Annotated in this window: 58 protein-coding genes, 1 tRNA gene and 2 pseudogenes (1 of these 61 cut by a window edge); 38 read left to right on the plus strand and 23 right to left on the minus strand. The window is 46.3% G+C overall.

What is annotated here, in order from left to right; translation table 11 throughout:
- Positions 1-22: 22 nt before the first annotated feature.
- Positions 23-2,014: a transketolase gene (gene tkt, locus OGX91_RS17235; protein WP_286626968.1), complete on the minus strand. Its 1,992-nt coding sequence runs from the start codon at positions 2,012-2,014 to the stop codon at positions 23-25.
- A gap of 279 nt (positions 2,015-2,293) precedes the next feature.
- Between tkt and loiP the strand changes: the two genes are divergently transcribed.
- On the plus strand, positions 2,294-3,052 hold the full coding sequence (gene loiP, locus OGX91_RS17240; protein WP_005123315.1) for a metalloprotease LoiP: 759 nt from the start codon (positions 2,294-2,296) through the stop codon (positions 3,050-3,052).
- 196 nt (positions 3,053-3,248) lie between these two features.
- On the opposite strand, the gene speB is transcribed toward loiP, so the two are convergent.
- The 4 genes from speB to yqgG all read right to left on the minus strand — a co-directional run bounded on the left by speB (position 3,249) and on the right by yqgG (position 6,656).
- Positions 3,249-4,169 carry an agmatinase gene (speB, locus tag OGX91_RS17245; protein WP_005123314.1) on the minus strand — a complete coding sequence of 307 codons (921 nt, stop codon included), beginning with the start codon at positions 4,167-4,169 and terminating at the stop codon, positions 3,249-3,251.
- Between the two features lie 142 nt (positions 4,170-4,311).
- Complete coding sequence (gene speA, locus OGX91_RS17250) at positions 4,312-6,288, minus strand: biosynthetic arginine decarboxylase (RefSeq protein ID WP_072041463.1); 1,977 nt, start codon at positions 6,286-6,288, stop codon at positions 4,312-4,314.
- Positions 6,281-6,427, minus strand: a complete 147-nt coding sequence (gene yqgB / locus OGX91_RS17255) for an acid stress response protein YqgB (protein ID WP_005123310.1) — start codon at positions 6,425-6,427, stop codon at positions 6,281-6,283. Before yqgB ends, speA begins: the two co-directional genes overlap by 8 nt.
- Before the next feature lie 91 nt (positions 6,428-6,518).
- On the minus strand, positions 6,519-6,656 hold the full coding sequence (gene yqgG / locus OGX91_RS17260) for a small protein YqgG (RefSeq protein WP_269149342.1): 138 nt from the start codon (positions 6,654-6,656) through the stop codon (positions 6,519-6,521).
- Positions 6,657-7,074: 418 nt separating this feature from the next.
- On the opposite strand from yqgG, the gene metK reads away from it, so the two are divergent.
- The 8 genes from metK to ruvX all read left to right on the plus strand — a co-directional run bounded on the left by metK (position 7,075) and on the right by ruvX (position 14,330).
- Entirely contained in the window at positions 7,075-8,229 is a 1,155-nt protein-coding gene (metK, locus tag OGX91_RS17265; RefSeq protein WP_005123306.1) for a methionine adenosyltransferase, read from the plus strand.
- 401 nt (positions 8,230-8,630) lie between these two features.
- Complete coding sequence (gene galP, locus OGX91_RS17270) at positions 8,631-10,025, plus strand: galactose/proton symporter (RefSeq protein ID WP_286626970.1); 1,395 nt, start codon at positions 8,631-8,633, stop codon at positions 10,023-10,025.
- Positions 10,026-10,102: 77 nt separating this feature from the next.
- Positions 10,103-10,600 (plus strand): SprT family zinc-dependent metalloprotease, encoded by a 498-nt coding sequence (locus tag OGX91_RS17275; protein WP_286626971.1) that lies wholly within the window; start codon positions 10,103-10,105, stop codon positions 10,598-10,600.
- 94 nt (positions 10,601-10,694) lie between these two features.
- A complete protein-coding gene (gene endA / locus OGX91_RS17280; RefSeq protein WP_005123302.1) occupies positions 10,695-11,402 on the plus strand; it encodes a deoxyribonuclease I in 708 nt (235 codons plus the stop codon).
- Positions 11,403-11,476: 74 nt separating this feature from the next.
- Positions 11,477-12,208 carry a 16S rRNA (uracil(1498)-N(3))-methyltransferase gene (gene rsmE / locus OGX91_RS17285; RefSeq protein WP_040232093.1) on the plus strand — a complete coding sequence of 244 codons (732 nt, stop codon included), beginning with the start codon at positions 11,477-11,479 and terminating at the stop codon, positions 12,206-12,208.
- Between the two features lie 19 nt (positions 12,209-12,227).
- Positions 12,228-13,175 carry a glutathione synthase gene (gene gshB, locus OGX91_RS17290; protein WP_005123297.1) on the plus strand — a complete coding sequence of 316 codons (948 nt, stop codon included), beginning with the start codon at positions 12,228-12,230 and terminating at the stop codon, positions 13,173-13,175.
- A 175-nt stretch (positions 13,176-13,350) separates the two neighbouring features.
- Positions 13,351-13,914, plus strand: a complete 564-nt coding sequence (locus OGX91_RS17295) for a YqgE/AlgH family protein (RefSeq protein ID WP_286626974.1) — start codon at positions 13,351-13,353, stop codon at positions 13,912-13,914.
- A complete protein-coding gene (gene ruvX, locus OGX91_RS17300) occupies positions 13,914-14,330 on the plus strand; it encodes a Holliday junction resolvase RuvX (RefSeq protein ID WP_006686843.1) in 417 nt (138 codons plus the stop codon). Before OGX91_RS17295 ends, ruvX begins: the two co-directional genes overlap by 1 nt.
- Here ruvX and OGX91_RS17305 read toward each other — a convergent pair.
- Positions 14,327-15,268, minus strand: a pseudogene (locus tag OGX91_RS17305) (type IV pilus twitching motility protein PilT); the annotation flags it as partial. The gene ruvX and the pseudogene OGX91_RS17305 overlap by 4 nt on opposite strands.
- Before the next feature lie 118 nt (positions 15,269-15,386).
- A complete protein-coding gene (locus tag OGX91_RS17310) occupies positions 15,387-15,962 on the minus strand; it encodes a recombinase family protein (protein ID WP_286627038.1) in 576 nt (191 codons plus the stop codon).
- A gap of 220 nt (positions 15,963-16,182) precedes the next feature.
- Here OGX91_RS17310 and OGX91_RS17315 point away from each other — a divergent pair, with 220 nt between their 5' ends.
- Positions 16,183-17,289 (plus strand): hypothetical protein, encoded by a 1,107-nt coding sequence (locus OGX91_RS17315; protein WP_286626976.1) that lies wholly within the window; start codon positions 16,183-16,185, stop codon positions 17,287-17,289.
- A gap of 1 nt (position 17,290) precedes the next feature.
- On the opposite strand, the gene OGX91_RS17320 is transcribed toward OGX91_RS17315, so the two are convergent.
- Positions 17,291-17,764: a hypothetical protein gene (locus OGX91_RS17320; RefSeq protein ID WP_286626978.1), complete on the minus strand. Its 474-nt coding sequence runs from the start codon at positions 17,762-17,764 to the stop codon at positions 17,291-17,293.
- 432 nt (positions 17,765-18,196) lie between these two features.
- On the opposite strand from OGX91_RS17320, the gene OGX91_RS17325 reads away from it, so the two are divergent.
- The gene (locus OGX91_RS17325; RefSeq protein WP_217479990.1) at positions 18,197-19,003 is read left to right on the plus strand and encodes a chaperonin; all 807 of its coding nucleotides are present in this window, start codon (positions 18,197-18,199) and stop codon (positions 19,001-19,003) included.
- A 95-nt stretch (positions 19,004-19,098) separates the two neighbouring features.
- On the opposite strand, the gene OGX91_RS17330 is transcribed toward OGX91_RS17325, so the two are convergent.
- The 6 genes from OGX91_RS17330 to OGX91_RS17355 form a co-directional block, all read right to left on the minus strand.
- Positions 19,099-19,878: an SMODS domain-containing nucleotidyltransferase gene (locus OGX91_RS17330; RefSeq protein ID WP_217479991.1), complete on the minus strand. Its 780-nt coding sequence runs from the start codon at positions 19,876-19,878 to the stop codon at positions 19,099-19,101.
- The gene (locus OGX91_RS17335) at positions 19,875-20,384 is read right to left on the minus strand and encodes an SLATT domain-containing protein (RefSeq protein WP_050914981.1); all 510 of its coding nucleotides are present in this window, start codon (positions 20,382-20,384) and stop codon (positions 19,875-19,877) included. Before OGX91_RS17335 ends, OGX91_RS17330 begins: the two co-directional genes overlap by 4 nt.
- Positions 20,385-20,904: 520 nt before the next feature.
- On the minus strand, positions 20,905-21,261 hold the full coding sequence (locus OGX91_RS17340) for a hypothetical protein (protein ID WP_286626983.1): 357 nt from the start codon (positions 21,259-21,261) through the stop codon (positions 20,905-20,907).
- 43 nt (positions 21,262-21,304) lie between these two features.
- A complete protein-coding gene (locus tag OGX91_RS17345; protein WP_286626985.1) occupies positions 21,305-22,345 on the minus strand; it encodes a hypothetical protein in 1,041 nt (346 codons plus the stop codon).
- 931 nt (positions 22,346-23,276) lie between these two features.
- Entirely contained in the window at positions 23,277-24,833 is a 1,557-nt protein-coding gene (locus OGX91_RS17350; RefSeq protein WP_286626987.1) for a type III restriction endonuclease subunit R, read from the minus strand.
- A 56-nt stretch (positions 24,834-24,889) separates the two neighbouring features.
- Positions 24,890-26,689, minus strand: a complete 1,800-nt coding sequence (locus tag OGX91_RS17355; RefSeq protein ID WP_286626989.1) for a recombinase family protein — start codon at positions 26,687-26,689, stop codon at positions 24,890-24,892.
- Positions 26,690-26,795: 106 nt separating this feature from the next.
- Here OGX91_RS17355 and OGX91_RS17360 point away from each other — a divergent pair, with 106 nt between their 5' ends.
- The 5 genes from OGX91_RS17360 to hemW are packed head-to-tail and all read left to right on the plus strand — an operon-like array spanning position 26,796 to position 30,102.
- Positions 26,796-27,500, plus strand: coding sequence for a YggS family pyridoxal phosphate-dependent enzyme (locus OGX91_RS17360; RefSeq protein WP_005123290.1), 705 nt, complete (start codon positions 26,796-26,798; stop codon positions 27,498-27,500).
- Positions 27,501-27,518: 18 nt separating this feature from the next.
- The gene (locus tag OGX91_RS17365; protein WP_003825417.1) at positions 27,519-28,085 is read left to right on the plus strand and encodes a YggT family protein; all 567 of its coding nucleotides are present in this window, start codon (positions 27,519-27,521) and stop codon (positions 28,083-28,085) included.
- On the plus strand, positions 28,082-28,372 hold the full coding sequence (gene yggU, locus OGX91_RS17370; RefSeq protein WP_005123286.1) for a DUF167 family protein YggU: 291 nt from the start codon (positions 28,082-28,084) through the stop codon (positions 28,370-28,372). The genes OGX91_RS17365 and yggU overlap by 4 nt, the downstream gene beginning before the upstream one ends.
- Positions 28,373-28,379: 7 nt before the next feature.
- Positions 28,380-28,973 (plus strand): XTP/dITP diphosphatase, encoded by a 594-nt coding sequence (locus tag OGX91_RS17375; protein WP_286626991.1) that lies wholly within the window; start codon positions 28,380-28,382, stop codon positions 28,971-28,973.
- Positions 28,966-30,102 (plus strand): radical SAM family heme chaperone HemW, encoded by a 1,137-nt coding sequence (hemW, locus tag OGX91_RS17380; protein ID WP_286626993.1) that lies wholly within the window; start codon positions 28,966-28,968, stop codon positions 30,100-30,102. Before OGX91_RS17375 ends, hemW begins: the two co-directional genes overlap by 8 nt.
- A 97-nt stretch (positions 30,103-30,199) precedes the next feature.
- Here hemW and ansB read toward each other — a convergent pair whose 3' ends face one another.
- From ansB to trmB, 4 genes are all read right to left on the minus strand, one after another.
- Positions 30,200-31,246, minus strand: coding sequence for an L-asparaginase 2 (gene ansB, locus OGX91_RS17385; protein WP_286626995.1), 1,047 nt, complete (start codon positions 31,244-31,246; stop codon positions 30,200-30,202).
- Between the two features lie 189 nt (positions 31,247-31,435).
- Complete coding sequence (locus OGX91_RS17390) at positions 31,436-32,155, minus strand: YggN family protein (RefSeq protein WP_286626996.1); 720 nt, start codon at positions 32,153-32,155, stop codon at positions 31,436-31,438.
- Positions 32,156-32,204: 49 nt separating this feature from the next.
- Positions 32,205-32,531, minus strand: coding sequence for a YggL family protein (locus OGX91_RS17395; RefSeq protein ID WP_040232081.1), 327 nt, complete (start codon positions 32,529-32,531; stop codon positions 32,205-32,207).
- Complete coding sequence (gene trmB / locus OGX91_RS17400; protein WP_003027117.1) at positions 32,531-33,250, minus strand: tRNA (guanosine(46)-N7)-methyltransferase TrmB; 720 nt, start codon at positions 33,248-33,250, stop codon at positions 32,531-32,533. The genes OGX91_RS17395 and trmB overlap by 1 nt, the downstream gene beginning before the upstream one ends.
- Positions 33,251-33,410: 160 nt before the next feature.
- Between trmB and mutY the strand changes: the two genes are divergently transcribed.
- The 4 genes from mutY to OGX91_RS17420 all read left to right on the plus strand — a co-directional run bounded on the left by mutY (position 33,411) and on the right by OGX91_RS17420 (position 37,399).
- Positions 33,411-34,463: an A/G-specific adenine glycosylase gene (gene mutY, locus OGX91_RS17405; protein ID WP_149692400.1), complete on the plus strand. Its 1,053-nt coding sequence runs from the start codon at positions 33,411-33,413 to the stop codon at positions 34,461-34,463.
- A 27-nt stretch (positions 34,464-34,490) separates the two neighbouring features.
- Positions 34,491-34,760: an oxidative damage protection protein gene (locus OGX91_RS17410; RefSeq protein ID WP_040232080.1), complete on the plus strand. Its 270-nt coding sequence runs from the start codon at positions 34,491-34,493 to the stop codon at positions 34,758-34,760.
- Between the two features lie 86 nt (positions 34,761-34,846).
- A complete protein-coding gene (gene mltC, locus OGX91_RS17415; RefSeq protein WP_049001609.1) occupies positions 34,847-35,932 on the plus strand; it encodes a membrane-bound lytic murein transglycosylase MltC in 1,086 nt (361 codons plus the stop codon).
- A 210-nt stretch (positions 35,933-36,142) separates the two neighbouring features.
- A complete protein-coding gene (locus tag OGX91_RS17420) occupies positions 36,143-37,399 on the plus strand; it encodes a nucleoside permease (protein ID WP_005123262.1) in 1,257 nt (418 codons plus the stop codon).
- A gap of 52 nt (positions 37,400-37,451) precedes the next feature.
- On the opposite strand, the gene OGX91_RS17425 is transcribed toward OGX91_RS17420, so the two are convergent.
- Positions 37,452-39,587 carry an ornithine decarboxylase gene (locus tag OGX91_RS17425; RefSeq protein WP_155021753.1) on the minus strand — a complete coding sequence of 712 codons (2,136 nt, stop codon included), beginning with the start codon at positions 39,585-39,587 and terminating at the stop codon, positions 37,452-37,454.
- A gap of 468 nt (positions 39,588-40,055) precedes the next feature.
- On the opposite strand from OGX91_RS17425, the gene OGX91_RS17430 reads away from it, so the two are divergent.
- Entirely contained in the window at positions 40,056-40,763 is a 708-nt protein-coding gene (locus OGX91_RS17430) for a DUF554 domain-containing protein (protein WP_199947111.1), read from the plus strand.
- A gap of 105 nt (positions 40,764-40,868) precedes the next feature.
- Positions 40,869-40,944, plus strand: a tRNA-Phe gene (locus tag OGX91_RS17435).
- 366 nt (positions 40,945-41,310) lie between these two features.
- Here the strand turns inward: OGX91_RS17435 and OGX91_RS17440 are convergent.
- Positions 41,311-41,795, minus strand: a pseudogene (locus OGX91_RS17440) (integrase core domain-containing protein); the annotation flags it as partial.
- Positions 41,796-42,164: 369 nt separating this feature from the next.
- Here OGX91_RS17440 and OGX91_RS17445 point away from each other — a divergent pair.
- The 7 genes from OGX91_RS17445 (at position 42,165) to OGX91_RS17475 (ending at position 49,600) form a co-directional block, all read left to right on the plus strand.
- Positions 42,165-42,764, plus strand: a complete 600-nt coding sequence (locus OGX91_RS17445; RefSeq protein WP_110511923.1) for a hypothetical protein — start codon at positions 42,165-42,167, stop codon at positions 42,762-42,764.
- The gene (locus tag OGX91_RS17450; protein ID WP_110511922.1) at positions 42,761-43,810 is read left to right on the plus strand and encodes a DGQHR domain-containing protein; all 1,050 of its coding nucleotides are present in this window, start codon (positions 42,761-42,763) and stop codon (positions 43,808-43,810) included. Before OGX91_RS17445 ends, OGX91_RS17450 begins: the two co-directional genes overlap by 4 nt.
- An 858-nt stretch (positions 43,811-44,668) precedes the next feature.
- Complete coding sequence (locus OGX91_RS17455) at positions 44,669-45,028, plus strand: hypothetical protein (RefSeq protein WP_199947112.1); 360 nt, start codon at positions 44,669-44,671, stop codon at positions 45,026-45,028.
- Positions 45,025-45,567 (plus strand): ABC-three component system protein, encoded by a 543-nt coding sequence (locus OGX91_RS17460; protein ID WP_110511920.1) that lies wholly within the window; start codon positions 45,025-45,027, stop codon positions 45,565-45,567. The genes OGX91_RS17455 and OGX91_RS17460 overlap by 4 nt, the downstream gene beginning before the upstream one ends.
- Positions 45,561-46,043 (plus strand): ABC-three component system middle component 5, encoded by a 483-nt coding sequence (locus tag OGX91_RS17465; protein WP_353622680.1) that lies wholly within the window; start codon positions 45,561-45,563, stop codon positions 46,041-46,043. Before OGX91_RS17460 ends, OGX91_RS17465 begins: the two co-directional genes overlap by 7 nt.
- Before the next feature lie 30 nt (positions 46,044-46,073).
- Positions 46,074-47,966, plus strand: coding sequence for an ATP-binding protein (locus OGX91_RS17470; protein WP_199947114.1), 1,893 nt, complete (start codon positions 46,074-46,076; stop codon positions 47,964-47,966).
- 449 nt (positions 47,967-48,415) lie between these two features.
- The gene (locus OGX91_RS17475; RefSeq protein WP_199947115.1) at positions 48,416-49,600 is read left to right on the plus strand and encodes a site-specific integrase; all 1,185 of its coding nucleotides are present in this window, start codon (positions 48,416-48,418) and stop codon (positions 49,598-49,600) included.
- 53 nt (positions 49,601-49,653) lie between these two features.
- Here OGX91_RS17475 and OGX91_RS17480 read toward each other — a convergent pair whose 3' ends face one another.
- Complete coding sequence (locus OGX91_RS17480; protein ID WP_115626280.1) at positions 49,654-50,004, minus strand: DUF4102 domain-containing protein; 351 nt, start codon at positions 50,002-50,004, stop codon at positions 49,654-49,656.
- A gap of 540 nt (positions 50,005-50,544) precedes the next feature.
- On the opposite strand from OGX91_RS17480, the gene OGX91_RS17485 reads away from it, so the two are divergent.
- The 9 genes from OGX91_RS17485 to OGX91_RS17520 all read left to right on the plus strand — a co-directional run bounded on the left by OGX91_RS17485 (position 50,545) and on the right by OGX91_RS17520 (position 55,071).
- Complete coding sequence (locus OGX91_RS17485; protein WP_199947116.1) at positions 50,545-50,898, plus strand: hypothetical protein; 354 nt, start codon at positions 50,545-50,547, stop codon at positions 50,896-50,898.
- A complete protein-coding gene (locus OGX91_RS17490; protein WP_199947117.1) occupies positions 50,891-51,322 on the plus strand; it encodes a hypothetical protein in 432 nt (143 codons plus the stop codon). The genes OGX91_RS17485 and OGX91_RS17490 overlap by 8 nt, the downstream gene beginning before the upstream one ends.
- A gap of 48 nt (positions 51,323-51,370) precedes the next feature.
- Positions 51,371-51,799, plus strand: coding sequence for a DUF2787 family protein (locus tag OGX91_RS17495; RefSeq protein ID WP_199947118.1), 429 nt, complete (start codon positions 51,371-51,373; stop codon positions 51,797-51,799).
- Between the two features lie 58 nt (positions 51,800-51,857).
- Positions 51,858-52,322 (plus strand): lecithin retinol acyltransferase family protein, encoded by a 465-nt coding sequence (locus tag OGX91_RS17500; protein ID WP_199947119.1) that lies wholly within the window; start codon positions 51,858-51,860, stop codon positions 52,320-52,322.
- Positions 52,323-52,381: 59 nt separating this feature from the next.
- Positions 52,382-52,540: a DeoR family transcriptional regulator gene (locus tag OGX91_RS24100; RefSeq protein WP_353622681.1), complete on the plus strand. Its 159-nt coding sequence runs from the start codon at positions 52,382-52,384 to the stop codon at positions 52,538-52,540.
- A 74-nt stretch (positions 52,541-52,614) separates the two neighbouring features.
- Complete coding sequence (locus tag OGX91_RS17505) at positions 52,615-53,001, plus strand: hypothetical protein (protein ID WP_233614565.1); 387 nt, start codon at positions 52,615-52,617, stop codon at positions 52,999-53,001.
- Positions 53,002-53,134: 133 nt separating this feature from the next.
- Positions 53,135-53,884, plus strand: a complete 750-nt coding sequence (locus tag OGX91_RS17510) for a YaaW family protein (RefSeq protein WP_286627006.1) — start codon at positions 53,135-53,137, stop codon at positions 53,882-53,884.
- 103 nt (positions 53,885-53,987) lie between these two features.
- Positions 53,988-54,701 carry a helix-turn-helix transcriptional regulator gene (locus tag OGX91_RS17515; RefSeq protein WP_199947122.1) on the plus strand — a complete coding sequence of 238 codons (714 nt, stop codon included), beginning with the start codon at positions 53,988-53,990 and terminating at the stop codon, positions 54,699-54,701.
- Between the two features lie 58 nt (positions 54,702-54,759).
- Positions 54,760-55,071: a hypothetical protein gene (locus OGX91_RS17520; RefSeq protein ID WP_199947123.1), complete on the plus strand. Its 312-nt coding sequence runs from the start codon at positions 54,760-54,762 to the stop codon at positions 55,069-55,071.
- A gap of 211 nt (positions 55,072-55,282) precedes the next feature.
- On the opposite strand, the gene OGX91_RS17525 is transcribed toward OGX91_RS17520, so the two are convergent.
- Together OGX91_RS17525 and OGX91_RS17530 are read right to left on the minus strand one after the other, a co-directional pair.
- Positions 55,283-57,478 carry a DEAD/DEAH box helicase gene (locus OGX91_RS17525; RefSeq protein WP_286627009.1) on the minus strand — a complete coding sequence of 732 codons (2,196 nt, stop codon included), beginning with the start codon at positions 57,476-57,478 and terminating at the stop codon, positions 55,283-55,285.
- A 47-nt stretch (positions 57,479-57,525) separates the two neighbouring features.
- On the minus strand, positions 57,526-57,671 hold the 3' portion of the coding sequence (locus OGX91_RS17530) for a site-specific integrase (RefSeq protein WP_199947125.1). Its footprint extends 1,012 nt past the window's final position; 146 of the gene's 1,158 nt are visible here — the last part of the coding sequence; its start codon lies off the right edge, out of view; the stop codon is at positions 57,526-57,528.

Raw genomic sequence — 57,671 nt, forward strand, 5'->3', positions numbered from 1 at the left:
CCGTTTTCACCTGTAATCGAAATTACAGCAGTTCTTTTGCTTTCGCGACTACGTTGTCGACGGTGAAGCCGAACTCTTCAAACAGCAGTTCTGCCGGTGCAGACTCACCGAAGGTGGTCATCCCGACGATTGCGCCATTCAGACCCACGTATTTGAACCAGTAGTCCGCAATGCCTGCTTCGATAGCGACGCGAGCAGAGACGGCTTTCGGCAGTACGGATTCACGGTAAGCCGCATCCTGCTTGTCGAATGCATCGGTAGACGGCATGGAAACCACACGCGCTTTCACGCCTTCAGCGGTCAGTTTGTCCCACGCAGCCACAGCCAGTTCAACTTCAGAACCAGTAGCGATGAAGATCAGTTCCGGCTGACCGTCGCAGTCTTTCAGCACGTAACCACCGCGAGCGATGTTTGCCAGTTGCTCGGCGGTACGTTCCTGCTGCGCCAGGTTCTGGCGAGAGAGGATCAGCGCGGTCGGGCCGTCCTGACGTTCAACGCCGTATTTCCACGCAACGGCGGATTCAACCTGGTCACACGGACGCCATGTGCTCATGTTCGGGGTCACACGCAGAGAAGCAACCTGCTCTACCGGCTGGTGAGTCGGGCCATCTTCGCCCAGACCGATGGAGTCGTGGGTATAGACCATCACCTGACGCTGTTTCATCAGCGCAGCCATACGCACCGCGTTACGGGCATATTCCACGAACATCAGGAAGGTAGAGGTGTACGGCAGGAAACCACCGTGCAGGGAAATACCGTTTGCGATAGCGGTCATACCGAATTCACGTACACCGTAATGGATGTAATTACCGGCAGTATCTTCGTTGATGGCCTTAGAACCAGACCACAGAGTCAGGTTAGAAGGTGCCAGGTCAGCGGAGCCGCCGAGGAATTCAGGCAGCAAAGGACCGAAGGCTTCAATCGCGTTCTGAGACGCTTTACGGCTGGCGATTTTCGCCGGATTAGCCTGCAGCTTAGCAATGAACTCGTTGGCTTTCGCGTCGAAGTCAGACGGCATTTCACCTTTCATACGACGGGTGAATTCAGCAGCTTCCTGCGGGAAAGCGTTGGCATAAGCAGCGAACTTCTCGTTCCATGCGGCTTCTTTTGCCTGGCCGGCTTCTTTCGCATCCCACTGTGCGTAGATTTCAGACGGGATTTCGAACGGCGCGTATTTCCAGCCCAGCTGTTCGCGGGTCAGTGCGATTTCTGCATCGCCCAGCGGCGCACCGTGAGAGTCGTGAGTACCGGCTTTGTTCGGGGAACCGAAACCGATGATGGTTTTGCACATCAGCAGGGACGGTTTGTCAGTCACTGCGCGTGCTTCTTCAACGGCGCGTTTAATCGCGTCAGCATCGTGACCATCTACGCCACGAACCACATGCCAGCCGTAAGCTTCGAAACGCTTCGCGGTGTCATCGGTGAACCAGCCTTCAACGTGACCATCGATAGAGATGCCATTGTCATCATAGAACGCAACCAGTTTACCCAGTTTCAGCGTACCGGCCAGGGAGCATACCTCGTGAGAGATACCTTCCATCATGCAGCCGTCGCCCATGAACGCATAGGTGAAGTGGTCAACGATGTCGTGACCAGGACGGTTAAACTGCGCCGCCAGCGTTTTTTCAGCGATAGCCATACCCACTGCATTCGCAATGCCCTGACCCAGAGGACCGGTCGTGGTTTCAACACCCGCGGTGTAACCCACTTCAGGGTGACCCGGCGTTTTGGAGTGCAGCTGACGGAAGTTCTGCAGCTCGGACATCGGCAGATCATAGCCGGTGAGGTGCAGCAGGCTGTAAATCAGCATTGAACCGTGGCCGTTAGACAGCACGAAGCGGTCACGGTCAGCCCAGGACGGGTTAGTCGGGTTGTGGTTCAGGAAATCACGCCACAGGACTTCGGCAATGTCAGCCATACCCATCGGGGCACCCGGGTGACCGGATTTGGCTTTCTGTACTGCGTCCATGCTCAGCGCACGAATAGCATTGGCAAGCTCTTTACGTGAGGACATTTTGACTCCAGATCGGATAATGAAGGCCACGCCCTAAACGACTTGACGACAGCGCGTTTTGGGCTACGCCGGAAAAAAGTGCCAACAATGTAACCCAAGCCGCGTGTCATGTACATGGAGCATCCTTTTACCGCTTCAGAAATCTCTGGATCATGCGCGCAAGTTGCGCAATCTTCTCGCCCGCTTATTGTTCTTTTCTTTATACTTAGGCCGAGCGTCGGTTCACCTGTAAACGACGCATTTTTTAGAATAATCCAGACCTTGTGCGGAAGAGAAAAAATGAAAATTCGCGCTTTACTGCTTGCTACGAGCATGGCAGCGGCTTTGACCGGCTGCCAGAACATGGACTCAAACGGGCTACTTTCCTCAGGCGCAGAGGCTTTTCAGGCCTACAGTCTGAGCGATGCGCAGGTAAAAGCGCTGAGCGATCAGGCCTGTAAAGATATGGACAGCAAGGCTACTATCGCCCCGAGCGGCAGCGAGTATGCTACGCGCCTTGGCAAAATAGCCGCCGCGCTTGGCGATAACATTAACGGCCAGCCGGTGAACTACAAAGTGTATATGGCGAAAGATGTGAATGCCTTTGCCATGGCGAACGGCTGTATTCGTGTATACAGCGGCCTGATGGATATGATGACCGACAACGAAGTCGAAGCGGTGATCGGCCACGAAATGGGTCACGTTGCGCTGGGTCACGTGAAAAAAGGGATGCAGGTTGCGCTGGGTACGAACGCCGTGCGGGCAGCTGCGGCTTCCGCTGGCGGGATTGTCGGCAGCCTGTCGCAATCGCAATTGGGCGATCTTGGCGAGAAACTGGTGAACTCGCAGTTCTCCCAGCGTCAGGAATCCGAGGCGGATGATTACTCGTATGATCTGTTGCGCAAACGTGGGATCAACCCGGCTGGCTTAGCCACCAGTTTTGAGAAACTGGCAAAACTGGAAGCAGGACGCCAAAGCTCAATGTTTGACGATCACCCGGCATCCGCAGAACGTGCGCAACATATTCGCGATCGCATGAGCGCAGACGGGATCAAATAATCTTCGAACAGTGTCGGATGGCGGCGCAAACGCCTTATCCGGCCTACAGAATGACAAATTTAGTCCAGCGATCGGGCGTTATTGGCGAAGCCAGTTTGAGACCGGACAGCGCACAGCCACCGGAGCGTACACGTAGTACGTGAGGATGGCGAGCACTGCCCGGGTTCAAAATGGCGAGTAAAATAGCCCGAAACCGTTACTCGCCTTTTTTCGCCGCCTGGATATAGAGCATTTCTAATGCCAGCGTTGCCGCCGCCAGTGCGGTGATCTCTGACTGATCGTAGGCCGGAGCCACTTCAACGACATCCATCCCGACGATGTTCAGATCTTTCAGACCACGTACCAGTTTAATCGCGCGATCGGAAGTCAGGCCGCCGATCACTGGCGTACCGGTACCTGGGGCAAACGCCGGATCCAGACAGTCGATATCAAAAGTCAGATACACCGGCATATCGCCAACGATCTGCTTAACCTGGGCGATAATGTCATCTACGCCGCGATCGTTGACCTGGCACGCATCCAGCACGGTAAAGCCGTTGTCTTTGTCGAACTCGGTACGAATACCGATCTGCACAGAGTGATTCGGATCGATCAGACCTTCGTTCGGCGCAGTGTAGAACATGGTGCCATGGTCGAATTCACAGCCGTTAGCGTAGGTGTCGGTGTGGGCATCAAAGTGCACCAGCGCCATTTTACCAAAGTGCTTCGCGTGCGCGCGCAGCAGCGGCAACGTAACAAAGTGGTCGCCGCCAAAGGAGAGCATACGCTTACCGGCAGACAGCAGCTTCTCAGCATGCGCCTGCAGTTTTTCACTCATTTCACGGGCATCGCCGAACGCATAAACCAGATCGCCGCAGTCCACCACATTCAGGCGCTCGCGCATATCGAAGTTCCACGGGAAGCGGTTGTGTTCCCAGGCCAGGTTGGTAGACACCTGACGGATCGCCGCAGGACCATGGCGACCACCCGCGCGACCTGACGTTGCCATATCAAACGGTACGCCGGTGATCACCCAATCGGCGTCGCTGTCGTAAGGCATGAAGTTCATCGGCAGACGCAAAAAACCAAAGGCGTTAGAAACCAGGGAGTTGTCGTATTGATGACCTAAGGTGCTCATGTACTGACCTCTTATAAAATCGGTGAAAAAAAATCCCCTCCGCGTCGTTAAGCCCGACGAGGAAGGGATTGATTTACGAGACTACTTGTATGGGCGAATTATCGCCGTTAATTTGCCCAGGTTCAAGCGAACCCGAGCAGCCTTACTCGTCTTCGAGATAAGTGTATCCGTACAACCCTGCTTCGAACTCTTCGAGGAATTGCTGTTGCAGCTCAGCATCCAGATCGGTTTTTTTCACCTGGTCACGGAACTGCGTCAGCAGAGTGTTCGGATCCAACTGCACATACTGCAGCATATCCGCCACGGTATCGCCTTCATCAGAAAGCTCTACTTCCACGCTGCCGTCAGGGAAGACGAACACGTCAACCGCTTCGGTATCGCCGAACAGGTTGTGCATGTTACCGAGGATCTCCTGATACGCCCCCACCATAAAGAAGCCCAGCATCGGCGGGTTTTCCGGGTCGTATTCCGGCATCGGCATGGTCGTCGCAATCCCGTCGCCGTCAACGTAATGGTCGATAGCACCATCGGAGTCACAGGTAATGTCCAATAGCACCGCACGACGCTCTGGCACCTGATTCAGTCCTTCGAGCGGCAGTACCGGGAACAGCTGATCGATCCCCCATGCATCCGGCATCGACTGGAACAGGGAGAAGTTGACGTAGATCTTATCCGCCATACGCTCTTGCAGCTCGTCGATAATCGGACGGTGCGCGCGGTTGCTCGGGTCGAGCTGTTTCTGCACGTCATGGCACATGTTCAGATAGAGCTGCTCTGCCCACGCACGCTCCTGCAGACTGAAGGAGCCTGAAGAGTAGCCCACATGTATATCATGCAGATCCATCTGGCTGTCGTGCAGCCATTCGCGCAGCGAACGACGGGTTCCCGGCTCGTGCATCTCTTGCCAGGTTTCCCACATGCTTTGCAGGGCGCGCGGAGCATCTTCAGCCGGAGGTGTGGCTTCGGTGTGTTCGCTACGCTCAACGCCGATAATGTTCGACACCAGCACAGTATGATGCGCGGTCACCGCGCGACCAGACTCGGTGATGACCGTCGGATGCGGCAGACCATGTTCTTCACAAGCATCGCCAATGGCCCAAATGATATTGTTCGCGTATTCGTTCAGACCGTAGTTTACGGAGCAGTCAGACTGCGAACGGGTACCTTCGTAGTCCACGCCCAGACCACCGCCAACGTCGAAGCACTGGATATTCACGCCCAGCTTGTGCAGCTCAACGTAGAAACGCGCTGATTCACGTACGCCGGTGGCAATATCACGAATGTTCGCCATCTGCGAGCCGAGGTGGAAGTGCAGCAACTGAATGCTGTCCAGACGACCGCGCTCGCGCAGAATTTCCACCAGTTGCAGCACCTGATTCGCCGCCAGGCCGAATTTTGATTTCTCGCCGCCGGAGGACTGCCACTTGCCGGACCCCTGCGATGCCAGACGCGCACGCACGCCCAGACGCGGAACCACATTCAGACGTTCAGCTTCATCCAGCACGATAGCGATTTCAGACATCTTCTCGATGACCAGATAGACCTTATGGCCCATCTTCTCGCCAATCAACGCCAGACGGATGTATTCACGGTCTTTATAGCCGTTACACACGATCACGCTACGGGTCATTCCGGCATGGGCCAAAACGGCCATCAGTTCAGCTTTGGAACCGGCTTCCAGCCCCAGCGGTTCGCCGGAGTGGATCAGCGATTCAATCACGCGACGATGCTGGTTGACCTTGATCGGGTAAACGAGGAAATAGTCGCCGTTGTAACCGTAAGATTCACGGGCGCGTTTAAACGCGGCGTTAATCGAACGCAGTCGGTGTTGCAGGATCTGCGGGAAGCAGAATAATGCAGGCAGACGCTGGCCCTGCGCTTCACGGGCTTTCACCAACTCAGCAAGGTCAACGCGCGCTTCTGGTACGTCCGGATCCGGGCACACGCTGATGTGGCCCAGCTCATTGACGTCATAGTAGTTATTACCCCACCAGGCAATATTGTAAGTACGCAGCATCTTGCTGGCTTCCTCGGAACTCATTGCAACCTCCTGCATGGAGCGTAGTACACCGTGTTCGCCTGCTGACGAAGGCGAACCCAAAGAAATGTCGTCAGACATAGCGAACCTCAATTTTATTAACAAGTGTAAAACAGTTGACTACTATCGCAATCCATAGACGCGATAACAACCCAAATACAGGCAGAATTTCCAGCAGATAGTGCTGACGCTCCGACTGTGCGACCGGTTTCTTTTTCATATCAATGTAAACACGTAACCGAACTTAATGCTGACGGTTCGGCGAAACCACGAGAAAACTCTTGTTTACCAAGAGCGCCCTTGTTCAGTTCTTAGTGACCGTTACCGGCTCTTGAGTCCTGAGAAGCGCCGAGATGGGTATAACATCGGCAGGTATGCAAGATGCAGATTGCGGGGGACATATGTACACCAGAACGGTGCGACAGATTCAGCAGAATACAACGGTTCATTATCTCGTATCACCTCCACGGTTGCTCCTGACGGAACGAACCCACAAGCCAAAGCTAAAGTGTTAACCCGGCTGGAAGTGGCAACACGATGAAAACGTCGTGTGCTTTTGTATGAGCCGCGCGCCGCGTTTTATACCCATAAGGAAGTCAAAAAGCAAAAGATAAATGCGCGCATTGCCAGCACCGTCAGGAAAAATTTCCAGTTACATTTTCAGTACAATGCGACCTCAATCAAAAAAAGCTGGAAATCAGGCGAAGAACTGTCCTAAAATAGCCGTCCAGATGTTAATCCATCTATACCGATTAACACTCAGACTGCCAGTGTCCGTCATCTGCAGACTCATGGTAGAATCTTCTACACATGGCTATTCCACTCGACAGTTTGAGCTAACTAAATATTCCTTAGGTGAAATTAAATATGGCAAAACACCTTTTTACGTCCGAGTCCGTATCAGAAGGGCATCCTGACAAAATCGCTGACCAAATCTCTGATGCCGTGCTGGATGCAATCCTCGAGCAGGATCCGAAAGCACGCGTAGCCTGCGAAACCTATGTCAAAACCGGTATGGTTTTAGTTGGCGGTGAGATCACTACCAGCGCCTGGGTAGATATCGAAGAGATCACGCGTAACACGGTTCGCGAAATTGGCTATGTGCATTCCGACATGGGCTTTGACGCCAACTCTTGCGCGGTTCTGAGCGCCATCGGTAAGCAGTCTCCGGATATCAACCAGGGTGTTGACCGCGCGGATCCGCTGGAACAAGGCGCTGGTGACCAGGGCCTGATGTTTGGTTATGCAACCAATGAAACCGACGTGCTGATGCCTGCGCCAATCACCTACGCGCATCGTCTGGTACAGCGTCAGGCTGAAGTACGCAAAAACGGTACTCTGCCGTGGCTGCGCCCGGATGCAAAAAGCCAGGTCACTTTCCAGTATGACGACGGTAAAATTGTAGGTATTGATGCCGTGGTTCTGTCGACTCAGCATGCTGAAGATATCGACCAGAAATCTCTGCAAGAAGCCGTCATGGAAGAGATCATCAAGCCGGTACTGCCGACTGAATGGCTGACTGCTGCGACCAAATTCTTCATCAACCCGACGGGTCGTTTTGTGATCGGCGGCCCGATGGGCGACTGTGGCCTGACAGGTCGTAAAATCATCGTTGATACCTACGGCGGCATGGCGCGTCACGGCGGCGGCGCATTCTCCGGTAAAGATCCGTCTAAAGTTGACCGTTCTGCGGCCTACGCTGCACGCTATGTGGCAAAAAATATCGTCGCTGCAGGTCTTGCAGACCGTTGTGAGATTCAGGTTTCCTATGCTATCGGCGTGGCTGAGCCGACCTCTATCATGGTTGAAACCTTTGGTACCGAAAAAGTACCTTCAGAACAGCTGACCCTGCTGGTGCGCGAGTTCTTCGACCTGCGTCCGTATGGCCTGATTCAGATGCTGGATCTGCTGCACCCGATCTACAAAGAAACCGCAGCTTACGGTCACTTTGGCCGCGAACATTTCCCATGGGAAAAAACCGACAAGGCGCAGTTGCTGCGTGACGCTGCCGGTCTGAAGTAATTAACTGAAGACTGTCCGCTTAGTAAGACCAGCCTCGTGCTGGTCTTTTTTTACACCCCAATTTCCCCCCTACACCTCGTCACCTGAACAATGCAGTGAAGCTTTCCTTTTAACAATAATGGAAGCGATTACATAGCTCCGTTTTTCTATCCACAACAAGTTAACATCTCTTTTCCGTCAAGCTTGCGCCAATGTTACATTACTTTTCAGGATTGTCTTAATTTCAGGCAATTAACCATATTCAGTCGTATCATAAAGTGTTAATTTTCAAACAGTTAATTAATATTAGTTATGAATGCTAGTGTAACCGATTACACTAATGTGATGTGATTCGCATTTTTTTACCCCGTACTCACCTACCCTTAACATCAACAAAACTAGCTACCCAACCGGAGGGCATCATGCCTGACTATAAAAAAGCGGGGCGTTCCAACAAAGCCATGACATTCTTTGTCTGCTTCCTTGCCGCCCTGGCAGGATTACTTTTTGGCCTGGATATCGGTGTTATTGCCGGAGCTTTACCGTTCATCACCGACGAGTTCCAAATTACCCCCCACACTCAGGAATGGGTGGTGAGTTCGATGATGTTTGGTGCTGCCGTGGGTGCCGTTGGCAGCGGTTGGCTCTCCTTCAAACTGGGTCGTAAAAAGAGTCTGATGATCGGCGCAATCCTGTTTGTTGCCGGTTCACTGTTCTCTGCCGCGGCGCCTAACGTGGAAGTACTGCTGGTTTCTCGCGTACTGCTGGGCCTGGCTGTCGGCGTTGCGTCTTACACCGCGCCGCTGTACCTGTCTGAAATTGCCCCGGAAAAAATTCGCGGCAGCATGATCTCCATGTATCAGTTGATGATCACCATCGGTATTTTGGGTGCGTATCTTTCCGATACCGCGTTTAGCTACAGCGGCGCATGGCGCTGGATGCTGGGCGTTATCATCATCCCGGCGTTATTACTGCTGGTTGGCGTTATCTTCCTGCCGGACAGCCCGCGCTGGTTTGCTGCTAAACGTCGCTTTGTCGATGCCGAGCGCGTCCTGTTGCGTCTGCGTGACACCAGCGCAGAAGCCAAACGCGAGCTGGATGAAATCCGTGAAAGCCTGCAGGTAAAACAGAGTGGCTGGGCGCTGTTTAAAGAAAACAGCAACTTCCGCCGCGCGGTGTTCCTGGGCGTACTGTTACAGGTGATGCAGCAGTTCACCGGGATGAACGTCATCATGTATTACGCACCAAAAATCTTTGAGCTGGCGGGTTACACCAACACCACCGAACAGATGTGGGGGACGGTTATTGTTGGTCTGACCAACGTGCTGGCAACCTTTATCGCCATTGGTCTGGTTGACCGCTGGGGCCGCAAACCTACACTGATCCTCGGCTTTATCGTCATGGCCGTCGGTATGGGCGTGCTGGGTACGATGATGCACGTGGGCATTCACTCGGCAGCCGCGCAATACTTCGCTGTACTGATGCTGCTGATGTTTATCGTTGGTTTCGCCATGAGTGCCGGTCCGCTGATTTGGGTACTGTGCTCTGAAATTCAGCCGCTGAAAGGCCGCGACTTCGGTATCACCTGCTCTACCGCAACCAACTGGATTGCCAATATGATTGTCGGCGCAACCTTCCTGACGATGCTGAACTCGCTGGGCAGCGCCAATACTTTCTGGGTCTACGGTGGTCTGAACGTCCTGTTCATCTTCCTGACCCTGTGGCTGATACCTGAAACTAAAAATGTCTCTCTGGAACACATTGAACGTAACCTGATGAAAGGTCGTAAACTGCGCGAAATTGGCGCACACGACTAATCACGAAAAGCTTCCTCCCCCGCGGGAGGAAGCCTTCCTCTTGCAGTCCCTTCCCTGTCGCACTATCCTCTGGCGCTATGAAAACCTCCCGTCTCCCTATCGCCATCCAGCAAGCCGTTATGCGCAGCCTGCGGGAAAAACTCGCTCAGGCCAACCTCAAGCTCGAACGCAATTACCCGGAGCCAAAGCTGGTTTACCAACAGCGCGGCACCGCCGCGGGTACCGCGTGGCTACAAACCTACGAAATTCGTCTGAACCCCGTCCTGCTGATGGAGAACGTTGACGCGTTCATTAACGAAGTGGTGCCCCATGAACTGGCGCATTTACTGGTGTGGAAATACTTTGGCCGCGTGCCGCCGCACGGCAAAGAGTGGAAATGGATGATGGAGAGCGTGCTGGGCGTGCCAGCCCGACGTACGCATCAGTTCGAACTGCAATCCGTGCAGCGTAAGACCTTTACTTACCGCTGCAAGTGTCAGGAACACCAACTGACCGTACGCCGCCATAACCGCGTGATACGCGGCGAAGCCACCTACCGCTGCGTTCACTGCGGCGAACCACTGATTGCGGAATAATCTTCAGAATTATCAGGAACTTTTCTGATCCAGCTGATTGCATACAGGAACAACTTTCGCTACGTTGCGGGCTCGTTTTGACACGGAGCTCGTGATGTACCGTAATCTTTCTTTTGCAGCAGCCTTGTTGGCCGCTGCGTTCTCAGGCACGGTGTTCGCCGAAGGTATCAACAGTTTTTCTCAGGCAAAAGCCGCTGGCGTCAAAGTTAACGCCGATGCGCCAGGCGATTTCTATTGTGGTTGCAAAATTAACTGGCAAGGCAAAAAAGGGGTCGTGGACCTCGAATCCTGCGGCTATAAAGTGCGAAAAAACGAAAACCGCGCCAGTCGAATTGAATGGGAACACGTTGTCCCCGCCTGGCAATTTGGCCATCAGCGCCAGTGCTGGCAGGACGGAGGGCGTAAAAACTGTGCGAAGGATCCGGTCTATCGCAAGATGGAAAGTGATATGCATAACCTGCAGCCTGCGGTAGGTGAAGTGAATGGCGATCGCGCAAACTTTATGTACAGCCAGTGGAACGGCGGCGAAGGCCAGTATGGACAGTGCGCGATGAAGGTTGATTTCAAAGAGAAAGTTGCCGAGCCGCCTGCCCGCGCCCGTGGCGCCATCGCGCGTACCTATTTTTATATGCGCGACCAGTACAACCTGACGCTCTCCCGCCAGCAAACCCAGCTTTTTAACGCCTGGAATAAGCTGTATCCGGTCACCGACTGGGAGTGTGAGCGCGACGAACGCATCGCGAAGGTACAGGGGAATCATAACCCCTATGTGCAACGCGCTTGCCAGGCGCAAAAGAGCTAACCTACACTAGCGGCAATATTTTTAACCATGCCCTGGCCTGTTGCAGCCCAGGGCCATGACGCGGATGTTTAACTATGCGCATTCCTCGCATTTATCACCCACAGCCACTCGCTTCCGGTAGCCAAATTTCACTATGTGAAGATGCTGCCAACCATATCGGCCGCGTACTACGTATGGGGCCAGGCCAGGCGCTACAGCTGTTTGATGGCAGCAATCAGGTATTCGACGCCGAAATTACCCATGCCAGTAAGAAAAGCGTGGAAGTGAAGGTGCTTAACGCTGAACCCGACGATCGGGAATCGCCGTTGCATATCCACCTGGGCCAGGTGATGTCGCGCGGTGAAAAAATGGAATTTACTATCCAGAAATCGATCGAACTGGGTGTAAGCCTCATTACGCCACTTTTTTCTGAGCGTTGCGGCGTTAAACTGGACAATGAACGCCTGAACAAGAAGCTCCAGCAGTGGCAGAAAATCGCCATTGCCGCCTGCGAACAGTGCGGTCGTAATCGGGTGCCTGAAATTCGCCCGGCAATGGATCTGGAAGCATGGTGCGCAGAACAGGACGAAGGACTGAAGCTCAATCTGCATCCTCGCGCCAGCGCCAGCATCAACACGCTGCCGCTCCCGGTGGAGCGCATCCGCTTGCTGATTGGCCCGGAAGGTGGGTTGTCGGCAGATGAAATTGCCATGACCGCACGGTATCAGTTTACTGATATTCTGTTAGGACCTCGCGTTCTGCGTACTGAGACAACTGCGCTCACCGCCATTACCGCGCTACAGGTGCGTTTTGGCGATCTGGGCTAAGGCATAAACGGAGAAGAACATGATCAAGCTCGGCATCGTGATGGATCCCATCGCAAGCATTAACATCAAGAAAGATTCCAGCTTCGCTATGCTGCTGGAAGCACAACGTCGCGGTTATGAACTTCACTATATGGAGATGGCCGATCTTTATCTTATCAACGGTGAAGCCCGCGCCCATACGCGTACCCTGAGCGTAGAGCAGAACTACGACAAATGGTATGAATTTAAGAGCGAACAGGATCTCCCGCTGGCAGACCTGGACGTTATTCTGATGCGTAAGGATCCGCCGTTTGATACCGAGTTCATCTACGCGACCTATATTCTGGAACGTGCAGAAGAGAAAGGAACGCTGATCGTCAACAAACCGCAGAGCCTGCGCGATTGCAACGAAAAGCTGTTCACCGCATGGTTTGCCGACCTGACGCCGGAAACGCTGGTCACGCGTAACAAAGCGCAACTGAAAGCCTTCTGGCAAAAACACAACGACATCATTCTCAAACCGCTGGACGGCATGGGCGGGGCCTCTATTTTCCGCGTGAAGGAAGGCGATCCAAACCTTGGCGTTATTGCGGAAACGCTGACCGAGCACGGTACCCGCTACTGCATGGCGCAGAACTATCTGCCAGCCATTAAAGACGGCGATAAACGCGTGCTGGTGGTCGATGGCGAACCTGTTCCATATTGCCTGGCGCGTATTCCACAGGGCGGAGAAACCCGTGGCAACCTGGCCGCAGGTGGTCGTGGCGAGCCGCGTCCATTAACCGACAGTGACTGGGAAATTGCCCGTCGCATAGGGCCGACGCTGAAAGCGAAAGGTTTGATTTTTGTCGGTCTGGATATCATTGGCGATCGTCTGACGGAAATTAACGTCACCAGCCCAACCTGTATTCGCGAGATTGAAGCGGAGTTCCCGGTTTCGATTACCGGTATGCTGATGGACGCCATTGAGGCCCGTCTGCAGAAGTAAATACGTTGCCGGATGGCGACGACTTCGCGTCTAATCCGGCCTACAATTGCACCCCGTAGGCCGGATTAGGCAAAGCCGACATCCGGCAAGCTATTTTCAGAGGGTGACATCTTCGCACTTTGCCCACATACTGGGCGCTGTTGCTTTTTTGAACCAGGAAACAGAACCTCTGACAATGAATTTACAGCATCACTTTCTAATTGCCATGCCTGCTCTCCAGGATCCAATTTTCCGCCGTTCCGTGGTGTATATCTGCGAACACAATGAGAACGGAGCAATGGGGATTATCGTCAATAAGCCTCTGGAAAACTTACAAATTGAAGGGATTCTGGAAAAGCTGAAGATTACTCCAGAAGAACGCGATCCGGCCATTCGTCTGGATAAGCCCGTGATGCTCGGCGGCCCGCTGGCAGAAGACCGTGGATTTATTCTCCATACCCCACCGTCGCGCTTTGCGTCCAGTATTCGCATTTCTGATAACACCATCATCACAATTTCCCGCGATGTATTAGAAACGCTGGGCACGCAGGAGCAACCGTCCGAAGTGCTGGTGGCATTAGGCTATTCATCATGGGAAAAAGGCCAACTGGAACAAGAGCTACTGGATAACGCCTGGCTCACCGCCCCCGCCGATCTCAACATTTTGTTTAAAACACCGATCGCCGATCGCTGGCGCGATGCGGCAAAACTTATCGGCATAGATATTCAGACCATGCCCGGCGTGGCGGGGCATGCCTGATGAGCGGAACATTACTCTCTTTTGATTTTGGTACGAAAAGTATTGGCGTCGCCGTGGGTCAGCGCATTACCGGCACCGCCAGGCCGTTGCCTGCCATCAAAGCGCAGGACGGTACGCCAGACTGGAATCTGATTGAACGTCTGCTGAAAGAGTGGCAACCGGACGAAATCATTGTCGGCCTGCCGCTCAACATGGATGGCACCGAACAACCCCTTACCGCGCGCGCGCGTAAATTCGCCAACCGCATTCATGGCCGCTTTGGTGTAACCGTAACGCTACACGATGAACGTTTGAGCACCGTCGAAGCCCGCTCAGGCCTGTTTGAACAGGGTGGATACCGCGCGCTGAATAAAGGCAAAGTGGACTCCGCTTCTGCCGTTATTATCCTTGAAAGCTATTTCGAGCAGGGCTATTAAAGCCGCCCCTGCGCCTGGCGCTGCTGCAAACTTTGTGCAAACGTCTGCATACCTGTCTGCTGCCCGGTTTGTATCACGCCGGGTAGCTGATGCGTTTTCCCTTCGCGGATCAAATTGCCCACGGCGGGCGTGTTGACGAGCAGTTCGAATAGCGCCACGCGTCCCCCCTGCTTATCCTCCTCCAGTTTTTGCGAAAGCACCGCCCGCAGGCTATCCGCCAGTTGATTACGCACGGGATCTTTCTCTGTTGCTGCAAAGGAATCCACCAGCCGCGCGATGGCCTGTGCCGCACCTCGCGTATGTAACGTTGCCAGCACCAGATGTCCGGTCTCCGCCGCCGTCAATGCCAGCCGAATGGTTTCCACGTCGCGCAGCTCGCCCAGCAAAATAACGTCGGGATCTTCGCGTAGCGCACCGCGCAAACCGGCGGCAAAAGAGGTGCAGTGTACGCCCACCTCCCGCTGTTGAATCAGACAACGTCGGCTGGTGTAGCGATATTCAATAGGATCTTCCAGCGTCAGAATATGCCCCTCAATGTGTTGATTGAGATAGTTCACCATCGCCGCCAGGGTCGTAGATTTACCGCTGCCGGTAGCGCCCGTCACCAGAATCAATCCGTTTTCACTGTGCAGCAGTTCAGGTATGACCGCGGGAGGCTGGAGATCGTCTAAAAGAGGACATTCCAGCGGTAGCAGTCTTAGCGCCAGCGACATTCCCTGTTGATGGGTAAATGCGCTGGCGCGCAGCCGTCGGGAGTCCATTAGGGTAACGGCAAAATCAATCTGCCCTTGCTCCCGCCACTGTACCTGTTGTTGCTCACTGAGCCAGCACATCAGCAGATTCTCTACGTCAGGCGCGGTAAACGGTGCGCTTTCGACTTTTCCCCGCCTGCGCCAACGCGCAGGCCATGCATTGCACAGGTGTAGATCCGACGCATTAAGGAAGTTAAGAACACTAAAAAAGCAAAAAGCCTCTTACATCAATAATTCAGGGATATCGAAAGGATTCTGAAAGTACTAAACTATCAGAATCCTTTCCCTACCCCCTTCCGCTATATCAGCTCTCAATACTGCCAGTACTGACAAGCATTTCTTTCTTCACGCGAAACACCGTAGCCCTGCCACAATCGCACAGCTTTGCGATCTCGTCTGGTGTGTTCTTCCCGGCTTGAAGCATATCAATGATTTTACTGTGTAACTCCTTGTTCTTTTGCTTACCCTTGTACTTCTTAGCCTCTTTGGCAAGGGCTATCCCCTCGTTGCGGCGTGATGCAATCATACCCCGCTCAAACTCGGCAACAGCCCCCATCATGGTTAGAATCAAGCGGGATTGAGGGGAGTTATCAAAACTCATTGAGTTAGCAAGGAACTTAACAGTGATCCCACGCTCAACGAGGGTATCAATCATTTCCAGTAAATCGCGGGTATTACGTGCGAGGCGATCAATGGAATGGGTAACGAGGGTGTCACCTTCGCGGAGGTGAGAAAGCAGGTTCAACAATTCAGGTCTTTCGCTGGTGGATTTCCCTGATTCTTTCTCCGTAACAATTTTGTCACAAATAGGTTCCAGTACTGCTAACTGACGCTCAAGATTCTGATCCTTTGTTGAGACTCTCGCGTAACCAAAAATCATTTCCCTGCCCTCACCGCCGATAAGTATCATTTAAGTTAACCGAATGATACAGTATCATTTAAATCAGATCAATGTATAAATGATACTAAGAAAGACAACAAAACTGAGTATCGTTAGGGAGTACCCATAAAAGACTAAAGTACTTAATAAGTTTAAAAAATGTTTCTGGAAAGAAGAAATATGAAGTAGGATCAGCATAATATATAAAAAAAGGAATTAGATGATGTTAATACCAGAACAATTCAAGTGGTTCACGTCACTTGCTACCAGATTTGGTGTGGAAAATATTTTCTTTGTAAATAAGAACTATAAAATTATAATTGAGAAGGCAGATATATTCCAGAAAAAACAATATCTTGGAGAAAAGACGCAATGTAGATACTGTCAAGCCTTTAACATGAATGTTGATTCAATAAGAAGGAAACTTAATGACGGAGAAATAAGTATAGAAGATGTATCTTCTTTCAAAAAAATTGCTCATTCCCTTCCTACCTTTATTGGTAATGCTAATATTATTTCTAAAGATGAATGTGATACTTGCAATGAAAAATTTAGTCTATTTGAAAATAATTTAGTAGACTTCCTTGGAATAGCAAGGACTACTAATAAAATTCGTGGTAGAAATGGCATACCTAAATTTAAGAATACTAAAAACGAGTTTGTTGATATTTCTGAAGGCGACCTAATAATAGGAACAACTGAAGATAGTGAAATGTATGAGGAGAATAATGATTCTATAACAATCACTACAGTGAAAAAATATATTCCAATTGAAGTGCATAAATGTTTTGTCAAAATGGCTTTATCTGTTCTTCCTGTCGAAGACCTTAAGGATTTTTCTAAAACAATAAAATGGCTATTGGGTGAGGAAATATTAGATGAAAGTTATTCCAAACAACTTTATGTGATCCAAACTAAGTGGCCTGTAAAAAATACTTACCCAGCCGTTATTATAGATATCTATAAAAGAAACGACGAAAACATTGATTTGCCATATATGTTTGCAAGAGTATGCTTTAGTAATTATGCATTCCAATTCCCCATTCCTTTGTGCTCAATGGATAAATTAGTAAACAATTTTAATTTACCAACGGTAATTAAGCATGAAACCCCTTTCCAAGAATTGTTGACCGATAATAATTTATGGAAAACAATACTCAATGATACAAGCATAAGCAAAATTAATTTATCAAGCACAGAGCTTAAAGAAGAGATTGATAAGCAATGCTTCAGAAAAACAGAAGGAAAATCCTCTATTAATTTAGAGGATCTACCCGAGCATGTTATTGATTACATTAAGCAAAAAAATCTTACCATAAAAACATAATTTATTTCGAAGCCACTTTATTCTTTAACCTTTCAATTAAATTTTCTGCCGTGCAGGGTGTCTCCTTTTCTAAGCTGGCATTATCTACATAAGGAATATCGCACGGCATATCAAAAACCATGACTTCTTCCAGATGAACCCCAGAGTTTTCTAATGCCAATTTAGTTTTATGAGTTAATGCCACTGGTACTTTGTGCATTTTTTTGCTAATCATCCATAACGTTCTATGCCTACCATCTACAATAGAGAGTTCATTGTTATAATTGATGCTGATGGTTGGAACAATAAACCCGTCCTGCGTATTTCCTTTGCAGATCCATGCACTATTCGGCTCATCCTTACATTTATTTTTCATAAACTCAATTTCTTCCTTGGGATGATAACCATCAATATATTCCTGCAAATATTTTACTTCTATCAAAAAAATAAAATATGTTAAACCATCGGTGTTATTGTAATTCATTTCATACTGCATATAAAATCTTCCTTTTATAGGTTCTTTAAGAAATTGAATATTACATTGTTATAATTATTATTTCAAATATTAATCTAAAAGCATGCATTCCAATTTCATAAATGTTAATAATCATATTTATCTTAGTGTATAAAAAAACTTGAACCGAAAGATAAATCCTCATCTAAAAAATTATAGACTCAAGATAAACAACGTCTCATATTTGCATGTGTGATTTTAAAAACGGAAGAGCAAAAAACTGACAAATATAAAATTAGAGTAAACAATCCCTTTAAGTTTTACATTGAAAAATAAAAAACTTGATATATAATTCTCTGCGTTCTAAAGGCAAGTAACTTAACAACACAAACGATTTTAAGAAGCAAAAAATGAAATAATCATGTGTTTATATTATTATGTTCCGATATTATATATCAAACATCGAGGTTAGATATGGGTAAAGTTTCCGAACGATTAAGACATGCTCGGATTGATGAGGGACACTGTGTCATCTGCGGATCTTACGGTAGGCTAAGCAAGGACCACGTGCCGCCACGCTGTGCAACTTCTATTCAACCAATGTTTCAAAAGACAGTGTCTGAACATTATTCCTCTGATGAAATAAAACCACTAAATGCCCACGCAGGAGCCACATTTAAAACCATATGCAAGAATTGTAATGGCAACATACTTGGGAGTTTGGATCATGAGATCAAGGTTCCCATCGAGAACTTCATAAATCTAATTAGGCAATACTTAGCTGGTGTTCATTTTTACGGAAACATAATCTCGACGCCTTTGAATGCAGTACCGTTTTTGCGAGCAATGGTAGGGCATCTTCTCGCAGCAACATCAGTAGAAGTATGCAAAAAAGGTCTTGTTGATAGTGAATTCTACACGCCATTAAGAAAATTTGTTTTAGGAGAAAATAATAAAGTAGAAGATACTCATGATTTCTATTATTGGTTTTATCCTAATAGGACACAGATAACGGCTCAGCTAACTTCATTTTTTAACGATGGCCATTTATGTCATTGTAGTTGCATGCACTTCTTTCCTATGGCTTTTTTAATTACATTTAAAGATGAAGGGACATATCCAGCACATGCATCAAAGTTAAATTTTGACGACAAAAAGTTATATTTTAATATGACGCAAGGAAATTTGGACTATGTCGCATTTCCATTTACACCGCTGAAAGGAAATCAAATGATGCTGATGACTGATACTTTTACCTCAGCAAGTTATCCTCAGAAATAATGTTCCTTTCTATGTAATTTATACTATAACTACCTGATGGATTTAAAAATAATAAAGCACAAGGGAAATGCTTGTGCTTTATATAAAATTTAAGATTAAATTTCAGGCAAGATTTTTTTTATTTCTAATTCAGCAGAATAGTACCATCCACCACTTTCATATGCCTTAGCTGATGATACTGTATTTTTTAATTTATTCAGAGCATTTTGCTTCCACTGAGGGGACCAGTAGGAACAATGGAGCTGCTCAACAGCGTAATAAAAATAGTCTTTGATGTTATAACAAAATATAAAATTCATACTTACAATTTTTTGCTCAAGATCATATGACTCAAAAACATAATCTGCGTTTGCGTTCCAGTACTTTAGTATTCTTATTAATGGTTTAATCAAAGAATAATTATTTCTATTTTTATCTGTTAGCTTACTATTGAAATCATTAGGGTCAGTACTTATCCATGTTTCAAAATTATTTGCTGGTGCTGGAATTTGATATCCGTAAAAGACATTATATACAGCTGGAACCAATTCAAATGTAATATGACTGAGATTCAGCCTTATAGTTGGATGGCTTTGTTTTCGTTCTGAAGAAGAATAATAACGTTCAACAAAACACTTCAACCGATTTAGATAAGTTTGAGGTTGATGTCCTGTATTATTAAACACAACCATATAATCTACATCAGATTTAGGATCATATCTTCTTGGCAGCATTGTATATCGGGTGTTAGAACCGAATGTGAAATGATTTGTCACTTCGAAGCCATTGAAATAATATCCAAGTCTATTTTTAAGTGTATTGATAGATGTTGTGATAGTACTATCTTTCAAAATAGCATTCTTCGCTACAGAATCTAAATATGACTGAACGCTCATTCCTTTTCCTTGTCGATAGAATATTGAGTAAAACCATCATTGACATCAGACTGTGTTTTTTCATAAGCCCATCTTGGTATAGTCGGCGAACTTATGTTTAGCTGATTTCTGCGATCAGAAAAAACCTTTATTTTGTTTTTTAGTTCTTTATCTGGAGAATTAATTTCAATTAATTCAATCTCTCGAAAAAGACGTACGTCATTTTTAAGATTATTATACTCACCAGCCGCGGACTTATGATGCCCTGCTCGTTTGCTTGGATTTAAAGCGGTATTTATAGCAGTTAAACATGTAAGTAAAAATGATATTACTATTGTAATGGTAGTCATATCCTTCAGAGCACTCAAACCTGCTATAGCAGACAAAATAGCTATAGGTATCCCAATGAATAAATTGCATTTTTCCCAAGGGGATGAAGCATTATAATGAGATTTAGAAGAATAAAGAGCATCTTCCTCAATGCGTAAGCATTCTTCTTTTATTTTTTCAATAAGTTCATTACTCATATCATACCTATGTATAGATTTTCTCAGAAGAAGCGACATCTCCTATAAGATGTCGCTACACCGTAGCTACCAGCGAAGTTCTGATGTCCTCCACTAACAACGTGGTGCTGCACATAACCCGACTCCTTGTATAGTTACAGAGGGTGCGATCCTCTATGGCTACACAGTCTTTACCCGCTTCCCACGTGCTGAGCTATACCATATATCTGGAATACACCATTGCAGGTTTGTTTGGGCATCATGCCATATCGCCATTCAGGACAATATTTCGTTCTTCGATAATCGTCGAAGAAGCGGAAATCTCCTCCCTGCCGCCTGTGGTCTTGCTTCCAAACCTTATCGGTGCTCTGGTCATAATCTCTCATGAATCATATTGATATCAAGCGTATAATATCTAAAAAGTGATTTAGCTTAAATCAATTTGGATGCAGAACCTACAAACCTTACAAGCGAACGCATTCCGGGCAACAAGCAAATAAAAAAGGCCGCTTTCGCGACCTTGTGACAGTAAAAACACTCATTAGGAACGATCAAGTACCATGTATGCTGGCTGGCACATGCTGCCCCGTTCCTGTAGCCAGTAGTAATCAAGATCGGCGACCCTGTCATTCAACCCCGAATCCACACGGTTGATCTGTAACCGTAGCCCTACAGTATCCTTGTACGATAAACCAGATTTAACATTGTATTTGTACTTAACACCGTTTTCCTGTTCAAACTGTTTAAGGAAAGGCGTCATTTGTTTCTGAATTTCTTTCAAACAAATAACCTCATTATCAATAGCAAAGGGGGGTTCTGTTTTTCCATCAGGTACAGCAGCCTGTAAATGAAAGGAAGTACTCAACAATAACAGCATTGCAACAGAAGTCTTTTTCACTTTAATTCCTTATTAAAGAACAGTACATTATATTTCAATGAGCTTAATAACAAGATTTTATATTTCCTTCGGGTTTTCTCATGCATTTAATACCTTCAGGAATATAATCAGTTACGGGAGCAGGTCTGGCATCAGGTCTTGAAAGACGATTGGGTATAGAAGACAACAGACGGAAAACACACTCATTAAATGATTTTTGATATTTATTTTTTTCATAAAAGTACTGCATGGTGATTTTATCTCTTTCGTATTGCAATTCTTTGCCAAGCTGAATCCTATCCATATCAACTACATTTCTCATAGCATTAAATCTTTCGTTCAATAAATTAAATTGAGATTTATTCCATTCATTTAAAGGAAATAAAGAATTGTTAAGCTTTTGCCTACAATTAGATTGCTCAATAGCTGACATGTATTCTTTCATACTAACGCCAATATCTAAGTATGTGCGTTGTCCTACAGTTCTATCAACTGAGTTATTGGGGTAGGATTTAATTTCAGTAAGTATTGACTCTGTTAATACTGAATTTTCTTCTAAATCTCTGCTAATCGTTTTTTTAGCTTGTTCTCTTTTATCCTCATCAAATATTGAAATGTATTTCTTTACTATATCCTGATTAGCTTTCTCGGCTGCTACTAACGCATCTTGAACCTTCTTTTCCGCCGCTTTAACTCGTTGTTCTTCTACAAATTTCGCGTAGTCATCAGTATTTGTAATGTGATTTTCACGAGCGATAGAAAACTCTTTACTATCTTTAAAACCAAGTTTCTGTGCTCTGGCTCCATCGCTTGAAGATCGGGCAGAACTTGCCACGAATGCAAGCACAATGATCACTACAGGAACCGTATAATTATTAACGAGTTTATAGGGTAAGTACTTCGCTTTAAGCGTACCAGAACCCAAAACAGCCCAGCCTATCGCGGCAGTACTTGCCAGTAGCTGACACACTCCAGCGACCATAAGCATTATCACTGACCAAAAGCCATTACCGACTGCGAAAAGATCACCAAATTTCTCCATTGACGCAAGGAATAAAAACACTCCCCAAATGCCATAAATTCCTATTTTTAAATATTTACTCACCGCAATTATCCTTTAATAATTTTCCAAATCGATGGTTCGTTCTATTTGTATTATCGACAATAATTCGTTTGCCTTTAGGTAGATCCCTTAAAAAGGAATCCCCCCAAAATTTATAGATTAGCAGTTGTACCACCCTCACCGTTTTGTCACTCCCATTATCTTCTCTCAGGCCAAAAGTACGGACTTAAAGCCGTCCGTGTTCAGGTGATCAAGAGTAGCACGCACATCAACAAATGATCGATTACACCGATCGATTATTGAGTTATTGATCGTTGTAATCTATCAATTACTATTAATTCAATACAAATCAATAGGTAAAATCGATCAAGCGGATTCGCCATCCATGAAAGGGGTTATGTATCTGATTTCAATACAGGGAGTACTGGCGATTCCATCTCGCAAACACTCTTACAGCGTCGCTACGGCGTTTAATGGGGTTTTGTACATTCAGGCATGTCAGTAATGAACATCGCGTTCAGGGGCTTCCTGTGAGTTTTGTCCGAAACACCATCATGAAGGGGGATAGATCTGATCGGGGTCGCTTCGCTCTGGTCAGTACTGATAGTGTCTTTGCAGTAACTGAAACAGCAGATACCTCACTAAGTACACAAAGGAATTGATAATACATTAAGTACTGAAATATTAATGAGTTATGTACTTATAAAAAGAGCAAAAAAACGCGATTGGTTCGCTCTGCCAGTGACTGAAAGGAACGCAGCAGTAGAACCGAATCCAGCGAACAGTACTCGCTTGCGGGTACTGTTTAATCGTTTTGTATATGTATAACAATGAGATGAGCTATCAAGTACTCACTGCGTGAGCACTCTCACTAACTGCCCGAATCAGTTCGCTTGCTCTCGCCGCTCCTGATTTCAGGCAGTTAACTCGCTTTCTCTCTTGATTGATGTCCTTTTTTTCTCTTAACTATATATTAATAGGGGTTATTTTTGGACATCCCATTGTTTTTCATGTCGGTGTTTCGGACTGCATCTGCGGCTTTTTTTTGTACTGCTTTGTCATATCGGCTCCATATAGCGGCTTTATCTTCAGTACTGAGATCGCGGTTAGTATCACTGTTTAGAAACTCACGGAACGAATCCATTTCAAGCCCCGGATTATCATTTTTCCAGCGATTGAAACGCTGTCTTTTTTTATCATGCAATTCAGGGAGTTTATTGACATTTTTAGCTCCTGTTGGCCTTCCAGGTACGCCCTGTGTCACATTCTCCAGTACTCCAGGAATGTGTTCAATATTTGTACTCAATGACTCCGCCTGCCATTTATCGAACACGTAAACGATCTGTGTCTCGGGACTGTCGAATTGACGTGATATTCCTCTCAAAGCGAACTGGTGAAGACTCTCGTATTCTCTCGCCTGATGGATATCTTCACCTGTAATCTTTAATAGCAATTCGCACAATTTCGCTTCTGTATCGTCAGGACGCATACAGGCAAGCCAGACGCATGTACCTCGTTCGCTGTAGTCATTATGTCCCCTCGCATCAGGGCTTATTCTGTAATCCTTGTGCAGCTTCTGCTTGTCGGTATTATTATTCGTCCAATAATATACCTTATTTTCGAGAGCCTCGGAGAGGTAATCATACACACGCTGGAGTTGGCTGGGGTTCCTTTCCTTCCACGTCTTTGATAATTTAATGTTTTCAGAGAAATAGTATACTTTCAGACGTTCGGATAAGAGGGTTTTTCGTTGTTGGAGATCATTCAGAATGATTTGTTCAAATATTTCTGGTCTTGCTTTATAAATTAATGAGTTCTCGAAATTTGCTCCCATGAAAGTTACTGGCAATCCAATATACTTACGAAGATCTTTCCATCCAAGGATACTTAACTGAGATTTCTCCGGGTCATTGAAATAATCATTATTCATAATAAAGATATCATTTTCATTGATAACCGAAAGTTCCTGTGCGATTTTGTTTATTAAGTTCCCTTTAACTGTTTTCTTTTTGGCTGTTAAGTATTGTCCCTTTTCCTCATCGACAATCTCATGTTCCTGTATTAGATCATGATAGATAATGTCTTTGATTCTCTGATTATCATCATTAATATTTTTGAATGAATGAAAATTAGTCACATCATCAAGCCAAATCTGCCAGCCTTCTAACATTTCTACTGGTATTTTAAAAAATGTTTTATCACTAATGATAAGAACTCGCTCAACTGGTGCTTTGAGGAAATCCAGAACTGTATTAATGACATTTTTACCCTTGGGCATTAAATCACTAATCAGTAATTTGCAGGGGTTAATTTTTTGGGATGTATCTGTAGCGAGTTTCTGTGTATTTTGTACAATAATAAATTTTTCAGTACTGCCTTTAGTGTTAAGTACATTATTAATCATATTACATAATGTAGTGGTTTTACCTGAACCACACTCAGCAGATACGTACTTAAACTTGTTATAAATAGGTGTAGGATTAATCATTTGTACACGCTCCATATTGATTAATTTAGAAAGGTCAGCCATTCCAGTGTCTGGCCTTTCGTTGTTTTAGTTATTAGTATTTAGGTGTTGTCTAAATCTCACTCATTGCTTTTGGTAATGAATTTTATATGAGTGAAATTATTCACAAGAAATTCTTTAGCTTTATATGACTCGTCATCCGATACATAATCAACAAAATTCATCATATGTGCATAATCTTCCATCGTTGTTTTTGATACTGTGAATTCGCATGATAAATTATCATACTCCATGACGAAAGAATTACATATGTATACCTTATTTCCTTCATTGTACTCTATAGAAAAGTCAACAACCATATCTGAATTTGTATTATCTATCACTAATACATGCTTGGCATTAATATTGCGGTACTTTATTTCAATCAAAATAAAATCACTGATACGCTTATATTTTATAGTATCAGAAATGGATGCAATGCCCTTTTTAATAACACTACGCTCAACAACATTACTAATATTCTTTATTCTATCAAGATCAATATTAAAATCAGGAACAAAATCATCCACCACATGAGATTCTATCAATTTATTTAACTCATCTATGCGATCCATTACCTTTTCATACGCTTCCAATGTTTCTGGTCTAACCCTTTTATTCTCTGCTTTACGAAGGTTAATCATTGACTGAAACTGTAAAGAGTCTGAAATACATCCCTCCAATTCTGCTTTATATAACTCAACTGTATTATCAATAGGTTTATTCAGTAAACTATTAATATCTAAACTCTTCAAATGGAGTAATACCGCCTGTTCAATAATTTCATATCGGAGATCACCTTGTGTACAAGATTTCAATTCGTACTTATTCCGACACCGTAAAAACGTTTTATACGGAATATATTTCACCGTACCATTTACAACTTTCCTCCGAGTGTTTTGAACTACAGAAGTATCACCGCCACATACACCACATTTAATTACTCCACTGAACAGGTTTCGTAAAATAGAAGTATCACCATATGTAATACGAGTACGCCCCCTGATTTTCTCAGCTATATTTGTTAGCATATTATTAGCCAAATAAAACTTTTCTACCTCTACAGCAACAGGATAGAAATCAGGGATAACTTCTATAATCTCTCTCTTCACACCTTTGATCTGCTTACCGTAACGAGTGTGCTTACCTATTAATCGTTCATCACGGATTAACTTTGCAACGTAGGAACCTCTCCAACTTGTTGAGCCGTACATCCATCCTTTGTTATTCAGTTCCTTGGCTATGTATCCTGTGCTCTGCCCTGCAATATAACTATCAAATGAAAAGTTGATAATTTTCTGCATATCAGGATTTATTGAATATCTGCCATCTTTATTAAACAACCATCGAGGCATCTGTCCAGTGAGTACTGTTTTGTTTTGTATTGATTTGAGTAACCTCTGCTGATAACCATCTTTAGCCCTACTGGATTTGATTTCAGATTCATTATTAGCACGCATCAAGTAAATAGTACTCATTATCGCACCAACAGGATCGTCACTCTTGAGTACCTGCCTTTCCGCTACGCTGTGGATCTGAATACCTGCACCGATGAGTGTCGATATTAGTTTCGTACCTATCCACGGATTCTGACGCGATAAGCGGTCAATGCTAAAGCAAACTAACGCACTTCCTGAAGGAACCTTTCCCGTTTCAACGTCCGAAAGGAATACCCCAAGTTGCCCTTCACTCAATTGTTGCCCTGAAAACGCGGACAATCCAGCGTCACTAATCATGACCGTCCGATCAGTGTCGAACAGATCACTACGTTCGTTTATATAGTTACGTACAGCATCATCCTGTGCTTCAAGCCCGCCACCAGACCTTACCTGTTCCAGACTTGAGACACGCAGATAGCCGTATGGTATGATTTTTTTCATTAGAGAGGCCGCTTAACCGTAGTGTAGTTAACACCACGATAGCACACGTTATGCTTTACACTAAGGGCCACTATTTCTTCCATATTCATATGAACATCCTCGGAAAATGAACGATATCGCGCATAACCTGGCACATGTCCGGGACAAAATCTCAGCCGCCGCGACGCGTTGCGGGCGGTCTTCAGAAGAAGTTACGTTGCTTGCAGTCAGTAAAACCAAACCTGCGAGCGCCATCGAAGAAGCCATTACCGCAGGACAGCGCGCCTTTGGCGAAAACTATGTCCAGGAAGGGGTGGATAAAATCCGCTACTTTCAGGAAAAAGGCGTCAACGATCTGCAGTGGCACTTTATCGGCCCGCTACAGTCCAACAAAAGTCGTCTGGTCGCTGAACATTTTGACTGGTGCCATACGATTGATCGTCTGCGCATCGCTGCCCGTCTGAGCGAACAGCGCCCGGCAGACCTGCCGCCGCTGAATGTGCTGATCCAGATTAATATCAGCGATGAGAACAGTAAGTCAGGGATTCCGCTGGCAGAGCTTGATGCCCTGGCCGCTGAAGTCGCTGCGCTGCCGCGCATTACCCTGCGTGGTTTGATGGCGATTCCCGCGCCTGAGTCAGATTATGTAAGGCAGTTTGAAGTTGCCCAGCAAATGGCGGTAGCATTTGCCGGGTTGAAAACACGCAACCCAAATATCGATACGCTCTCACTGGGGATGTCTGATGATATGGATGCCGCTATCGCGGCGGGTAGCACGATGGTGCGCATCGGCACTGCCATTTTTGGTGCTCGTGATTACACTAAAAAATAAGGAAAATTAAGGAACACCATGAATACGTTGACCTTCCTGCTCTCAACGGTAATTGAGCTGTATACCATGGCGCTGCTGCTACGCGTGTGGATGCAGTGGTCTCGCTGCGATTTCTACAACCCGTTCTCGCAGTTTATTGTGAAAATCACTCAGCCCATTATTGGGCCGTTACGCCGTATTATTCCTCCGATGGGGCCCATTGACAGCGCATCAGCATTAGTCGCGCTCGTTCTCAGCTTTATCAAAGCCATCGTGCTGTTTAAGGTGGTCACGTTCCAGCCGATCATCTGGATCGCCGCCGTGCTGATTGTCCTGAAGACCATTGGACTGCTGATTTTCTGGGTGCTGCTGGTGATGGCGATTATGAGCTGGGTCAGCCAGGGTCGCAGCCCGGTGGAGTACGTGCTGATTCAACTGGCGGATCCGCTGCTGCGCCCTATCCGTCGTATTCTTCCGGGAATGGGTGGGATCGATTTCTCTCCAATGATCCTGGTTCTGCTGCTCTATGTCATTAACATGGGGATCGCGGAAGTGTTACAGGCGACAGGCAACATGCTGCTGCCGGGGCTGTGGATGGCACTATGAGTGCCGTAACCCCCTGCGATGACGGTCTGGTTTTACGGCTCTACATTCAGCCGAAAGCCAGCCGTGACAGTATTGTGGGTTTACATGGCGACGAGCTAAAAGTCGCCATTACCGCCCCGCCGGTTGATGGACAAGCCAACAGCCATCTGGTGAAGTTTCTCGGCAAACAGTTCCGCGTAGCGAAAAGCCAGGTCGTTATTGAGAAGGGCGAGCTTGGCCGCCATAAACAGGTTAAAATTATTCATCCGCAACAGATCCCGCCCGAAATTGCGGCACTAACTGATTAGGTATCCCATGCAAAAAGTTGTCCTCGCGACCGGCAATGCCGGTAAAGTGCGTGAACTCGCCTCTCTTCTGAGTGATTTCGGTCTTGATGTTGTTGCCCAAACGGATCTGGGTGTTGATTCCGCAGAAGAGACCGGACTGACGTTTATTGAGAACGCCATTCTGAAGGCGCGTCATGCCGCGCAAATTACAGGTTTGCCAGCCATTGCTGATGACTCTGGTCTGGCGGTTAACGCCCTTGGCGGCGCGCCGGGAATTTATTCAGCCCGCTATTCCGGCGAAGACGCGACTGACAAACAGAACCTGGAAAAACTGCTGCACACCCTGCGGGATGTCCCGGATGACCAGCGTCAGGCGCAATTCCACTGCGTGCTGGTGTATATGCGCCATGCAGACGATCCCACGCCTTTAGTGTGCCACGGAAGCTGGCCGGGCGTGATTACCCGTGAACCGGTCGGAAACGGTGGTTTTGGTTACGACCCCATCTTTTTTGTGCCGTCGGAAGGGAAAACCGCTGCTGAGCTGACCCGTGAAGAAAAAAGTGCGATTTCTCACCGCGGACAGGCGCTGAAGCTGCTGCTGGATGCCCTGCGTAATGGTTAAGCTTCCACCGCTAAGTCTGTATATTCACATCCCGTGGTGCGTGCAGAAATGCCCCTACTGTGACTTCAACTCGCATGCGCTAAAAGGCGAAGTCCCACATGACGACTACGTGCAACATCTGCTGAGCGATCTGGATACCGAGGTAGCCCACGCTCAGGGACGTGAAATAAAGACGATCTTTATTGGTGGCGGTACGCCGAGCCTGCTTTCTGGCCCGGCAATGCAAACGTTGCTCGACGGCGTGCGCGCACGGCTGAATCTGGCGGCAGATGCAGAAATCACCATGGAAGCGAACCCCGGAACTGTTGAAGCCGATCGCTTTGTCGATTATCAACGCGCCGGGGTCAACCGGCTCTCGATTGGCGTACAGAGCTTTAGCTCCGCCAAGCTCGAACGTCTGGGACGTATCCACGGGCCGGAAGAAGCTAAACGAGCGGCAAACCTGGCGAGCGGTCTGGGGCTACGCAGCTTTAACCTCGACCTGATGCATGGTTTACCGGATCAGACGCTGGAAGAAGCTTTGGGCGACTTACAGCAGGCCATCGCACTCAACCCGCCGCATCTTTCCTGGTATCAACTGACTATTGAACCCAACACGCTGTTCGGATCCCGACCGCCGGTATTACCGGACGATGACGCGCTGTGGGATATTTTTGAGCAAGGCCATCAGTTGCTGACCGCCGCCGGGTATCAGCAGTACGAAACTTCGGCCTACGCCAGGCCGGGCTTTCAGTGTCAGCACAACCTGAACTACTGGCGCTTTGGTGACTATCTTGGCATTGGTTGCGGCGCGCACGGCAAAGTCACCTTCCCGGACGGGCGCATTCTGCGCACCACCAAAACGCGGCATCCGCGCGGATACATGCAGGGGCGTTATCTCGAAAGCCAGCGTGATGTCGCCGAAGCCGATAAGCCGTTCGAGTTCTTCATGAACCGTTTCCGTTTACTGGAAGCCGCGCCTCGCGCGGAGTTCACGCAATATACCGGGCTTAGCGAAGACGTTATTCGTCAACAGATCGATGAAGCTATCGCCCAGGGCTACCTGAGTGAATGTGATGAATACTGGCAGATTACCCAACACGGTAAGCTGTTTTTGAATTCCCTGCTGGAGCTGTTTCTGGCGGAGTGATACGGCAATGATCCAGGCCTTATCCGGCAATTGCCGGATGGCACTGCGCTTATCAGGCCTACAGGGTTAGGTCGATAAGCGCAGCCACCTTCAGCCATTAATACTGATTAAACATTTCCTGGATCTGTTTAGGATCTTTGGTCTGCGTCAGCGCCAGCTGCAGCAGCACGCGGGCTTTTTGCGGGTTCAGCGAGCCAGAAGCCACAAAGCCGTATTTTGCATCATCAACTTCTGCATCCTGCGTGGTGGCACCCGTTGGTACACGAGATGAACGCACCACTACGGTACCTTTATGCGCGGCAGTTGCCAGCGTATCGAAAATGGTTTTATACAGGTTGCCGTTACCTACACCCGCACTGACGATCCCGGCGTAACCCGCGTCCACCAATGCTTTGGCTGGCAGATCGGAGGCGTTAGCGTAGTTGTAAACAATCCCAACTTTTGGCAGCTCGGTCAGCTTAGAAACATCGAACGGAGTAGACGTGGTGTGCTTACGCGCAGGCGTACGCTGGTAGTCGATTTTACCGTTATGAATGTAACCCAACGGGCCGTAGTTAACGGATTTGAAGGTCGCAACGTCAGTAGTATTGGTTTTGGTCACGTCGCGACCATCCATAACGGTGTCGTTCATCACCACCAGCACACCGCGGTTGGCAGAGGCTTTATCTGCGGCGGTTACCACTGCGTTATACAGGTTGAATGGGCCATCAGCGCTCATCCCCGTAGACGGACGCATTGCGCCAACCAGCACCACCGGCTTGTTGCACTTGACGGTGAGATCGAGGAAATAAGCGGTTTCTTCCATGGTATCCGTACCATGTGTTACCACGAAGCCGTCGGTTTTATCACACTCGGTATTAATCTTTTTCGCCAGCGCTAACCAGACGTCGTCATTCATATCCTGGGAGCCGATGTTCACCACCTGCTCACCTTTCACGACAGCGATATCTTTCAACTGAGGTACGGCTTCAACCAGATTTTCTACGCCGACCTTACCTGCCGTATAGTTAGATTTTGTCGCGGAATCACCACCGCCGGCAATCGTCCCGCCGGTCGCTAAAATAGTGATGTTTGGCAGTGCAAGCGCCGCGCCGCTGAAACCCATAACCAGTGCGGCAAGTGCCGTTCTCTTGAAAAACTCCATTTTATTTCTCCAGTTACTTGAATTTGCTGCATTATGTCCATCCCACAGATGAATAATGTGATGCAATCCAATTAACCAGATTTATATCTCCATCAAATTGTCATTCTTAGAGATGGATATCAAAAAAGAAGATAAACACAAAATAAAACGGCACAGAAATGTTTCTGTGCCGTTAAAAAGAGGTGAAGATTATTTCAGACTACTAACCAGCGTTTTACGATCGTTTTCCAGCGTCACCACGCGGGCGCAAACATCTTTGCCAAACTGCTGGAAGTCTTGTTCCTGATTCTTCCATTCGTTTTGAATTGAAGTCTGCAAACCACCCAGACTACCGAGCACACCCTGCAGCGGATTACCGCCACCTTTCAACACGGCTTTGGCGCCCATTTCGTTGATACTGTCCTGCAAAATACCGCCCATCGCCTGATTCACCAGCTGCTGTCCGTCCGCGCGAACCTGATCAATCGCCTTATAATGGAAGGTCAGGCCGTCAGTACGATGCTCAATGATGCGGTTCATCTGCGCTTTCAATTGCGCATCAAGCTTGGTTAAACGCCCGCGCATGTTGCTGCTTTCACCGACTTCTTTGGCAATGATTTTATCCAACGCCATGCGACCTTTCTCAACGCGCTCTCTGGCACCGTCGTCAATCCACGGCAGGCTGCTACGCAATGCCGCCTGATAATCTTTGGCCTGCTCACGCTGTGCAGCATTCAGGGTGTACTGTTTGCCGTTGAAGGTGACGTTGCCAGCCGGCGTGATAACCAGATCGCCGTTTTCGCCTTTCACCTGCACCGTTTGCGGGCTCAAAATCACATCGTCACGTGGGGTGACGCTGCACTGATAATCTGCATGTGCGGCCATCGCCGTGAACGTGAGGACTGCCGCCAGCAGCGTTTTGCGCATCATATCTATCCCTCAATACAAATCGGGCCGGCATTTGCCGACCCTGTGCTACTTAGTCCCACCAAACATCGAAAAGTTCGCTGGTGCGCACTTCTTCGAGTTTGTGCTCTTCCAGCCACTTACGCACGATTGCCTGATGTTCTTCGGTACATTTGCCGATTTCCTGCAGACAGATCAGACCTTCCCAGGCCAGATAGCCGCTGCCGTCAAAAGCCAGCTTGTTCGGTTCGATAACTTCATTGATAAAGTCATCAACGATTTGATCGACCTGCTCTCCAGATGTACCTTCCGGGAAACGCCATGCAACCGAAAATCCTACTTCCTGGAATTCTTCGATGTGCATCTTTTTACGCAGACGACGGCTACGGTTCTTTGCCATTATTTCACCCTCTCGAACATTAAGTCCCATACGCCGTGGCCAAGACGATGACCACGTTGTTCAAATTTGGTTACCGGGCGCGATTGTGGGCGCGGTACATAATCGTTACTCTCTGACTGGTTTTTATACCCGTCAATGGAGGACATCACTTCCAGCATATGTTCCGCATACGCTTCCCAGTCGGTTGCCATGTGGAACACGCCGCCCAGCTTCAGCTTACTTAAGATATGCTCAGCAAACGGTACCTGAACGATACGGCGTTTATTATGACGTGCTTTATGCCACGGGTCAGGGAAAAACAGCTGAACCATAGATAAAGAATTGTCAGGAATCATTTTATGCAGGACTTCAACGGCATCATGGCACATGACGCGCAGGTTCTCGACACCCTCTTCATGGGCTGAAGCCAGACACGCACCAACGCCCGGCGAGTGAACCTCAATGCCGAGGAAATTCTGTTCCGGACGCGCTTTCGCCATTGCGACCAGCGACGCACCCATACCAAAACCGATTTCCAGCGTGACTGGCGCATCACGGCCAAACAGTTCTGCGAAATTTACAGGCTCTTCGCTGAACTCAACGCCCATCACCGGCCAGTAGTTTTCCAGCGCGTGTTCCTGCCCTTTCGTCAGTCGCCCCTGGCGACGAACAAAACTACGAATCCGGCGCAGAGGGCGGCCGTTTTCATCAAATTCCGGTGAAATGACGTCGTTCTTCATAAAAGTTTAGTCTGCTGTGTTTGAGTTCTGAAAACGGGCATTATCCAAAGTTAGTTGCCGGATGCAAGTAAAGGAAGAAAGTGAGCAGCGGAAAGTTCCGGTTTACACCCCGTTGCCGCTGTGCTGCAATCTTGCCCCCGGCAATAATGAAACGGTAATCATGCAAGCGTCTCAATTCTCGGCTCAGGTTTTGAGCTGGTACGACAAATACGGGCGGAAAACGCTGCCCTGGCAAATTGATAAGACGCCTTACAAAGTATGGCTCTCTGAGGTAATGCTGCAACAAACTCAGGTTGCGACCGTTATCCCTTATTTTGAGCGCTTTATGGCGCGCTTCCCAACGGTAAGCGATTTAGCTCATGCGCCGCTGGATGAAGTTCTGCATTTATGGACAGGGCTGGGCTATTACGCCCGGGCGCGTAATCTGCATAAAGCCGCACAGCAGGTTGTGACGCTGCATGGCGGCACATTCCCACAAACCTTTGATGAGGTGGCTGCTCTGCCAGGCGTAGGACGTTCAACCGCAGGCGCGATCCTTTCTCTTTCTCTGGGTCAGCATTTTCCGATTCTCGACGGTAACGTCAAACGCGTGCTGGCTCGCTGTTATGCTGTAAGCGGCTGGCCGGGTAAAAAAGAGGTCGAAAAGAAGCTGTGGGAGTTGAGCGAGCAGGTTACACCTGCCCATGGCGTTGAGCGGTTTAATCAGGCGATGATGGATTTAGGCGCCATGGTCTGTACGCGCTCAAAACCTAAATGTTCGCTGTGTCCGTTAGATAATGGCTGTGTGGCCAGCGCCAATGCAAGCTGGGCGCTGTACCCGGGTAAAAAACCCAAGCAAACGCTGCCGGAACGGACGGGCTATTTTTTACTGATGCAGCATAATGACGAAGTATTGCTCGCACAGCGACCGCCCAGCGGCTTATGGGGTGGTTTATACTGTTTTCCGCAGTTTGACGATGAAAACGGACTGCGCAACTGGCTGGCGCAACGACAAATTAACGCAGATAATCTGACCCAACTTAATGCGTTTCGCCATACCTTTAGCCATTTCCACTTAGACATTGTGCCTATGTGGCTTCCAGTGTCTTCATTCGGCTCATGCATGGATGAAGGCAACGCGCTCTGGTATAACTTAGCGCAACCGCCGTCGGTCGGACTGGCGGCTCCCGTGGAGCGTTTGTTACAGCAATTACGTGCCGGTACACACGTTTAACGTACCGGTCGAAAGAGAGGATTTTATATGAGCAGAACGATTTTTTGCACTTTCCTGCAACGCGAAGCAGAAGGCCAGGACTTCCAGCTGTACCCGGGCGAGCTGGGGAAACGCATCTACAACGAGATTTCTAAAGAAGCATGGGCGCAATGGCAGCATAAGCAAACCATGCTGATTAACGAGAAGAAGCTCAATATGATGAACGTTGAGCATCGTAAGTTACTGGAACAGGAGATGATTAACTTCCTGTTTGAAGGCAAAGATGTGCATATTGAAGGCTATACACCAGAGTCTTAAGAACCGTTGCCGGATGGCGCTGCGCTTATCCGGCCTACGATTTGATCTGGTCCTTGCAAATAACAAACACAACACGCACTCCCGGAATGATGAAAAAATTTCTCGCGCTTGCCGTTATTGCGCCGTTGCTCATCTCCTGTTCCAGTTCGACCAAAAAAGGCGATTCCTATAACGAAGCCTGGGTCAAGGATACCAACGGTTTTGATATTCTGATGGGGCAATTTGCCCATAACATTGAGAATCTGTGGGGGTTTAAGGAAGTGCTGATTGCGGGTCCGAAGGACTACGTAAAGTATACCGATCAGTATCAAACCCGCAGCCATATCAACTTTGATGACGGTACAATCACCGTCGAGACCATTGCCGGGACAGATCCCGCCGGGCACCTGCGTCGGGCGATTATCAAGACATTGCTGATGGGTGATGATCCGGGTTCTATCGACCTCTATTCCGATGTCGACGACATTAAGATTTCCAAAGAGCCGTTCCTGTACGGGCAGGTGGTCGATAATACTGGCCAGCCAATTCGTTGGGAGGGACGCGCCACCAATTTCGCTGACTATCTGCTGAAAACACGCCTGAAAAGCCGCAGCAACGGTATTCGCATCATCTATAGCGTGACCATCAACCTGGTACCGAACCACCTTGATAAGCGCGCGCATAAATACGTCGGCATGGTGCGTCAGGCTTCGCGTAAGTATGGCGTCGATGAGTCGCTGATTCTGGCCATCATGCAAACCGAATCCTCATTTAACCCGTATGCGGTCAGCCATGCCGATGCGCTGGGGTTGATGCAGGTGGTGCAACACAGCGCCGGGAAAGATGTGTTTCGTTCGCAGGGGCGCTCCGGCACGCCGAGCCGTAGCTTCCTGTTTGACCCGGCCAGCAACATTGATACCGGTACCGCTTATCTGGCAATGCTTAACAACGTCTATCTGGGCGGTATTGATAATCCAACCTCCCGTCGCTATGCGGTCATCACGGCATATAACGGCGGTGCGGGCAGCGTGCTGCGCGTTTTCTCGAACGATAAAATTCAGGCCGCGAATATTATCAACAGCATGACCCCGGGGGACGTTTATCAAACGCTGACTACCCGACATCCGTCTGCTGAATCACGCCGATACCTTTACAAGGTCAATTCCGCGCAAAAATCATATCGACGCCGCTAATATATCCCTCTTCTGTCCCGGTAAACGGGGCCCGGAAGAGGGCAAAGTGTTAACCCCGTCACTATTTTGCTTTGCAATTAGAAATTGTTTGCAAATATTTGTCACAGGTAACAAAAAAAGAGTGTCCCTCGTTGATAGAATCACATCATCAAGCCCCGGCAAATGTGCCTTTTAAAACATTCATCCGCATTACGGTGTGAGGAAATTAACATGAATCTTAAGCTGCAGCTGAAAGTGCTCTCGTTTCTGCAGTTCTGCTTATGGGGTAGTTGGCTCACTACCCTCGGCTCCTATATGTTTGTCACCCTAAAATTCGATGGTGCATCCATTGGCGCAGTGTATAGCTCGCTGGGGATCGCCGCCGTGTTTATGCCTACGCTGTTAGGGATTGTGGCCGACAAATGGATCAGTGCGAAATGGGTGTACGCCATTTGTCACCTGGTCGGCGCAGCAACACTGTTCGCCGCAGCCGAAGTCACCACCCCAGGCGCCATGTTCTTTGTGATCTTGCTTAACTCTTTGGCCTATATGCCAACGCTCGGGTTAATCAACACCATCTCTTACTATCGCCTGCAGTCAGCCGGGATGGATATTGTCACCGACTTCCCGCCAATCCGTATCTGGGGCACCATCGGCTTTATCATGGCGATGTGGGGCGTGAGCTTCTCCGGCTTCGAGCTGAGCCATATGCAGCTGTATATCGGTGCAACGCTGTCCGTTGTTTTGGCACTGTTCACGCTGACGCTGCCGCATATTCCGGTGGCTAACCAGCAGAAAAACCAGAGCTGGACATCCATGCTCGGTCTGGACGCCTTCGCGCTGTTTAAAAACAAGCGCATGGCGATTTTCTTTATCTTCTCAATGATGCTGGGCGCTGAGCTGCAGATTACCAATATGTTCGGTAATACCTTCCTGCACAGCTTCGATAACAACCCGCTGTTCTCCGGTAGCTTCATCGTTGAACACGCCTCGGTGATGATGTCGATCTCGCAGATTTCCGAGACGCTGTTTATCCTGACCATCCCGTTCTTCTTGAGCCGTTACGGTATTAAGAATGTGATGCTTATCAGTATTGTGGCGTGGATGTTGCGCTTCGGCCTGTTTGCCTACGGCGATCCAACGCCGTTCGGTACCGTGCTGCTGGTTCTGTCGATGATTGTTTACGGCTGCGCCTTCGACTTCTTCAACATCTCGGGCTCGGTGTTCGTGGAGAAAGAAGTTCGCCCTGAAATCCGCGCCAGCGCACAGGGTATGTTCCTGATGATGACCAACGGCTTCGGTTGTATTCTGGGTGGTCTGGTGAGCGGTAAAGTGGTTGAGTACTACACGCTGAACGGTATTACCGACTGGCAGACCGTGTGGCTGATCTTCGCTGGCTACTCGCTGGTACTGGCTTTTGCCTTCGTGGCGCTGTTTAAATACAAACACGTACGCGTTCCGACAGGCACGCACACTATCGCACACTAACGTTTACACAGAGAAAAGCGGGTTGCCAAAAGGTAACCCGCTTTTTTTGCGCTTACTTCACAACATATCCATACAGACGCTTAATACCGTCCGCATCAGTCTCACTGTAAACGCCCTGCAACTCCGGCGAAAAGCCCGGCAGCAGGTTTACGCCCTCTTCCAGCGCCAGGAAATAACGTTGCACCGCCCCGCCCCAGACTTCACCCGGTACCACGCACAGCACGCCCGGAGGATAAGGCAGCGCACCTTCTGCCGCAACGCGGCCAGCGGCATCACAGATCCGAACCAGCTCAACATCACCACGGATAAAGGCGCTGTTCGCATCCTGCGGGTTCATCGCCACGGCAGGCAAACTCTCCTGGCGGAACATCGCTTTTTGCAGATCCTTGACATCAAAGCTGACGTATAAATCGTGCATTTCCTGACACAGTTCACGCAGCGTGTAATCCCGGTAACGTACCGGATACTTGTTGAAGATGGAGGGCAACACGTCCGCCAGCGGCGTATCGTCCTCAATGTGCTGCTCAAACTGCGCCAGCATTGCCACCAGTTGCGCCAGTTTCTCGGTGCTTTCTGCCGGGGTCAGCAGGAACAAAATCGAGTTAAGGTCGCATTTCTCCGGAACAATGCCGTTTTCACGCAGGTAATGCGCCAGAATCGTCGCCGGAATACCAAACTCAGTATATTGCCCGGTTTGCGCATCAATGCCCGGAGTGGTTAACAACAGCTTGCAGGGATCAACGAAATACTGGTCGCGCGCGTAGCCGGAAAAACCATGCCATTTAGCACCCGGTTCAAAGCTAAAGAAGCGGCGCTCGCTGGCAATCACCGGCGTTGGATAGCTTTCCCACGGTTTGCCATCGACTACCGGGGGAATAAACGGCTGAATCATCTTACAGCGGGCAATAATCGCTTTACGGGCCTCGATCCCCAGCGCCACACACTCCGCCCATAGCCGACGACCGCTCTCGCCTTCATGGATTTTGGCGTTCACGTCCAGCGCCGCAAACAGCGGGTAAAACGGACTGGTGGAAGCATGCAGCATAAACGCATTGTTCAGACGCTTATGCGGGCAGAATCTCGCCTGCCCACGAATATGGTTATCCTTTTTGTGGATCTGCGAAGTTTGTGAGAATCCGGCCTGTTGTTTGTGTACCGACTGGGTGACAAAGATCCCCGGATCGTTAGCATTAAGATCCAGTAGCAGCGGTGACCCATCGGCCATCATCGGGATAAACTGTTCGTAGCCAACCCAGGCAGAATCAAACAGGATGTAATCGCACAGGCTACCGATCTTGTCGATCACCTGTCGGGCGTTGTAGATCGTCCCGTCATAGGTACCGAGCTGAATGATCGCCAGACGGAACGGACGCGGCTGGTCAGCCTTGTGCGGCGCAACTTCACGCAGTTGCTGGCGCAGATACGCCTCATCAAAGCAGTGCTCATCAATACCGCCAATAAAGCCAAACGGATTACGCGCCGCTTCCAGATAAACCGGCGTCGCGCCCGCCTGGATCAGCGCACCGTGATGGTTGGACTTATGGTTGTTGCGGTCAAACAACACCAGATCGCCACGCGTCAGCAGCGCATTGGTCACCACTTTATTCGCCGCAGAAGTCCCGTTCAGTACAAAGTAGGTTTTATCCGCGTGGAAAACTTTCGCAGCAAATTTCTGCGCATGTTTCGCTGATCCCTCATGAATCAGCAAATCGCCCAGCTTAACGTCAGCGTTGCACATATCCGCGCGAAACAGGTTCTCGCCAAAGAACTCGTAGAAATGTCGGCCCGCCGGATGCTTCTTAAAAAACTCACCGTGCTGGTGCCCCGGACAAGCAAACGTGCTGTTCCCCATTTCGACATACTGGGTGAGCGTGTCATAGAACGGCGGCAGCAACTCTTCCTCATACTGACAGGCAGCAGACTCCAGCTCCAGCCAGTCCTGAGCCTGACCGTGAATCACCGCATTAACGCCCGCAGGCACATCGACATCAGACTCTGCGAACAAAAACACCGGTATATGAAAACCGGTACGTTTCAGCAAGGCCAGGATCCCACTGCGGCTGCCCGCAACGGTAATGACGACTGCCGCGACGTCAGTAAAATCGGTGCTGTCCAGTGACACCACCTGACGATGGCTGGAAAGACGAGAAACCAGTTCACTACTGGCGGCAATTTTCATTGATTTCATAAGCGCAATAACCCGTTTCGGGAAAATCAAAAGTCCCGGACAAAGCCACATTGCTTTGCCCACGAAATGACAGGTCAAACTGGTTACCAGCCCCGACCGCCAGACATCAGTAAAAGCAGATAGCCTCTGATTTTACTGTTATCCTGCAGTGAGCGTGCGCTGCCCTCACCGCATGGTGAGAGCGTGAAGATAAGTTGCAGAAAGGGGCAAACGTCGCGCAAAAAGGCGATGTTGAAGGCGATGTAGGGGGAGTAATATCATCCCAGGCAACCCCATTCAGACAGGAGAAAATTCGCGCAATCATGGCACCTTTCACCTACAGGCGCAAGATAAAATCCTGTGCTTAAACCTCACAGATAAACAAACATTTCGTCTGAAAATAGCGGCATAATAATGCAATCTGAAACATAATTTCACCCAGACAATTGCCTTTAACATCAAGACGATAATAGGTATGCAGGAGCGAACGTGGTAATCGGACCCTTTATTAATGCCAGCGCCATTTTATTAGGTGGTGTTCTCGGCGCGCTGCTCAGTCAGCATTTACCCGAACGTATTCGGATCTCAATGACCTCAATATTCGGGTTGTGCTCGTTGGGGATTGGTATCTTGCTGGTTATCAAATGCGTTAACTTGCCGGTGATGGTGCTGGCGACGCTGGTCGGTGCATTAATTGGCGAGTTCTGCCATCTGGAAAAAGGAATCAATGCCGCGGTTGCCAAAGCGCAGCAGCTTTTCACCCAGTCAGACGCCAACGCTACGCACGAATCCTTTATTCAAAGCTATGTGGCGATCATCGTGCTGTTTTGCGCCAGCGGAACCGGGATCTTCGGGGCAATCCATGAAGGGATGACCGGCGACCCGAATATTTTAATCGCCAAGTCATTTCTGGATTTCTTCACCGCTATTATCTTCGCCTGCTCGCTAGGGATCGCCGTGTCTGCCATTTTTATACCGATGCTGGCAATTCAGTTGACGCTCGCCACCTGCGCGGCTCTGATTTTACCGCTGACAACCCCAGCCATGATGGCCGATTTCAGCGCGGTAGGCGGACTGCTGTTGCTGGCGACGGGTCTACGTATTTGCGGAATCAAAATGTTTGCGGTGGTGAATATGCTTCCCGCCCTGCTGCTGGCAATGCCGCTTTCCGCTGCGTGGATGGCATTTTTTGCCTGAGAATGCGTGCAATTGCAGCAATCTGGTGATAGATTGTGCAGTCTGCATTGATTTGAAGAAATTTCGTTGACGAAGCGAAGCGAATCGGGTTTAATGCGCCTCGTTGCCCGGATAGCTCAGTCGGTAGAGCAGGGGATTGAAAATCCCCGTGTCCTTGGTTCGATTCCGAGTCCGGGCACCACTATTCATAAAGCCTCGCTGCAAAGCGGGGCTTTTTCCTTTTCTGGCTACGGTAGATTTCTGGTCGTTGCAACAGGTTATTTGTTTGCTGGATTCTTCGTCGTTTTCTTAGTTGTTCTTTGCTTTTAAAAACATCCATATCCTCTAATATGCCTATCGTCTGTCTCCCAAATAGAGTCAGTTACGGTTTGCTCACTTCTGATTGTCCAAAATGAAGTTAAAGCTCGGGGAATATGTTGGATAGCTCCCCTTCTTCATAGGTAGAAAGATCTGACAACATTCGCCTACATTCGTAATATGGCGCTCATTTCCTGTCTGGCTGTAAGCACTCCTTTTTAGTTCCGTACATTTTTCCAGACACTCGGGGCTCAGCCATCCAGCACTCTGTGATTTCACATGCTTCATTCAGTGTCCTGAACAGGTAGAAATTCGGGATTTCTGTCCGGTATGTCCGGTTGGACCGTTCGATAAACGAATTCTGTGTTGGATTAACCAGCTTGATAAATTCCAGTATCACCCCATGCACTTCAGCCCATGGTGCCAGCGCCAGTAAGATCAGTTCTGGTCTGTTATCCGTTCGCATCTTCAGTCGATAGCCACGATCTGCTACAGCAACCGGACGACTCATTGTGTTGGGATATTCAGGCCGAATCTATCGCCATGGCTTCGCGGTTAAAATCATCCACCAAATTGAAGGTCCGTAAGCGTCTGCCACAAACCAGCGCATCGTGCATAAAATCTCTCGAGCAGATCTTGTTAAGTGCCTAAGGTATGGCCAGTGGTGCCAAGTTACGTACTGGAAGTACGCTGTTTTACCCTATGACAAAAATTCAGTTCTAGCAGGCAGTAAATTCAGTGAACGCGATGCAGGGATGCTTAACAAGCCCATCAGTCACATACTCATTTTCCCCTTTAAATTGCTAGAATTACCTGATTCCTTCGTATTTCATACCATCATTACGATGAATTATATACAGTAACACTACTGAGCTTATTGCCCAATTGAGCCTAAACGCCCGTTTTGAGCACTAAGAGTACATTAAAATCGAATATTTTGAGAACTTAGTTCACAAAGTATTTCTTAAATAGTATTATGATTATGTTGTAACAAAGGAACTTCATTTAAATATTGTAAGGATATCAAAAACATATCAACATATAATTTAATTATCACAAAGACATTAACTTAATTAAATCAAGGCATAATAAAATGGTATAAACATGGTGAAAAATAAAAACTTGGCAATCAAATTTCTTTCTTATCCTTTTGACGCGATAATGAAAAACAAATTGGAGTTTTTCATATGGGTTGTTTTTACGGTCATTTGCGGGCAAATGGGAATTATCGCAAACATAATAATCAGATATTATTCCCATGATGTTTCCATCGTTCAGTCGATAGGCATAGAAGGTTCATCAGGTAGTTTTTATACATTTTCCATAGCTCTTGTTGCGTCTGCATTAGGGCCAATGTTTACAAGTTTTTTTAGTATTAAACTTGAGTTCAAAACAATAAAGATAATATCTATAATTATTTTGATAATGTTACTTCTATTCTCTGGCATAATATATGCAGCCACTCAATCCAAGGATGCAACATTTCAGGTTTCAAAAGATATTTCATATGGATTCACTCAACCTATAATTTATTTCATATCAATGCTCTTAGTCGGCTATACTTTCGGAGTATTGAAATTAAATATGACATCTCATATAGAAATAGAAGATGAAAGTTATGCTGATACGGAAGATGCATCTGTTAATAAACAGACCACGGCGGTCAATGATGTGACTAACGATGGTAATGGAGTTGCAGTATGAAAGTAAAATACATTGAAGTAAACCAGCCAATCGGCACTTTCTACTTAACATCAATAAGGGCTATTGATTTACTTGATATCGTCAGGGTTGATCATCGTAGAGATTTTGAATTTGGTGTGCAAAGAGATAAATCATCATCCAGAGTTTCTGAAATAGCAAAATATACTGGAGAACCTGATGCAACCTTTCCTACACCAATTATTATTTCTGTTGATGAGTCATCTAATGTCAAAATGGATGACACCTACTTCTATTTTGAAAATGAGGTTGTCATAGGAGATGTTATAGATGGACAGCACAGATTATGGGGAATTAAAAATTCATCAAATGCAAAATTATTTGATTTACCTGTAGTGTTGATGTTCAATCTGACAAATGAAGAAAAGGCATATGTTTTTTCAATAATCAATAGTAAACAAACTCGTGTAAATCCATCTATTGTATACGATTTATTTGCCTTGGCCGAGCGAAGAAGTCCTCAAAAAACATGTCATGAAATTGCTAGAGGAATGAACAGTAATCCCGACTCGCCGTTTCATAATAGATTAAAGATGCTAGGTAAAAAAGAAAAAGATCAAGATAATGCTTCGCTCTCTCAAAGCACCTTTATTAAGTATTTAATACAGCATATTTCTAAAAAACCCGATGATGATGCAAGAAGATTAAAAATGGGTGAAGAGCTAGAGGCTAATAATAACTGCGTATTAAGAAATTACTTTATTGAAGAGAATGACATTGTTATACAAAAAATTATGTTGAATTTTTTCAGCGCAATTAGAGATGTTTATGTAAATGAGTGGGAAAACCCACAAGAATTTAGTCTTAGTAAGTTAACAGGTTATGCGGCACTAATGAAGGCTTTCCCATATCTTTATGAAAAAGGGTTGTCTAAGAAAAAGTTAGACTACGAATTTATGCTGGACGAGATTAAAAGAATGAAAATTCACCTTGATATGAGAAAAGTGAAATTCGAGTCTGGTCAGTTCGGAACAAGTGAAGCAGAAATTAATAAATTAGCAAAGCTAATTATCGAGGCGTTTCGATAATTAGAATCGATGTTTTTTCTTTTGCTATTTAATCCTTAAACCACCTCTCATAGAGGTGGTAATTATTCCTCAACGAGGTAAGTTGAATAATGTCCGTTCTGAAATATTTATTACCACATACTACCAATAAAAAAGGATGAATGATATGGATTGTCTTTACTAATTAACCATTATTAGTATTCATTGCAATTGGATTAAGGGATTAGTTCTGTATATTTCTTTTCTATTTAATTATCACAAATATCATCTTTTTATATAAATCCGATAACCCAGTTAATTTCATTTAATTAATGCTAAAAAGCTTTCCTCCACTGCCTGAGTTGAGGTATTAGCCATAAAAAACCTCGCTCTTAAATGGAATATTATGAATAGATAGCTTTCAAATAATATGTTTTATGGGAAATTTTCTTCTCTCATTAATATATAGGCCTTTAAAGCGATACAGGCGTGGGAATGCAATGAAATTTCCCCAATGATTTTTACTTACTGGGACATTCTAGAGCACTGACGAGGGGTTCCCGTCAGTCTCCTGTTCAGAATATAGTTAATTTTTCTTAATTTTCATATGATTACCTACTCCTACCCCAAGTTTGAACGAGGAGATTTTTTACATTAATCAAGATCAGTTACACCAGACTCAATCAGTAAGTAAAACCTTGGCAGAATCTTAGTAGCAGTATTTCAAACTATTCAATAGAATACTGCGATCTATAGCCTAGCATCAAAAAAAGCCAAGAAAAACTAACACATTGAAAAGAAGGACAAAAACCTTCCCTTACTGTACATTTTTTGATAGATTTTAACCATTCGCAATGATAAATTATCAGTACATTCAATGTACTAAGCTTAGAGGGTTCAATGAGCGACTTTTGGAGTAAATCTATTAAAATAGTTGGTCTTCCCGGCCTTGTGCTTTATCTATTATATCTTCTAATCAACAACATTTTTGATGAAAAATTAACTACCGTGTTAGGAGTAGACAGAGTCTATGCTTTAATTTTGATTATTCTTTTACTACTATCTGTTTTCTTTATATATTCAACGTACAAGACAACAACACCGAAAATAAATAAAGATACAGATGGCTCTGAGCAGAAAAAAACTCCGGCTGAAATGTGTAAGTCTGATCTACCATCATCAACAGCGACCTATGAAAAAAAACAAACTGTTGAGTACCATGATAATGCCCAACACAATGGAGATAATAACTTCTCATGAGCATCTCCAATGTGCGATATCAGGATGAAGCATCGCATTTCGGTGATAATAACTTTTATCCTTTATCGAATTTAGAATCTACGATTGACCAAATTAAAAAATCTTGTTTAGGGCAAGATGAGTTAATATCAATCATGGAAGACTTAGCTGAATATCTCTATGATTATCCAGGAAGAGAAATTATAGGCCTGGAAGAAAAACTTCTTCGCGGGAATAGGTCTGATTTAGCTGAAAGAGCCACTAGGCTGAAAAACAGATTTGCAAGAAGAGTTGCTAAGGAACAAATGTCTCTGGTTGAGCAAACAGTATACATTCAAGTTCTTTCAGCGATTTGTTCTAGCTGGCATCAATGCATATTTCCAGAAATAATAAGTGGTAAAAATAAAGTTGAAATTGATCGACTTGTTTATACAGAAATCATCCAACCCGTCCACAAAGCTATTGTTCGTTACGATAATTTAGTTACTACTGAACTAGTATCAGGAATGCTTTATTTTCTAACTGGTTTGTGCCATGTATCATGGGAGGCTAAGTGTTAATATATCATCCCGTATTTGATGCAAATCATTGTGTTTTCAGAACACTACTTTTGCTAGAAGAACAGAACTATTGTGAAATCGACATTGAACTTTTCAGACTCATGGATTTTTATGTGCTGTTCCCAAGCCTTTTAAAATCTATAAAACCTTTTCCTAATCAGCTAAGGAAATATAAAAAATCCATACAATTAATCAAGGAACCTTATGAGGATATAAAAAACCCCAACCGTATATTCTTAGAGCTAAGAAGAATTCAGTCAATTGCATTCCATCATTTATTATCAAAACAATTGATTGACATGAAAAGTTTTGATATCGGGAAAATAAAAAGAACAAAAAACGATCTACCAGACTCGCTATTAGTATCGATGGAACAGGTTGAATATAAAAAAACCGAATGGTTTACTCTGATATCAAGTGAACTAAAAAAGATTGAATTTTATGGTGTAAATGGCCTCAAAAAAGGACAGGACTAATGGAATATAGATACGATGAGGTAATTAAAAATGATTAAACCTCATTTACTGGTAGAAAGATTTGCAGTATCACGGAATGATGTTTTCGTTTATGACCAGGCATTCCATAAAGGCGTAAACATTATTAGAGGTTGGAATGGTACGGGTAAATCAACAGTTGTTGATTTACTATCCTATGCCTTAGGCTCAGTTATAACTGATTGGACTGAGCACCAATCTTATTGTGATAACGTCTATGCACAGGTTTTACTTAATGGTATCAGAGTAACTCTTAAAAGGGATATTATTGAAAATGGTCTTTCAAAAATGTATATACATGAAGGAACAATTGATACAGCTGTTAAATTAGGATCTCAGTGGACTGGTTATCCTTATAGAAGAAGCGATACACTACATAGCTTCTCCCAGCAACTATTTGAATTATTATCTCTTCCAAGACATAAAACTGATGATGACCGTAATCTAACACTTCATCAGATCATGCGTCTTATGTACGTTGATCAACTATCGGCAACAACTAAGTTGCTAAAAGAAGAAAAAGCATTTGATAATCCTAATTTGAGAAGGGCTATTGGAGAGTATCTTCTTGGAATCGATGACCTGGAGGCTCATAACTTAAGACAAGAGTTATTATCAGAGACTAAGCTTTTCGAGAAATATAACTCAGAGGCAAATTCAATATTTAAAATAATTGGTGGTGATGATGTCAAAATTAGCGAGCATTCCTTAAACGAAAGAATCAACAATTACTCAAAGGAACTTGATGCGCTAAATGAAAAAATGGAGAAACTGCTTTCTAGCGAGAATAGCAACCTAAATAAAGAAGAGCAAAGCATTCTATCAAAACTCCAAAGCAAAAACCTAGAATTAGTAGCACTAAAAACTAAACTTGAAGAAGACTCATTATCTTTATCAAGAGAAATTAACGATACTAAACTATTCTTAGTATCACTTGAGTCAAGGAAGGATGCTTTACTTAATTCAAAAGCTGTAAATTCCACGGTTGGTAGCATCGAGTTCAAATATTGTCCTTCTTGTTTAGGCCATATTGAAGTAAGTAATGACATTGAATGTTGTGGTTTATGTAAAAATACATACAGTAAAAACTCTTCAAATGATGCCTATGTAAAACAATTGAATAACCTTAACTTTCAAATAAAAGAAAGTAGTCAAGTCATTGTAAGCCTTGAATCTGAATTAGCAAAGTTAAAGACTTCACTGGAAAATACAAACTTAAGGATCAGTGAAACAATAAGAAGCCTTAGAACCTTCTCTGTTATACCTTCAGAAAAAGAAAGCATGATCATTGAAATTGGAAAAAGCATCGGTTTCATTGAAAGCGCCATTATTTCACTGGAAGAAAACAGAGGCGGCATTGCAAAAATTAACGCTTTGCTGCTAGAAAAGCAACGGGCTCAAAAAAGAATATTAGATATCAGGGAAAAACTTTCCGCACTCGATGAATCTCAAGCAGAAAGACACTTCTCCGTTTATTCTGATATTGAGAAAATCACTAAAAGATTACTTATCTCCGATGATGGTAACGAACCGGCATTTGACAATCCTGGAGACGTCATTATCGACTTCGCCCGCGATAAAATGTATTTGGATGGAATGAGTAAATTCTCTGCTAGTTCTATGGTAATCTTTAAAAATAGTATAAGGCTAGCTATTTTCTTACATTGTGTCGATGATAAGGAATCTCGTTTTCCTAACTTCATGATTATGGACAATATTGAAGACAAGGGAATGGTCGACGCACGAAGCCATAATTTTCAGCATATAATCATAAATGAATGTCAGAATCTTCGCGATGAATATCAATTAATATTCACAACTTCAATGATTTCACCTGATCTTAATAACACAGACCTTTGTGTTGGCCCTTACTATCCAAAAGGAGATCACACTTTAAAATTCTAAATAATTATCCCCCTTCGAAAACCTTCGCTTAGAGCGGAGGTTTTTTATTTACAAGAGCATATCACCGCCTCTTTCCAACTTAACATATGATATGACGCCATCCTTACTAACCTGCACAATTTAAAAAAAACAACATGATATAATATTATAAACTGCACATATACGCTAGATTCATAAATTCATATAATGAATGCTAATTGCCTTAAAGAAATAACCAGAAAATCAAGAATATATTATTTTCAGGCCCCTATCCACAGTTGTATTTCTCTCTCTCGAACCAAAAGTCGAACGTAACCCTCTTTATTCTTCTTATATCCACAATTCCTTAACCTGTGACTACATCATCACCAGACTTGTGGTGTAGATAGAGCAGGTTGCTGCTAACAGTAAATATACTGTGCGGGATTGGGTCAATCCTGACGTTCTTTACACCAGTAACAGGAGGTAATATGTCCAGCCCGAAACGCTTCCGTTTTACTAATCAGCTCATTAAATCCCTGCCCCCTAACACATCAGATTCACGCAGCACCGATGCCGAATACAGCGATACCGAAATTTCTGGCCTGAAGTGTCTGGTCAGCAAAGGGGAAGGACGTAAAAAATTTTTGCTACGCTACCTCTATCATGGGCGAAAACGCGCCATAGCTATTGGTCACTGGCCTGAGGTGGACGTCACCTTAGCCCGTAAGATTTCCATGGAGCATAAACGCTCACTTGCCACCGGAACTGACCCTAAGCAGGAACGTGAAAACAAGAGACAAGAAATGACATTCGATGAGCTCTTTAACCAGCATTATCTGGTATGGGCAAAATCTGCTAAACGTAGCTGGGGAAAGGATTTCCAGCGCTACCGGGATCATATCCGTCCCGCCTTAGGTCTAATGCTACTGAGTGATATCACACCAGCCAGGATTCTCCGCCTCCAGCAGACGTTAAGCACTTCACTGTCAGCAGCCACCTGTAATCGCATCATCGTACTAATTAAAGCGGTGTTTACCTGGGCCGGACGACAAAGCATTACCTCTGTTCATCCGGCAAGGGTGGTACAGCTTCTCAGGGAAAACAACGCCCGGCAGCGCTATTTCACCGAGGATGAGATTCGTCGTATTTTCCTCTCCGCCGATAACGATACCAGCCCCGTCGCTGCCCGCTATGTCAAACTGCTGCTACTGACTGGCCTTCGTCGTGATGAGCTGCGTCTGGCAAAATGGGAGCACGTTGACCCCATCAAACGCACCTTATGGCTTCCGGAAACAAAGAATGGTTATGGCCGTGTTGTTCACCTTAACTCACTGGCTATGGACGTTATCAGAGCGCTGCCTACGCAACGGGGGAATCTGTGGTTGTTTATCGGTAAAAAACCGGGAATGCCGCTGAATAATCCGGTTAAAGCCTTTCAGCGTATCGTGCGTCGGGCGGGGATTTTCGACAAAGAAGTGTGTATTCATACCTGTCGCCATTCGGTTGCCGCGCTCATCGTGTCCTACGGCGGTACACTGTATGACGTTCAGGCTCAGTTAGGACATCGCAGTAGTCAGTCATCACAGCGATATGCGCATCTTCATCCTCAGCGTTTACAGAATACCAGTCAGCTTCTGGCTGAGCGAATCACGGCTCAGTTACCTTCCTTGTGATAACAGAAAAGCAGAGGCAAATGCCCCTGCTTTTTTTACTGTTCAGTCTTCAATCAAAATGGGAGATCGGCATAAGTAGCTTCATCCTCATTGCTGCTGGCAATATATCGGGCTTTATTACGAGCCTGAGCGATTGATAGTGTTGGAAATTCGCCAAGATAATCATAACGAACGTTACCTTTAAAAATATAGCTGGCAAAGAAACGAATCTTTTCATTTCGGTTAATCATTGCCTTTAATTCAGGAAACTCACCATCGGTCACTTCCCGACAGGTACCATAGAAATCGCATTGAGCCTGCGTCATATTAAGACCATAAGGCGTAAATGGTAGGCGAATAGTTTCACAGCCTGTAATAGCACCTGGGAAGGTGTAAATTTCATTTAATTCATAGAATTCAGTCATGGGGTTCCCCTTCTGTTAATTTAATCAGAAATAAAATATATTCAAAATAAATACATTAGCTACATATGGATAATGTTTTAAACGCTAAGGCCAATGGTATTGGCAGAAATGCTGAAACGCAAATCACCGGCTCTGACATTTTAGGGAGAAAAACACGCGTTAAAGAGGACTGTTTGCCCCCTTAATCTTCTGAAAGTACCACTCCCCCACTTTCAGGCCTGAACGTCGTTTCTACCCATAAATAATATCGACTACGGGGTGTTGATTGTTTTTTGAACTATTTAAAACGTTTTGTAATCGAGAAAATAAGTAAGAAAATCAATAGCAATTATGCACAAGCTTTTTCTCATTTTCAGTTAAAACAGCACATGATAATTTTTTATGAAATGCTGACAATCAAATAAAAATAAGGATTTGATGCCAACCAACCACTAAATTTAAACCCATAAACACCAGGAAAATAATAACACACGAAAAATGTAACTGAGACTCATTCAAAAACATATTATCAATATGAATCAATTGTTTATGGAGATAATCATGTTTAAACTTACGACCCCCAACAGTCTTCCCCTTCTCAACCTGCCTACCTCCGCGCTGGAAGCTCTCAGCAATGAAATCCTTGGACCTGTCGATGATATCAACCTGTTTACCGCCTTCTGGAACGAAACGGGAACCCTGCTCTGGCATCTCAACCACGATGACACGCTACCCGAAGATCCGCTGCTGGCAGTAGTACTAGCTAATCCTGAATACGTCACCGCACTTGATGATGGCTGGTATCTCCTGCTCGGTATCGTCTGCGATAACGGTCAGGGTATCTATCTGGTGTTCCCGGAAACGACCGTTATCACACAGCTACAGAATCTGATTAAGGCGCTGAACCATGAGTAAGAAAAAAGTCGCTACCGAAGCCGCTGTCACCGAAAGCTATACCGTGTTCTACAGGGGGGAAGCCGAGAAAATCAGCCTCCATAGTAAGGGGCTGCTGGCGTATGAGCTGGGTAAAGAGGATGCAACCGGAAGCCTTGCCCTGCGCCTAATCGCCAATGGCGAAGGGGGCCTGTTCTCCCGCGAATGGATAACGCTTGATGCGATTCACGTCATTCTGGAACAGCAGCAGAACAGCTTCCCGTCGCGTGTGTTTCGACCGCTGTTTGGTCAGGGCAGCACCAACAACGCCGGGTTTCTTGCCGCTGTACTCAGAAGCCCGGATATCTGCCTTATCGAAGCGGACAGCAGCAGACTCTTTATGCACCGTTGTTATGCCGACTGGCAGCATCGTATGACACAGCTTACTGCGCTCAGCCAGGACTAACCCCCCACTTTTTCTGTGTTCCGTTAACCAAAAATCAGGAAATTCACTATGTCATCACCCGCAATATTGCAGGGCGGCTATGTGCTGCCTCTCTCCCGGTCATTCACCCAAATGCTTCTGGATATCGTCGCGCAAAAACCGCCTCATCGTCACCCCATCACCCGATTAACCATTAACTTTCGTGACCCTGAATACTCACCGGAAACGGGTGGCTGGCATCCGGTCGAAATACGCCTCATCCCTGCCGGAGAAGACTGGCAGCTCGATTACGTCACCGATTTTCACTATGCAGGGCATCCATGGCCTGAGCTTGAAAAAGATGTCGATGTGAGCTGGACACAACAATATACGTGGCTTTCCCGCTGTGGCGATATCTCTCATGTCGACGCCCGTGAGTTCTGGTCGCTATGGGAAAGTAACTTTATGGCTTACCACGATATGGGGGTTTTCACGGTCCGTACGTTGTGGGAAAGCTGAGTATTCTCTGCGCTGCCCCCGTATCCCCCCTCTCCCCCGTAGAAAGGAACTGAATGTTATGTACCGGCTTCTGCTGCTTAACTTCGTGGATTCATTTATCGATAACTGCATTCTGTCCTGCGTCGATGAACCAGCTTACGGCGGTATCGTGCAGTGCGAACTGCTTTTTGGCCTTGCCGCACACAGCGGTATCTATGTGGGTAACGGTGACATAATTCATCTTGATGGCGACGGCATCGTTATCAGAAGTCAGGCCAGCGAATTTCTTGACCGGCTCGATGGCTGGAACTCCGCTATCTCGGTGTATACCGACTGTATGGATTTAACTCCGCAGGGTTGTGCTCAGGCCGCTGAAAGGGCAATGGCGGCGGTGGGTCAGCGCTATCCCTACAGCCTGCTGGACTTTAACTGCCACCGGTTTACTGCCCGCTGCGTTACCGGCAATTCATGCCCTGATATCTGGCTTGCCAGGCACCTCGATACATTTCAGAAAGGGGACCGATGGCGCGTATGGCAACGATGAAAGTTTATCGTCGCAGGAAACACGCTACTGGACAGGGAGAACGGCTTATCCGGCTGACCATGGCCCTGTTTTACGGTCAGACAATATCTGTTCGCTACATTATCCGACAGTTTGACGTGTCTCCCCGTACGGCAAGACGGGACCTCACCCATCTGGCCTTTGTGCTGGAATCCGCTGGCCCTCACCTCTGGCGACTCTCTTCTTCTCTAAAACCATGACTTTTTTCTCTGCCGGACATCTCCTGACCACCCCGTATGGCAGGCTGTCTTCGCTTTTCAATCTATAAGGGAACATGATGAAAATTTTTAAACTACTAACCGCTACCATTCTGCTTTCCGCCTTCAGCCACAGTGCGCTTGCCGACGAGCAGGCCGACGCTCAGATGATTACCAATTCGACCTTCTGCGCGATGTACTCCACCCGCCTGACCCAGGCCAGCGACGGTGGACTTCAGGTAAAAGGCGTTAATCTCAATGCCCGCTTCAACGGACCGGTATTCAACCGGGTACTTCAGGTGATGAACAAAACCTATGGCAGAACCTGGCTCGAATCAAATGCCCGTAACGGCAGCATGACCGCCATGCAGCTTTCGCAGTCGGAGTTGCTCTACAACCCGGAATATGCCCGGCAGTGCGATGCCTTCGCGGATAAAGTGGAAAAGGAATGGCGCAAAAAGTAACCGGTTCGCGAAATCCGGTGAGCAGAAACCTGCTTTCGGGCAGGTTTTTTTACTTTTTTCTTTTTCAGGCGGGCACGCCCTGTCCGGGGACGTCCTTAAACTGTCAGGTCCAATGTCCGCTATGAGGTGAAATATGGCTACCTACCGACACGACCCTGACCTTGAGTTTCTGCGCCACTGCCATCGTGACGATCTGGATTTACTGGTTTCTGTGCTTATCTCCGATCCGAAAGACGGGCTGGCACGCATCACGGAAACGCTGACTTACGATCCTCAGTATAAAAAACACAAACCCAACCATCCACGCTACTGGGATGCCATTGCCGCCGAGGTTCAGACGTTTGGGGCGAACAGCTTTGCCACGCTGCTCCGCTGGGGTAAAGGGGTGCTGTACCGGGAAATTCTCACCGATGCCTGCGATAAAATGAAGGTGAATTACAACAACAAATCCAGCGTCGAGACGATTGAAATGAATCTGCTGATGAAGATTCTGGAGAAAAGCCTTGAGAAGATGACGCCCGACCAGCTAAAGACTGTGGCGGAAGAATTGCAGACAGGCTACAGCAATCCCACACCGGAGCTGCTGACCATGGCAATACAGGCGGGGATAAAAACATCCGGGTTTGCGGCCTATCAGATGGCACTTGTTGTAACGAATGGCGTGGCGAAAGCCTTGTTAGGCAGAGGGCTGACCGTTGCAGGAAATGCCATGCTAACACGCACCATGGGCGCTTTTGCCGGTCCCGTAGGCTGGGTGCTCAGTTCTCTCTGGCTGTTGATAGATTTAGCCGGTCCGGCATACCGGGTGACGTTACCATCCTGCATTTTTATTGCCTACATGCGCCAGAAGCATCTTTATTCACCTGAGAATACTGACGTTTAGCACTTACATTTCAGGTTTTCAGGCTTTAAAAAAACTTCAGAGGGCGGACAAATCCTGTCCGCTACTGCTGGCATCATTTCCCGGCAAAATTCGGGAACGATGTATGACGCTGATAACACAAGAAAACGAACATGACACACTGGCAACCCGCCTTTCCATCATCCTGAGTCGTTTATTTCAGGGAGAAAAGCTGCATATCGGGACGCTGGCAGAAGAATTCGGGGTGACAACGCGAACGCTGCGGCGGGATTTCAATGTCCGCCTCACGTATCTTGATATTGAACAGGCAAACGGCGTGTATCAGCTCGCCTCTCATTACTTTCGTCGCCGCACGGAACGGGATATGAAGATACTGGCGAGGTTGCTGCATCTTGACCGTCTGTTACCCGCGATGGATGCCAAACTACTGAGCCTTCTGCTTGACGGGGAGTACCCTTCACCCTTCAGGATTATGCTACCGGAGCCGCGTCAGAAACCCACACTGTTCGGTGATTTCAGCAGATTGACGCTCGCTATAATTAACCAGACGCAGGTGCGTATCAGAACCGACGAAAACGTCAGCCATACCGTTCATCCCTATCGCCTGCTTTGCAGCCATGCAGAGTGGTATCTTGCCGGATGTGCTTTATCGGGCGTGTTCGTTCTCTCCCTGTCCCGAATCAGGCTGGTTGAGGTATTACCGGATACAACGTTTGAAATCGATAACGCGCTCATTTCGCTGATTGAACAGTCTGATTTTATGGAAGCATTACCCCACATGAACATTATTCATCAGATAATACATTACGGGAGCAAAAAGATGAATAATCGCAATTAAAATCACAACATATTATTAGTGATGATTAAATCACATTAACATGAAAAGTGAGTAAGTTATGATTATCGTAAAAGAATATGCACTTGTTGATACAACAGCAAGACTTAACACTGACCTGATATATTATGAAAGTGAAATAAACAAGGCTGCCAGCGTAACGTTTGGCAATGACCTGACTGACATAACCGTATATCAGTTCAGTTTCATCATCAGTATCAGGACTGACGGTGAAAAGATAAAGCACGGTCTCCTTGTTAACTTCGGTAAAAACATAGCCAAGCAGGTTTCATCTCTTTGTGAATCCGCAATGCGATTCTACCCGAATGAAAAACATAAACCGAGTCGTCAGCTTTTCAGATGTATAAACTAATTTACGCTCAGACTGTACCCCACCTCTTTAAATTAAAACTGGCCAGCTAAAATGACATGCGAGATTTATGATGGCTGACCAATATTAAAAAACAATAAAAGGAATTATAGGTTCAATTAATATACACCTCGGAATTCAGAGGGAATTTTTCAAGTTATATGAAAGTGAAAGCCGGAGATTACCCATTTATACAGAACCTGGTCAATGATGTTCAATCTTCGTCCCCCATCACCTGACTCAGAGTAAGGCGTTTTGCTCTTAAACTAGTGTGGCATCCTGGCCCGCATTGCTTTCCAGTAACAGATTTACTCATATGTATGATATCCGTCTCATCAAATTCACACGCATCTAAACTACCCCATGGGTTAAGCCCTGAAGTTTGCTCACCAAAATAATATTCAAACGTTCTAAATTTCAGGCCAAAGGGGGCATCTATCTGAACATGAAAATAGCCATCGGTATCCTTTCTTTTCCCTATCTTTTGTAACATCCTTGCAGCCATGTTAGCGGTTACCTGGCCCTTACTCCGAAGCATCTGATAACATGCCGGGGAGCATATTTTTTTAAGGTAACTCTCCATCCCTGTATCCCGACTGGCGCGTAGCAAAGCCTGCCCGACTATACCCGGCGCTGCATTACGTTTCACGCGCGCCCACCCATCTACAGCTTTTACAGTGAGCCGTTTATACAACGAACGGTAAAGAGGGTTATTCAGCATTTCATGGAATGTTAAAACATGAGAAACCTTATCTTCTTCTAAAACATAGAATATCTTTTTCATTGAAGGATCATCTAGAACAGCATGACTAAGGTACTCTGCTGTTTTAATTGTTGCAGCCAGTACCGTTTTATTATTCTCCATATCTTCACACAGCGTATTGAAAGCCTCAGCAACTACTTCACGGGGGGCATCCCAGTCATGTAATCCTCTCCGATACTCTTTGGGTAAAATCTTCACCAACCTGCTTTTTATTTCTTCAATTACGCCCTTTCTTTTACTTGCGGCTAATTCAACTAACGGCCCTTTGTTTATTTTTTCAAGTGTTACAGATGGGTTTATTTTCTTGAATTTCCATTGAGGGAATCGCTTGCCTATGGCAGCGCATAATGATGCTGTCGTACGATACTGATGTTTTTTCTCAAGCTTGAATGTGTGGGCGTAAGCAGCGCCTTCAGACAAACAGAGTTTCATTTCATCATCAAGATAATAGGGATTACCCATAGATAACGTCTTTGCCATCGCATTCAGTTCTTTGACGACCTGAGCATCTGAGCGACCTCGCCAGTATCGATATCTCTGGAGCATATTAAGTAAATCGTTAAGAAATGTAGTACTGTCACCCACCTCGTCCTCCCAGCAAAATATATCACTATCTTTATCATCAGTGATATCTGGCCCCAGGTGATACCACACCTCCGGAATTGTCTTACGAAATCGGCCAATACATTGTGCCATTTCATCAACATGAGCATCCATCCCAACCATATGGACAGAATGGACCTCTTCATTATTGAGGTTAATACCTTCATCCAGTAACGATGTTGTTAACAAAAAATCGATACCCAAAGGGACCTTTTGATTTTTAAGCATATCAACGATACAAATATCCCTTTGCCGCTCCTGATAAACGGAAATAACCTGCTTACCATTCAATATTAAATACTCACTCAGTAACTCTAACTCTTTTTTATTGTTTAACCTTACCATCATGAGTTTTTTATATTTATCATGAATATTTTTCAGATTTGAAAAAAGTGTTTTACTTAAGCCATCCGGATAACGACAGATAGTACACGCCCTACTTATATCAGGTGTTATAAACTGGATCTTACACCAGTCATCAACTGTTAGCTTCAGGCATTTCCCCGAGAAAATAGTTATAGCATCATTATTGTAAGTTGCAGATAGCCCGATAACTTTTTTGAATTTTCGACCTTTTATACAATCGATAATTGTCTGTACGGCTTTGGGTCTGTAATCACCCGCCGTATATATTTTATGACACTCATCAATTACCAATATTGCCTTTTTTATTTTCTTAGCCATGGGTTTACTTAACAAAAGTGGCAGCTTATCGTAAGTCGCGACAATCAGAATGGCCTCAGTATCAATCCCATTGCCGCCACTGGCAAAACACGCTCTGAATTGTGAGTTTTTCAGTAATGATTCCATCTGTACCACTTGAGCGACGGTAGGTAGCAGAAGTACAACTGGCGTTCTGACGCTGGTAACACATTTAGTTATGTACGTTGTTTTACCAACCCCGGTTGGGGCCTCAATATATGTTAAGTAATGACTATTATAGTATGAAGATATTGTCTTGCTGTATTCAGATAGATGTAAACCATCTGAATTTATTGTATAAAAAGGCAAATCAGGCCTATTAATTACAGTTGTTTTTTCCATTTTTTTTCCAGGGAAGATATGGTGCTATTGTAATCCAACGATGACGGTTACCCACATAAAGGAACAGGAATGATACAGGATGCAACTTGTTGGGTTATCTCTCTTAATCGCTCATCGCAAAGATGTGCATAACGCTGTGTTGTTACATGGGATGCATGTCCAAGAAGATGCTGAACTTCATACAATGTGGCAC

Origin of the sequence: Citrobacter sp. Cpa228, from assembly GCF_030333085.1 — a bacterium.
GTDB lineage: Bacteria > Pseudomonadota > Gammaproteobacteria > Enterobacterales > Enterobacteriaceae > Citrobacter > Citrobacter pasteurii.

Bases quoted from the DNA above. Each gene is read 5' to 3' on its own strand.
- OGX91_RS17450 (WP_110511922.1), top strand. From the start codon at position 42,761: ATGAAAGTAAAATACATTGAAGTAAACCAGCCAATCGGCACTTTCTAC.
- metK (WP_005123306.1), top strand. From the start codon at position 7,075: ATGGCAAAACACCTTTTTACGTCCGAGTCCGTATCAGAAGGGCATCCT.
- OGX91_RS17425 (WP_155021753.1), bottom strand. From the start codon at position 39,587: ATGAAATCAATGAAAATTGCCGCCAGTAGTGAACTGGTTTCTCGTCTT.
- speA (WP_072041463.1), bottom strand. From the start codon at position 6,288: ATGTCTGACGACATTTCTTTGGGTTCGCCTTCGTCAGCAGGCGAACAC.
- OGX91_RS17475 (WP_199947115.1), top strand. From the start codon at position 48,416: ATGTCCAGCCCGAAACGCTTCCGTTTTACTAATCAGCTCATTAAATCC.
- OGX91_RS17455 (WP_199947112.1), top strand. From the start codon at position 44,669: ATGAGCGACTTTTGGAGTAAATCTATTAAAATAGTTGGTCTTCCCGGC.
- OGX91_RS17360 (WP_005123290.1), top strand. From the start codon at position 26,796: ATGAACGATATCGCGCATAACCTGGCACATGTCCGGGACAAAATCTCA.
- OGX91_RS17375 (WP_286626991.1), top strand. From the start codon at position 28,380: ATGCAAAAAGTTGTCCTCGCGACCGGCAATGCCGGTAAAGTGCGTGAA.
- ruvX (WP_006686843.1), top strand. From the start codon at position 13,914: ATGAGCGGAACATTACTCTCTTTTGATTTTGGTACGAAAAGTATTGGC.
- OGX91_RS17275 (WP_286626971.1), top strand. From the start codon at position 10,103: ATGAAAACCTCCCGTCTCCCTATCGCCATCCAGCAAGCCGTTATGCGC.
- ansB (WP_286626995.1), bottom strand. From the start codon at position 31,246: ATGGAGTTTTTCAAGAGAACGGCACTTGCCGCACTGGTTATGGGTTTC.
- OGX91_RS17310 (WP_286627038.1), bottom strand. From the start codon at position 15,962: ATGATTTTTGGTTACGCGAGAGTCTCAACAAAGGATCAGAATCTTGAG.
- rsmE (WP_040232093.1), top strand. From the start codon at position 11,477: ATGCGCATTCCTCGCATTTATCACCCACAGCCACTCGCTTCCGGTAGC.
- OGX91_RS17325 (WP_217479990.1), top strand. From the start codon at position 18,197: ATGGGTAAAGTTTCCGAACGATTAAGACATGCTCGGATTGATGAGGGA.
- OGX91_RS17315 (WP_286626976.1), top strand. From the start codon at position 16,183: ATGATGTTAATACCAGAACAATTCAAGTGGTTCACGTCACTTGCTACC.
- tkt (WP_286626968.1), bottom strand. From the start codon at position 2,014: ATGTCCTCACGTAAAGAGCTTGCCAATGCTATTCGTGCGCTGAGCATG.
- OGX91_RS17480 (WP_115626280.1), bottom strand. From the start codon at position 50,004: ATGACTGAATTCTATGAATTAAATGAAATTTACACCTTCCCAGGTGCT.
- OGX91_RS17485 (WP_199947116.1), top strand. From the start codon at position 50,545: ATGTTTAAACTTACGACCCCCAACAGTCTTCCCCTTCTCAACCTGCCT.
- trmB (WP_003027117.1), bottom strand. From the start codon at position 33,250: ATGAAGAACGACGTCATTTCACCGGAATTTGATGAAAACGGCCGCCCT.
- OGX91_RS17355 (WP_286626989.1), bottom strand. From the start codon at position 26,689: ATGAAAAAAATCATACCATACGGCTATCTGCGTGTCTCAAGTCTGGAA.
- yggU (WP_005123286.1), top strand. From the start codon at position 28,082: ATGAGTGCCGTAACCCCCTGCGATGACGGTCTGGTTTTACGGCTCTAC.
- OGX91_RS17395 (WP_040232081.1), bottom strand. From the start codon at position 32,531: ATGGCAAAGAACCGTAGCCGTCGTCTGCGTAAAAAGATGCACATCGAA.
- mutY (WP_149692400.1), top strand. From the start codon at position 33,411: ATGCAAGCGTCTCAATTCTCGGCTCAGGTTTTGAGCTGGTACGACAAA.
- mltC (WP_049001609.1), top strand. From the start codon at position 34,847: ATGATGAAAAAATTTCTCGCGCTTGCCGTTATTGCGCCGTTGCTCATC.
- speB (WP_005123314.1), bottom strand. From the start codon at position 4,169: ATGAGCACCTTAGGTCATCAATACGACAACTCCCTGGTTTCTAACGCC.
- OGX91_RS17525 (WP_286627009.1), bottom strand. From the start codon at position 57,478: ATGGAAAAAACAACTGTAATTAATAGGCCTGATTTGCCTTTTTATACA.
- OGX91_RS17505 (WP_233614565.1), top strand. From the start codon at position 52,615: ATGATGAAAATTTTTAAACTACTAACCGCTACCATTCTGCTTTCCGCC.
- OGX91_RS17445 (WP_110511923.1), top strand. From the start codon at position 42,165: ATGGTGAAAAATAAAAACTTGGCAATCAAATTTCTTTCTTATCCTTTT.
- OGX91_RS17330 (WP_217479991.1), bottom strand. From the start codon at position 19,878: ATGAGCGTTCAGTCATATTTAGATTCTGTAGCGAAGAATGCTATTTTG.
- OGX91_RS17390 (WP_286626996.1), bottom strand. From the start codon at position 32,155: ATGATGCGCAAAACGCTGCTGGCGGCAGTCCTCACGTTCACGGCGATG.
- hemW (WP_286626993.1), top strand. From the start codon at position 28,966: ATGGTTAAGCTTCCACCGCTAAGTCTGTATATTCACATCCCGTGGTGC.
- OGX91_RS17350 (WP_286626987.1), bottom strand. From the start codon at position 24,833: ATGGCTGACCTTTCTAAATTAATCAATATGGAGCGTGTACAAATGATT.
- yqgB (WP_005123310.1), bottom strand. From the start codon at position 6,427: ATGAAAAAGAAACCGGTCGCACAGTCGGAGCGTCAGCACTATCTGCTG.
- OGX91_RS17520 (WP_199947123.1), top strand. From the start codon at position 54,760: ATGATTATCGTAAAAGAATATGCACTTGTTGATACAACAGCAAGACTT.
- endA (WP_005123302.1), top strand. From the start codon at position 10,695: ATGTACCGTAATCTTTCTTTTGCAGCAGCCTTGTTGGCCGCTGCGTTC.
- OGX91_RS17510 (WP_286627006.1), top strand. From the start codon at position 53,135: ATGGCTACCTACCGACACGACCCTGACCTTGAGTTTCTGCGCCACTGC.
- OGX91_RS17500 (WP_199947119.1), top strand. From the start codon at position 51,858: ATGTACCGGCTTCTGCTGCTTAACTTCGTGGATTCATTTATCGATAAC.
- OGX91_RS17410 (WP_040232080.1), top strand. From the start codon at position 34,491: ATGAGCAGAACGATTTTTTGCACTTTCCTGCAACGCGAAGCAGAAGGC.
- yqgG (WP_269149342.1), bottom strand. From the start codon at position 6,656: ATGAACCGTTGTATTCTGCTGAATCTGTCGCACCGTTCTGGTGTACAT.
- OGX91_RS17365 (WP_003825417.1), top strand. From the start codon at position 27,519: ATGAATACGTTGACCTTCCTGCTCTCAACGGTAATTGAGCTGTATACC.
- OGX91_RS17420 (WP_005123262.1), top strand. From the start codon at position 36,143: ATGAATCTTAAGCTGCAGCTGAAAGTGCTCTCGTTTCTGCAGTTCTGC.
- galP (WP_286626970.1), top strand. From the start codon at position 8,631: ATGCCTGACTATAAAAAAGCGGGGCGTTCCAACAAAGCCATGACATTC.
- OGX91_RS17490 (WP_199947117.1), top strand. From the start codon at position 50,891: ATGAGTAAGAAAAAAGTCGCTACCGAAGCCGCTGTCACCGAAAGCTAT.
- OGX91_RS17320 (WP_286626978.1), bottom strand. From the start codon at position 17,764: ATGCAGTATGAAATGAATTACAATAACACCGATGGTTTAACATATTTT.
- loiP (WP_005123315.1), top strand. From the start codon at position 2,294: ATGAAAATTCGCGCTTTACTGCTTGCTACGAGCATGGCAGCGGCTTTG.
- OGX91_RS17470 (WP_199947114.1), top strand. From the start codon at position 46,074: ATGATTAAACCTCATTTACTGGTAGAAAGATTTGCAGTATCACGGAAT.
- OGX91_RS17295 (WP_286626974.1), top strand. From the start codon at position 13,351: ATGAATTTACAGCATCACTTTCTAATTGCCATGCCTGCTCTCCAGGAT.
- OGX91_RS24100 (WP_353622681.1), top strand. From the start codon at position 52,382: ATGGCCCTGTTTTACGGTCAGACAATATCTGTTCGCTACATTATCCGA.
- gshB (WP_005123297.1), top strand. From the start codon at position 12,228: ATGATCAAGCTCGGCATCGTGATGGATCCCATCGCAAGCATTAACATC.
- OGX91_RS17515 (WP_199947122.1), top strand. From the start codon at position 53,988: ATGACGCTGATAACACAAGAAAACGAACATGACACACTGGCAACCCGC.
- OGX91_RS17335 (WP_050914981.1), bottom strand. From the start codon at position 20,384: ATGAGTAATGAACTTATTGAAAAAATAAAAGAAGAATGCTTACGCATT.
- OGX91_RS17495 (WP_199947118.1), top strand. From the start codon at position 51,371: ATGTCATCACCCGCAATATTGCAGGGCGGCTATGTGCTGCCTCTCTCC.
- OGX91_RS17460 (WP_110511920.1), top strand. From the start codon at position 45,025: ATGAGCATCTCCAATGTGCGATATCAGGATGAAGCATCGCATTTCGGT.